Annotated in this window: 45 protein-coding genes; 27 read left to right on the forward strand and 18 right to left on the reverse strand. The window is 71.2% G+C overall.

All coding sequences use genetic code 11. The features are described 5' to 3' along the window. The first annotated feature begins 268 nt into the window (after positions 1-268). From FV227_RS15055 to FV227_RS15080, 6 genes are all read left to right on the forward strand, one after another. Positions 269-619: a DUF2293 domain-containing protein gene (locus FV227_RS15055; protein ID WP_243934404.1), complete on the forward strand. Its 351-nt coding sequence runs from the start codon at positions 269-271 to the stop codon at positions 617-619. An 87-nt stretch (positions 620-706) separates the two neighbouring features. Continuing rightward, entirely contained in the window at positions 707-1,762 is a 1,056-nt protein-coding gene (gene tsaD / locus FV227_RS15060; protein ID WP_147859361.1) for a tRNA (adenosine(37)-N6)-threonylcarbamoyltransferase complex transferase subunit TsaD, read from the forward strand. Then, entirely contained in the window at positions 1,759-2,715 is a 957-nt protein-coding gene (locus tag FV227_RS15065) for a GNAT family N-acetyltransferase (protein WP_147859362.1), read from the forward strand. The genes tsaD and FV227_RS15065 overlap by 4 nt, the downstream gene beginning before the upstream one ends. Further along, a complete protein-coding gene (locus FV227_RS15070) occupies positions 2,712-3,716 on the forward strand; it encodes an NAD(P)H-dependent glycerol-3-phosphate dehydrogenase (protein ID WP_147859363.1) in 1,005 nt (334 codons plus the stop codon). The genes FV227_RS15065 and FV227_RS15070 overlap by 4 nt, the downstream gene beginning before the upstream one ends. After that, positions 3,713-4,171, forward strand: coding sequence for an opioid growth factor receptor-related protein (locus tag FV227_RS15075; RefSeq protein ID WP_243934665.1), 459 nt, complete (start codon positions 3,713-3,715; stop codon positions 4,169-4,171). Before FV227_RS15070 ends, FV227_RS15075 begins: the two co-directional genes overlap by 4 nt. Positions 4,172-4,194: 23 nt before the next feature. Then, positions 4,195-4,611, forward strand: coding sequence for an EVE domain-containing protein (locus FV227_RS15080; RefSeq protein ID WP_147859364.1), 417 nt, complete (start codon positions 4,195-4,197; stop codon positions 4,609-4,611). Between the two features lie 72 nt (positions 4,612-4,683). On the opposite strand, the gene FV227_RS15085 is transcribed toward FV227_RS15080, so the two are convergent. Next, positions 4,684-6,231, reverse strand: coding sequence for a HAMP domain-containing sensor histidine kinase (locus FV227_RS15085; RefSeq protein ID WP_147726026.1), 1,548 nt, complete (start codon positions 6,229-6,231; stop codon positions 4,684-4,686). Between the two features lie 244 nt (positions 6,232-6,475). Here FV227_RS15085 and FV227_RS15090 point away from each other — a divergent pair, with 244 nt between their 5' ends. The 5 genes from FV227_RS15090 to FV227_RS15110 all read left to right on the forward strand — a co-directional run bounded on the left by FV227_RS15090 (position 6,476) and on the right by FV227_RS15110 (position 11,195). Continuing rightward, complete coding sequence (locus FV227_RS15090; protein WP_147726027.1) at positions 6,476-6,931, forward strand: (2Fe-2S)-binding protein; 456 nt, start codon at positions 6,476-6,478, stop codon at positions 6,929-6,931. Between the two features lie 99 nt (positions 6,932-7,030). Continuing rightward, entirely contained in the window at positions 7,031-9,247 is a 2,217-nt protein-coding gene (locus tag FV227_RS15095; protein ID WP_147859365.1) for a xanthine dehydrogenase family protein molybdopterin-binding subunit, read from the forward strand. 164 nt (positions 9,248-9,411) lie between these two features. Beyond that, positions 9,412-10,113, forward strand: coding sequence for a uracil-DNA glycosylase family protein (locus FV227_RS15100; protein WP_147726029.1), 702 nt, complete (start codon positions 9,412-9,414; stop codon positions 10,111-10,113). Between the two features lie 12 nt (positions 10,114-10,125). Beyond that, complete coding sequence (gene pyrF / locus FV227_RS15105; RefSeq protein WP_147726030.1) at positions 10,126-10,845, forward strand: orotidine-5'-phosphate decarboxylase; 720 nt, start codon at positions 10,126-10,128, stop codon at positions 10,843-10,845. Positions 10,846-10,850: 5 nt separating this feature from the next. Further along, positions 10,851-11,195 (forward strand): DUF1330 domain-containing protein, encoded by a 345-nt coding sequence (locus FV227_RS15110; RefSeq protein WP_147726031.1) that lies wholly within the window; start codon positions 10,851-10,853, stop codon positions 11,193-11,195. Positions 11,196-11,205: 10 nt separating this feature from the next. Here the strand turns inward: FV227_RS15110 and FV227_RS15115 are convergent, their stop codons facing one another. After that, a complete protein-coding gene (locus FV227_RS15115) occupies positions 11,206-11,832 on the reverse strand; it encodes a TetR/AcrR family transcriptional regulator (protein WP_147726032.1) in 627 nt (208 codons plus the stop codon). Positions 11,833-11,976: 144 nt separating this feature from the next. Between FV227_RS15115 and FV227_RS15120 the strand changes: the two genes are divergently transcribed. Next, positions 11,977-12,747: a glucose 1-dehydrogenase gene (locus FV227_RS15120; protein WP_147859366.1), complete on the forward strand. Its 771-nt coding sequence runs from the start codon at positions 11,977-11,979 to the stop codon at positions 12,745-12,747. Between the two features lie 87 nt (positions 12,748-12,834). After that, positions 12,835-14,574, forward strand: coding sequence for a methyl-accepting chemotaxis protein (locus tag FV227_RS15125; protein WP_147859367.1), 1,740 nt, complete (start codon positions 12,835-12,837; stop codon positions 14,572-14,574). A 61-nt stretch (positions 14,575-14,635) separates the two neighbouring features. Here the strand turns inward: FV227_RS15125 and FV227_RS15130 are convergent, their stop codons facing one another. The 5 genes from FV227_RS15130 to FV227_RS15150 all read right to left on the reverse strand — a co-directional run bounded on the left by FV227_RS15130 (position 14,636) and on the right by FV227_RS15150 (position 20,754). Beyond that, positions 14,636-14,833: a hypothetical protein gene (locus FV227_RS15130; protein ID WP_147726035.1), complete on the reverse strand. Its 198-nt coding sequence runs from the start codon at positions 14,831-14,833 to the stop codon at positions 14,636-14,638. 353 nt (positions 14,834-15,186) lie between these two features. Further along, complete coding sequence (locus tag FV227_RS15135; protein WP_147859368.1) at positions 15,187-16,284, reverse strand: Gfo/Idh/MocA family oxidoreductase; 1,098 nt, start codon at positions 16,282-16,284, stop codon at positions 15,187-15,189. 87 nt (positions 16,285-16,371) lie between these two features. Continuing rightward, entirely contained in the window at positions 16,372-18,168 is a 1,797-nt protein-coding gene (locus tag FV227_RS15140; RefSeq protein WP_147859369.1) for an NADPH-dependent assimilatory sulfite reductase hemoprotein subunit, read from the reverse strand. Between the two features lie 186 nt (positions 18,169-18,354). Further along, positions 18,355-20,127 carry a flavodoxin domain-containing protein gene (locus FV227_RS15145; RefSeq protein WP_147859370.1) on the reverse strand — a complete coding sequence of 591 codons (1,773 nt, stop codon included), beginning with the start codon at positions 20,125-20,127 and terminating at the stop codon, positions 18,355-18,357. A 111-nt stretch (positions 20,128-20,238) separates the two neighbouring features. Then, positions 20,239-20,754: an Lrp/AsnC family transcriptional regulator gene (locus FV227_RS15150; RefSeq protein ID WP_147725948.1), complete on the reverse strand. Its 516-nt coding sequence runs from the start codon at positions 20,752-20,754 to the stop codon at positions 20,239-20,241. 234 nt (positions 20,755-20,988) lie between these two features. Here FV227_RS15150 and FV227_RS15155 point away from each other — a divergent pair, with 234 nt between their 5' ends. From FV227_RS15155 to cysN, 3 genes are read left to right on the forward strand one after another with little or no spacing between them, the layout of a single operon-like run. After that, positions 20,989-21,783 (forward strand): phosphoadenylyl-sulfate reductase, encoded by a 795-nt coding sequence (locus tag FV227_RS15155; RefSeq protein ID WP_147859371.1) that lies wholly within the window; start codon positions 20,989-20,991, stop codon positions 21,781-21,783. Then, positions 21,780-22,715, forward strand: a complete 936-nt coding sequence (gene cysD / locus FV227_RS15160; RefSeq protein ID WP_147725950.1) for a sulfate adenylyltransferase subunit CysD — start codon at positions 21,780-21,782, stop codon at positions 22,713-22,715. The genes FV227_RS15155 and cysD overlap by 4 nt, the downstream gene beginning before the upstream one ends. Next, complete coding sequence (gene cysN, locus FV227_RS15165) at positions 22,715-24,121, forward strand: sulfate adenylyltransferase subunit CysN (protein ID WP_147725951.1); 1,407 nt, start codon at positions 22,715-22,717, stop codon at positions 24,119-24,121. The genes cysD and cysN overlap by 1 nt, the downstream gene beginning before the upstream one ends. A 142-nt stretch (positions 24,122-24,263) precedes the next feature. On the opposite strand, the gene FV227_RS15170 is transcribed toward cysN, so the two are convergent. After that, positions 24,264-25,280, reverse strand: coding sequence for a fumarylacetoacetate hydrolase family protein (locus tag FV227_RS15170; protein ID WP_147725952.1), 1,017 nt, complete (start codon positions 25,278-25,280; stop codon positions 24,264-24,266). A 173-nt stretch (positions 25,281-25,453) separates the two neighbouring features. Continuing rightward, positions 25,454-26,476: an LLM class flavin-dependent oxidoreductase gene (locus FV227_RS15175; RefSeq protein WP_147725965.1), complete on the reverse strand. Its 1,023-nt coding sequence runs from the start codon at positions 26,474-26,476 to the stop codon at positions 25,454-25,456. 184 nt (positions 26,477-26,660) lie between these two features. Between FV227_RS15175 and FV227_RS15180 the strand changes: the two genes are divergently transcribed. The 3 genes from FV227_RS15180 to FV227_RS15190 all read left to right on the forward strand — a co-directional run bounded on the left by FV227_RS15180 (position 26,661) and on the right by FV227_RS15190 (position 29,475). Further along, positions 26,661-27,863, forward strand: coding sequence for a pyridoxal phosphate-dependent aminotransferase (locus FV227_RS15180; protein ID WP_147725953.1), 1,203 nt, complete (start codon positions 26,661-26,663; stop codon positions 27,861-27,863). A 95-nt stretch (positions 27,864-27,958) separates the two neighbouring features. After that, positions 27,959-28,822, forward strand: a complete 864-nt coding sequence (locus FV227_RS15185) for an NAD(P)-dependent oxidoreductase (RefSeq protein ID WP_147843061.1) — start codon at positions 27,959-27,961, stop codon at positions 28,820-28,822. 356 nt (positions 28,823-29,178) lie between these two features. Further along, positions 29,179-29,475, forward strand: coding sequence for a hypothetical protein (locus FV227_RS15190; protein WP_147725955.1), 297 nt, complete (start codon positions 29,179-29,181; stop codon positions 29,473-29,475). A gap of 78 nt (positions 29,476-29,553) precedes the next feature. Here the strand turns inward: FV227_RS15190 and FV227_RS15195 are convergent, their stop codons facing one another. Next, complete coding sequence (locus FV227_RS15195) at positions 29,554-30,132, reverse strand: type 1 glutamine amidotransferase domain-containing protein (RefSeq protein WP_147725956.1); 579 nt, start codon at positions 30,130-30,132, stop codon at positions 29,554-29,556. Between the two features lie 145 nt (positions 30,133-30,277). Between FV227_RS15195 and FV227_RS15200 the strand changes: the two genes are divergently transcribed. Next, positions 30,278-30,484: a hypothetical protein gene (locus tag FV227_RS15200; RefSeq protein WP_147725957.1), complete on the forward strand. Its 207-nt coding sequence runs from the start codon at positions 30,278-30,280 to the stop codon at positions 30,482-30,484. 7 nt (positions 30,485-30,491) lie between these two features. Here the strand turns inward: FV227_RS15200 and FV227_RS15205 are convergent, their stop codons facing one another. After that, the gene (locus FV227_RS15205) at positions 30,492-30,881 is read right to left on the reverse strand and encodes a hypothetical protein (protein WP_147725958.1); all 390 of its coding nucleotides are present in this window, start codon (positions 30,879-30,881) and stop codon (positions 30,492-30,494) included. Between the two features lie 292 nt (positions 30,882-31,173). On the opposite strand from FV227_RS15205, the gene FV227_RS15210 reads away from it, so the two are divergent. Beyond that, complete coding sequence (locus FV227_RS15210; RefSeq protein ID WP_147725959.1) at positions 31,174-31,383, forward strand: cold-shock protein; 210 nt, start codon at positions 31,174-31,176, stop codon at positions 31,381-31,383. Positions 31,384-31,570: 187 nt separating this feature from the next. After that, the gene (locus tag FV227_RS29875) at positions 31,571-31,807 is read left to right on the forward strand and encodes an AsnC family transcriptional regulator (RefSeq protein WP_147725966.1); all 237 of its coding nucleotides are present in this window, start codon (positions 31,571-31,573) and stop codon (positions 31,805-31,807) included. A gap of 74 nt (positions 31,808-31,881) precedes the next feature. Here the strand turns inward: FV227_RS29875 and FV227_RS15220 are convergent, their stop codons facing one another. Further along, on the reverse strand, positions 31,882-32,715 hold the full coding sequence (locus FV227_RS15220; RefSeq protein WP_147725960.1) for a 3'(2'),5'-bisphosphate nucleotidase CysQ: 834 nt from the start codon (positions 32,713-32,715) through the stop codon (positions 31,882-31,884). Positions 32,716-33,069: 354 nt separating this feature from the next. Here FV227_RS15220 and FV227_RS15225 point away from each other — a divergent pair, with 354 nt between their 5' ends. Next, positions 33,070-33,594 (forward strand): DUF6101 family protein, encoded by a 525-nt coding sequence (locus tag FV227_RS15225; RefSeq protein ID WP_244030286.1) that lies wholly within the window; start codon positions 33,070-33,072, stop codon positions 33,592-33,594. A gap of 4 nt (positions 33,595-33,598) precedes the next feature. Here FV227_RS15225 and ubiA read toward each other — a convergent pair whose 3' ends face one another. Together ubiA and FV227_RS15235 are read right to left on the reverse strand one after the other, a co-directional pair. Further along, positions 33,599-34,549 carry a 4-hydroxybenzoate octaprenyltransferase gene (gene ubiA / locus FV227_RS15230; RefSeq protein WP_147725961.1) on the reverse strand — a complete coding sequence of 317 codons (951 nt, stop codon included), beginning with the start codon at positions 34,547-34,549 and terminating at the stop codon, positions 33,599-33,601. Positions 34,550-34,601: 52 nt separating this feature from the next. Continuing rightward, positions 34,602-35,066 carry a hypothetical protein gene (locus tag FV227_RS15235; protein ID WP_147725962.1) on the reverse strand — a complete coding sequence of 155 codons (465 nt, stop codon included), beginning with the start codon at positions 35,064-35,066 and terminating at the stop codon, positions 34,602-34,604. 294 nt (positions 35,067-35,360) lie between these two features. Between FV227_RS15235 and FV227_RS15240 the strand changes: the two genes are divergently transcribed. The 4 genes from FV227_RS15240 to FV227_RS15255 all read left to right on the forward strand — a co-directional run bounded on the left by FV227_RS15240 (position 35,361) and on the right by FV227_RS15255 (position 38,744). After that, positions 35,361-36,113 (forward strand): 16S rRNA (uracil(1498)-N(3))-methyltransferase, encoded by a 753-nt coding sequence (locus tag FV227_RS15240; protein WP_147725963.1) that lies wholly within the window; start codon positions 35,361-35,363, stop codon positions 36,111-36,113. Positions 36,114-36,338: 225 nt separating this feature from the next. Beyond that, complete coding sequence (locus FV227_RS15245) at positions 36,339-37,709, forward strand: glutamate--cysteine ligase (protein WP_147859372.1); 1,371 nt, start codon at positions 36,339-36,341, stop codon at positions 37,707-37,709. Positions 37,710-37,840: 131 nt separating this feature from the next. After that, positions 37,841-38,116, forward strand: coding sequence for a sulfurtransferase TusA family protein (locus FV227_RS15250; protein ID WP_147728331.1), 276 nt, complete (start codon positions 37,841-37,843; stop codon positions 38,114-38,116). A 55-nt stretch (positions 38,117-38,171) separates the two neighbouring features. Next, positions 38,172-38,744 carry an NUDIX hydrolase gene (locus FV227_RS15255; protein WP_147859373.1) on the forward strand — a complete coding sequence of 191 codons (573 nt, stop codon included), beginning with the start codon at positions 38,172-38,174 and terminating at the stop codon, positions 38,742-38,744. 25 nt (positions 38,745-38,769) lie between these two features. On the opposite strand, the gene FV227_RS15260 is transcribed toward FV227_RS15255, so the two are convergent. The 4 genes from FV227_RS15260 to FV227_RS15275 all read right to left on the reverse strand — a co-directional run. Continuing rightward, entirely contained in the window at positions 38,770-39,702 is a 933-nt protein-coding gene (locus FV227_RS15260) for a WecB/TagA/CpsF family glycosyltransferase (RefSeq protein WP_246686496.1), read from the reverse strand. Beyond that, entirely contained in the window at positions 39,695-41,179 is a 1,485-nt protein-coding gene (locus FV227_RS15265) for a GumC family protein (protein ID WP_147728333.1), read from the reverse strand. The genes FV227_RS15260 and FV227_RS15265 overlap by 8 nt, the downstream gene beginning before the upstream one ends. Before the next feature lie 262 nt (positions 41,180-41,441). Next, on the reverse strand, positions 41,442-42,542 hold the full coding sequence (locus tag FV227_RS15270) for a glycosyltransferase (protein WP_147728334.1): 1,101 nt from the start codon (positions 42,540-42,542) through the stop codon (positions 41,442-41,444). Continuing rightward, positions 42,542-43,976, reverse strand: a 1,435-nt coding sequence (locus tag FV227_RS15275) for a glycosyltransferase (RefSeq protein ID WP_147859374.1), incomplete at its 5' end; no start/stop codon positions are given. The genes FV227_RS15275 and FV227_RS15270, both read right to left, overlap by 1 nt.

A 43,976-nucleotide genomic window follows, 5' to 3' on the forward strand; every position in this document is an offset into this window, starting at 1 on the left:
CCCCCCCCCCCCCCCCCCCCTTTTTTTTTTTCAAGCAGAAGACGGCATACGATATAGGCTCCGGTCTGGTGGGCTCGTATATGTGTATAAGATACAGCATCATGGTCGTCTCCGGGGCGTCGCGCGTGCGGCCGGCCGCACGTCCTCGTGCGGATCCCGATCGGGCGCGTCGTCGATGCAACCCATCCTAACGTGCACCTGGTCAAAAACTATGGCACGCCGACATCGAGGCCGGCCGATCGCGCCGGAGCGGAGAGGGGAGCGTCGATTGCCCGCAGCGCGACAGGACGGCGGGGCACCGCGCAACCGTCGCGAGCAGGTCGCCGATGCGCTCGCGCGGCTCGCCCGGCGCCTGCCCGGGTTCGAGGCCGAGGCGATCGTCGATTCGGCGCTCGCCAGCCCGGGCCTGCGCGGGGCGGCGCCCGAGACGGCGGCCCGGCTTGCGCTCGTCGCCTATGCCCGCCACGTCTTCACCGATTACGACGACCTCCTCGCCGAGGGCTACGACCGCGACAGCGCCCGCCACTTCGTCCTCGACGAGCTCAACGCCGTGCTGGCCGGCTGGGGCGCGGCGCCGATCCCGGAGGCCGATCCGGCCGACGACGCCGACGCGCCCTGAGGCGGTCCCGGTCGTTGCCGGGGGGCGTCCGGTGCGGATACACGGGGCGAGCGGGTTCGCGCGGAAACGGAAGCGTCGATCGTCACCATGAACGTGCTGGGCATCGAGACCACCTGCGACGAGACCGCCGCCGCGATCGTCGCGCCGGGGGAGGACGGCCGCGGCGTCATCCTGTCGAACGAGGTGCTGAGCCAGATCGCCGAGCACGCGGCCTATGGCGGCGTGGTGCCGGAGATCGCCGCCCGCGCCCATGTCGAGGTGCTCGACCGGCTGATCGCGCGGGCGCTCGACCGCGCCGGCTTGGCCCTCAAGGACGTGGACGGCATCGCGGTGGCGGCCGGCCCCGGCCTGATCGGCGGGGTGCTGATCGGCCTCGTCACCGCCAAGACCCTGGCGCTCGTGACGCGCAAGCCCCTGCTCGCGGTCAACCATCTGGAGGCGCACGCGCTGACCGCGCGGCTGACCGACGGCCTGGCCTTTCCCTACCTCCTGCTGCTGGCGTCCGGCGGCCACACCCAGCTCGTGGCGGTGAAGGGCGTCGGCGACTACGTGCGCCTCGGCAGCACCATCGACGACGCCATCGGCGAAGCCTTCGACAAGGTCGCCAAGCTCCTGGGTCTGGCCTATCCCGGCGGCCCCGAGGTCGAGCGCATGGCGGAAGCCGGCGATCCGGAGCGGTTCACCCTGCCGCGGCCGATGCTCGGGCGTCGCGACGCCAACTTCTCGCTGTCCGGCTTGAAGACCGCGCTGCGGATCGAGGCGGAGCGCACCGCGCCGCTCGCCGAGCGCGACGTCGCCGACCTCTGCGCCGGCTTCCAGGCCGCGGTGGTCGACGTGGTGGTCGACCGCGTCCGCGTGGCGCTGCGCACCTTCTCCACCGTCGCCGGCCACCCGACCGCGCTCGTCGCCGCCGGCGGAGTCTCGGCCAACGGCGCGATCCGGCGGGCGCTGGCCGCGCTCGCGGGCGAGGCGGGCCTCGCCTTCGTCGCCCCGCCGCTGGCGCTCTGCGGCGACAACGGCGCGATGATCGCTTGGGCCGGGATCGAGCGGCTGCGCCTCGGGCTGACCGACGACATCACCGCGCCGGCCCGCGCCCGCTGGCCCTTCGCCGACGCCCCCCGCCCCGAGGCCAGCGCCGGATGAGCGGCACCGCCCGCCACATCCTCTCGCGCGGCAATCTCCGCGATCTCCGCGTGACGGAGCCCGGGCCGGAGGCGGCTCCGGCCCCCGTCGGCGAGCCGCAGGCGCGGTGGCGCGAGCTGGTCGACCGCCTGCTGCCGCAGGCCGCGCCGGACCATCCCGACTGGCCCGTCGTGAACGACCACTGCTTCGCCCGCATCCTGCTCGACAACGCCTGCAACGGGCCGTGGCGCGAGAGCGTGGCGGCGCCGGCCTGGGCCAACATGCCGCCCGACCGGCTCGCGGTCGCGATCGACCTCGGCAACGCCGTGCTCGCCGGCCGCGCCGACCTCGCCCTGCTCAACCGCCGCTCCCTGCTATGGCGCGGCAAGCGCCGGCTGCCCAAGGCCCCCGACACCCTGGAGACCGGTTCGCTGCGCCTGCGCCGTTGGCGCCGATCGGACGACGATCCGTTCGCGCGCCTGAACGCCGACCCCGCCGTGATGCGCCATTTCCCGAAGCTGAAATCGCCCGCCGAGAGCCTGACCGAGGCGCGGGCGCTCGACCGCCGCTTCGAGGCCGACGGCTTCGGGCCGTGGGCGGTCGAGGAGCCGGGCGGCCCGTTCCTCGGTTTCGTCGGGGCGATGCGGCTGATGCGGTCGATGCCGTTTTCCGAAGGCGAGCGCCCGGGCAGCCTGATCGAGATCGGCTGGCGCCTGAGCCCCGAGGCCTGGGGGCGCGGCATCGCCACGCGCGCCGCGCGCTTGGCGCTCGCCGACCTGTTCGGCCGCTGCGGGCTGCCGAGCGTTGTGGCGTTCACGGCGCTGGCCAACGCGCCGTCGCGACGGGTGATGGAGCGGCTCGGCATGGTGCGCGAGGCCGATTTCGACCATCCGGCGCTGACCGCCGGCCACCCGCTGCAGCGGCACGTGCTCTATCGGCTCGCGGCGGCGGATTGTTCCGGAGACCCCGCATGAGCAGCGAGAACGCGCGACCCGTCGCGGTCGTCGGCGGCGGCGCATGGGGCACCGCCCTGGCGAACGCCGCCGCCGCGGCCGGGCGCCCGGTCACCCTGTGGCTGCGCGACGCCCGATCCGCCGCCACCCTCGAAGCCGCGCGCGAGAACCCGCGCTACCTGCCGGGCGTGATGCTGCATCCGCGCATCCGGGCGACGGCCAAGGCCGACGACCTCGCCGCCGCCGAGGCGGTGCTGCTGGTCACGCCGGCGCAGACTTCCCGCGCGGTGCTCGGGCAGCTCGCGCCCGCCTTCGCGCCGGGCACGCCGGTGGTCCTGTGCTCGAAGGGCATCGAGCGGACGACGGGCGCCTTCATGAGCGCGGTGGCGGCCGAGGTGCTGCCGGCGGGTACGCCCGTGGCGGTGCTGTCCGGCCCGAGCTTCGCGGTGGACGTCGCGCGCAACCTGCCGACGGCGGTCACTTTGGCGGCCGCGGATGCGGACCTCGCGGCGCGCCTCGCGCGCCTGCTGTCCGGCCCGGCCTTGCGGCTCTACCACACCGACGACGTCCGCGGCGTCGAGATCGGCGGCGCCGGCAAGAACGTGCTCGCGATCGCATCGGGCATCGTCGCCGGGCGCGGCCTCGGCGAGAGCGCGCGCGCCGCCCTGATCGCCCGCGCCTTCGCCGAGCTGATGCGGTTCGCGCGAAGCTTCGGCGGCCGGCCCGAGACGCTGATGGGCCTGTCGGGGCTCGGCGACCTGGTGCTCACCGCATCGTCCGCGCAATCGCGCAATTTCACCTTCGGCCTCGCCCTGGGGGCGGGCGCCACGCCGCAAGCCGCCGCCGGCGGCAAGCTCGCCGAGGGCGCCTTCACCGCCACCGCCCTGGTCGGGCTCGCCCGCGGGCAGGGGATCGAGATGCCGATCGCGGAAGCCGTCGCGGCGATCGTGGCCGGACGGGCGAGCGTCGAGGACGTGGTCGCCGCGCTGCTTGCCCGCCCGCTGAAGGCGGAATCCGAATGACTCCGATCCAGGCCTTCCTCGCGGGCGGCGGCACCGACGGCGCCGGCCGCACGCTGGCCACCGTGCTCGCCTTCGACGACGACCGCATCGAGGCGGTCCACGACTTCATCCAGTGGTGCTTCCCCCTCGAGCAGGCGAGCCGCGCGGTGCCCGGTGCGCCGGTGCTGACGCCGGCGGAGGCGGACTCGATCCGTCGCGATCCGGCCGCCCGCGAGGGCCTGCGCGCGGCGCTCGCGCGGATGCGTCGGTTCTACGCCGACACCGATCGCTGGCTCGCGCCCCACGACCACAACCACCTGCGCATCACCCGCATCCTCACGGCGATCCGCGACCTGCTCGGCGAGGCGGAGGCGCAAGACTTCTACGCGTTCGCGACCGCGCGGAACGCAGGGGCCGGATCGCCGATCAACCCGGCGAGCCTCGCCTTCTGGGCCGCGGCGGTCGGCCGGTCCTGATCTTCGAGCAAGCGACGAGACGCATGCCCCACTGGCTCTACAAGTCCGAGCCCGCGACCTGGTCGTGGGCGCAGCAGGTCGCCGCCGGGGAAACCGGCACGCACTGGAACGGGGTGCGCAACCACCTCGCCAAGAAGCAGCTCATGGCGATGCAGGTCGGCGACCTCGGGTTCTTCTACCACTCGAACGAGGGCAAGGCCGTCGTCGGGATCGTGCGGGTGATCAGACCGTACTACCCGGATCACACCGACGCGAGCGGCCGGTTCGGCATGGTCGACCTCGCCGCCGTCGAGACGCTGCCGAATCCCGTCACCCTCGACGCGATCAGGGCAGAATCGGCGCTCAAGGACATGGTTCTCGTCAACAACTCGCGCCTCTCGGTGCAGCCGGTGACGGAGGCCGAGTGGGCGCTGGTCCGGGCGATGGGCGGGCTCGGCTGATCGCCGGCCAGGGCATCGTGCGGGGTCGTATCCGCCTCGCGCGAGCCGGACCTCACCGCGCCTGGGGATGCGTCAGGCGGCCCTGGCGGCGGGCTTGGCGCGGACCGACGCCGCGGGCTTCTCCGGCTCCGGGCCGACGGCGACGGCGGCGAGGGTGTCCATCACACGGCTCGCCGGCAGCGTGACGATCACCTCGGTGCCCTCGCGCGGCTTCGACTTCAGCGTGAAGTTTCCGCCATGCAGGTCGACGAGGCCCTTCACGATCGGCAGGCCGAGGCCGGAACCCTGCTCGGCGGTCTTGATCGCCAGCGAGCCGCGGCCGAACGAGGACATCACGGTGCCGAGCTCGTCCTCCGGGATGCCGGGGCCGCTGTCCTTGACCGCGACGTACTGGCCGCCGGAGCTGGTCCAGCCGACCTTGATCGTGATCTCGCCGCCCGGCGGGGTGAACTTCACCGCGTTCGAGAGCAGGTTCAGCACCACCTGCCGCAACGCCCGCTCGTCGGCCCAGAGCCGCGGCAGCGTCTCGTCGACGAAGTCCAGGAAGGTCTGGTTCTTGCCGCGCGCCTTGAGCCCCATCATGTGGCGGCATTCCTCAACGATGTGGGCGAGCTTGACCGCCTCCTCGTTGAGCTCGTAGCGGCCGGCCTCGATCCGCGAGAGGTCCAGTATCTCGTTGATGAGGTTCAGGAGGTGCATCCCGCTGTCGTGGATGTCGTTGGAATACTCGCCGTAGCTCGGCGCGGTGTGCGGGCCGAACACCTCGTTCTTCATCACCTCCGAGAAGCCGAGGATGGCGTTGAGCGGCGTGCGCAACTCGTGACTCATGGTGGCGAGGAACCGCGACTTGGCGAGGTTCGCCTCCTCCGCCCGGCGCCGGGCCTCGTCGGAATTGGCCTTGGCCTCCTCCAGCTCGCCGAACACCGCGTCCTTCTCCGCCCGCGACTGCAGCGCGCCGATGGTCGAGGTGTAGATGCGGCGGGCAAGGCCGAGGAAGAAGATCTGCGAGCCGATCGCCATCGCGACCAGCATCACCGCGTCCATTTGGCGGGTGAAGGCGAGCAGGCACAGGGTCGCCAGCGCTAGCGGCACCAGGGCGGCGACGGCGGCGGCGGGAACGGTGGCGGCCACCATCGTCGCGACCGCGGCCGCGATCACCAGGCCGAACATCGCGAAGTGCCAGCCGCCGACCGCGCCGAGCCCGATCAAAGCCGACCAGCTCAGGCTCTGCAGCACCTCGCCGAAGGCGAAGCGGCGGCGCCAGCGCGCGAGCGACACCGTGTCCGGCTCGGCGCGCAGGAAGCTCCGGCTCATCGACGCGTTGAGGGTGATCATCAGGAAGGCGCACAGCGCCCAGAGCGACGCGACCAACGGCTCGACCCAGAAGCAGGCGGCGCCGGCCAGCGCCATCGCGAACAGCCCGAGCGGGATGCCCGCGCCGGCGCGATACTGCGCGTAGAGGCGCAGCAGCTCGTAGTCGAACGCCCGTTCGAGGCCCGTCTTCGAGGTCAGCTTCTCGCGGACCGAGCGCATGTCGCGCGCGACGCCACGGCGGCGCACGGCCTCCTCCGACGAAGGACCGCGGCCGCGCTGCACCATCTCGACCGTCAGTTCGGACATCGGCCTCTTCGAAGGCTGGACGTAGGGGGCGCCGGTGCGGGGTGCCCGACCGCAACATGCGGCGGATCGACGATGCGCGGGATGTGTTAAGAACGGCCTGCCGCGAGGGCGAGGATTGTCGCCATCGCGCGAAGCGTGCACTGACGTTCCGGACCGTTCGCGGTTCGTGCGCGGACGCACATCTTGTGGATGCGTCCGAGGATTAGCCATCGACGGCATAAGCTCTGCGCGCGGGAGATCTCGGATGTTGAACCTCACCGTGAACGGCGTCCGGCACACCGTCGACGCCGATCCCGAGATGCCGCTGCTCTGGGCGCTGCGCGACCACCTCGACAAGACCGGAACCAAGTACGGCTGCGGCATCGCGCAGTGCGGCGCCTGCACGGTCCATCTCGACGGCCAGCCGGTCCGCTCCTGCCAGACCAGGATCGGCGACGTCGGCGAGGCCAAGATCACGACGATCGAGGGCATCTCGGGCCGCGTCGCGGAGGCCGTGCAGGGCGCGTGGCGCAAGCTCGACGTCGTCCAGTGCGGCTACTGCCAGTCCGGCCAGATCATGTCCGCGATCGGCCTTCTCACCGACAACCCGAAACCGTCCGAGGCCGACATCGACGGCGCGATGGACGGCAACATCTGCCGGTGCGGCACCTATCAGCGCATCCGCGCGGCGATCCACGAGGCTGCCCGCACCCTCGCCTGATCCGGCTCGTCCGCGCGTCCCTTCGCGCGGATCGCACGGCCCGTCGCTCGCCCCCTTCGAACGCCCTTCGCCCGTTCCCGAACTGACCGGAGCCACGCCATGCTGAAGATCCGTCAGACGGACCCGCGCTCCCCGCGCGCGACCCGCCGCAGCTTCCTCGCCGGCGGCGCCGCCGCGACGGGCGCGATCGTCATCGGCTTCCGCCTCGATCTGAAGAACACCGCCCGCGCCGCCGCCGGCCCCGACCTGTCGGGGGTTAAGGCCGATCCGAACGCCTTCGTGCGGATCGGCGCCGACGACACCGTGACGGTGATCATCAAGCACCTCGACATGGGGCAGGGCAACACCAACGGCCTCGCCACCATCCTCGCCGACGAGCTCGATGCGGACTGGTCGCGGGTGCGCACCGAGTTCGCGCCGGCCGACGCCGCCCGCTACAACAACCTGCTGATGGGCCCGATCCAGGGAACCGGCGGCTCGACGGCGATCGCCAATTCCTGGTTCCAGCTGCGCAAGGCAGGCGCCGCCGCCCGCGAGATGCTGGTCGCGGCCGCTGCCTACCAGTGGAAGGTGCCGGCGGCCGAGATCACCGTCGCGAACGGCGTCGTCCGGCACGCGGCCTCGAGCCGGCAGGCCCGGTTCGGCGAGCTGGCGGCCTCCGCCGCGACGCTTCCGGTGCCGCAGGAGCCGCGCCTGAAGGACCCGAGCCAGTGGACGCTGATCGGTCAGCGTACGCCGCGCCTGGATTCCGCGGCCAAGACTGACGGCAGCGCCGTCTACGCCCTCGACATCCGTCGGCCCGGCCAGGTCACCGCCGTCGTCGCCCGCCCGCCGCGCTTCGGCGGCGCGGTGAAGAGCTTCGACGACACCGCGACCCGGAAGGTCGCGGGCGTCGTCGACGTCGTCGCGATTCCCTCCGGCGTCGCGGTCGTCGCCAAGGACACCTGGTCGGCGATGAAGGGCCGCGAGGCGCTGAAGGTGGTGTGGGACGACGGCGCGGCCGAGACGCACTCCTCCGACGCGATCCTCGCCGGCTACCGCGAGCAGGCCAAGCGCCCCGGCCTCGTCGCCTCCGAGCGCGGCGACGCGGAGGCCGGCATCAAGGGCGCGGCCAAGGTCCTGGAGGCGGAGTTCACCTTCCCCTACCTGGCGCACGCCGCGTTGGAGCCGCTGAACGCGACGATCGAGCAGGCGCCGGACGGCGGCTACGACGTCTATGCCGGCCTGCAGTTCCAGACGATCGAGCAGGCCGCGGTCGCCGCCGTGATGGGCACCACCACCGACAAGGTCCGCCTGCACACGCAATGGGCCGGCGGCTCGTTCGGCCGGCGCGCGACGCCGACCGCCGACTACATCGCCGAGGCCGCGACCATCCTCAAGGCGACCCGGGCCAGAGCGCCGGTCCACCTCGTCTGGACCCGCGAGGACGACATGTCCGGCGGCTACTACCGCCCCACGATCTACCACAAGGTCCGCGCCGGGCTCGACGCCAAGGGCGGGATCGTCGGATGGCAGCACGTGATGATCGGCAAGTCGATCATGATCGGCTCGCCGTTCGAGGCGATGATCGTCAAGAACGGCATCGATTCGACCACCGTCGAGGGCGCCTCCGACACCGCCTACGCGCTCCCGGCCTACCGCTTCGAGGTCCACAACGCCCGCGAGGGCGTGCCGGTCCTGTGGTGGCGCTCGGTCGGGCACAGCCACACCGCGCAGGCGATGGAGGTGTTCATCGACGAGCTGGCGCATGCCGCCGACGTCGACCCGCTCGCCTACCGGCTCTCGCTTCTGACCGGAGCCCCGCGCCTCTCGGGCGTCCTCAAGCTCGCCGCCGAGAAGGCGGACTGGGACGCCGGCAGCAAGGCCAACGGCAAGGGCCGCGGCCTCGGCATCGCCGCCCACGAATCGTTCGGCTCCTACGTGGCGATGGTCGCCGACATCACGGCGGAGGACGCCAAGGTGAAGGTCAACCGCATCGTCGCGGCGGTCGACGTCGGCGTGGCGGTGAACCCGGACGTGATCCGCGCCCAGGTCGAGGGCGCGGTCGGCTTCGCGCTGTCGTCGGTGCTGCGCAACCGCATCACCCTCAAGGACGGCGTGGTGCAGGAGAAGAACTTCGACACCTACGAGCCGACGCGCATGAGCGAGATGCCCGTGGTCGAGGTCCACATCATGCCGTCCTCGGCGGCACCGACCGGCATCGGCGAGCCGGGCGTGCCGGTGCTCGCGCCGTCGATCTCCAATGCGATCTTCGCCGCGACCGGGCAGCGCCTGCGCTCGCTGCCGCTCGACCTGGCCGGCTTGAAGGGCGTGTGAGGTTCGACACGCCGCGGATGCGGGGCAGGGCGTAGCGTCGGCCCGCTTCCCAGAGCTTCGAACCCAACTGCAACCACGGCGCGGGCCTCGTCCCGCGCCGTTTCTTTTGGTCGCGTCGGTCCGGGCTCGCCGAAGCGCGACGCGGTGCCCATGTCGCATCCAGCATGGACACCGCCTTCGACCGCACCGCCGCGCGCCTGCGCGCCTGCCGGATCTGCCGCGACGCGCCGCTCTACGGGCCGCCGCTGCCGCAGGAACCGCGCCCGATCGTCCAGGGGACCGCCACGGCGCGGCTGTGCATCGCCAGCCAAGCGCCCGGAACGCGGGCGGACCGCACCGGCATCCCGTTCATGGACCCGTCGGGGGTGCGCCTCCGGTCCTGGCTCGGTCTCGACGAGTCCGCCTTCTACGACGCGAGCCGGGTGTCGATCGTGCCGATGGGCTCGTGCTTCCCGGGGCTCGATGCCAAGGGCGGCGACAAGCCGCCGCGGCGCGAATGCGCCGAGCGCTGGCGCGACGAGCTCTTCGCCGGCCTGCCGCATCTCGAGCTCGTCCTGGTGATCGGCCAGTACGCGCAGGCGTGGCACCTCGGCAAGATGCCGGACGGGCTCACCGGCACGGTGCGGCGCTGGCGCCAAATCCTCGCCGAGCCGCGTGCCCCGCGTGTGCTGCCGCTGCCCCATCCGTCCTGGCGCAACAACGGCTGGCTCAAGCGGGAGCCCTGGTTCGAGGCCGAGCTACTGCCGGTGCTGAAGGCCGAGGTGGCCCGCGTCATGGCGGGCGGGGTCACGGCGAACGGAGTCATGGCTTCCGGTGTCATGGCTGCCCCCGCGGGGGCGCGATTGACACCGCACCCGGCCGCGTGATCGGGAACTGCGATGCGAGATCAGCCCAACCCGAGCCCGACCGACCCGCGCGACCGCCTCATCGTCGCCCTCGACCTCGACGACCCGGCGGCGGCCCGCGCGCTGATCGACCGGATCGGGGACGCGGCGACGTTTTACAAGATCGGCTACCGCCTGGCCTATGCCGGCGGGCTGTCGCTGGTGCCGGAACTCGCCGCGCGCGGGCTCAAGGTCTTCCTCGACCTCAAGCTGCACGACATCGGCAACACGGTGGAGGAGGGGGTGCGTGCGCTCTCCGGCCTCGGCGCGACCTTCCTGACGGTGCATGCCTACCCGCAGACCATGCGCGCGGCGGTGCGCGGGCGCGGCGCGTCCGACCTGAAGATCCTCGCGGTGACGGTGCTCACCTCCTACGACGAGGGCGACGCGCGCGAATCCGGCTACGCGCTGCCGATCTCCGACCTCGTCGCGCACCGCGCCTTCCAGGCGGCCGAGGCCGGCATCGACGGCATCGTCTGCAGCGCCTTCGAGGCGGAGGCCGTCCGCACCGTCGTCGGCCCGGGCAGCCTGATCGTGACGCCGGGCATCCGCCCGGCCGGCAGCGCCGCCGGCGACCAGAAGCGGGTGATGACCCCGGGCCAGGCGCGCGCGGCGGGCATCGACCACGTCGTCGTCGGCCGCCCGATCACCGCTGCCGCAGATCCGCGCGCCGTGGCACAAGCGATCCTCGCCGAGATGGCAGCACAGGAGTGACGAGAATGACGCGCGGCTACTGGATCGTCCGGGTCGATGTGCGGGACGCGGAGGCCTACAAGGACTACGCCGCCTCGAACGGCGCCGCCTTCGCCGAGTTCGGCGGCCGCTTCCTCGTGCGCGGCGGACGCTTCGAGGCTGTGACCGGGACGGCGCGTGCCCGCAACGTGGTGATCGAGTTCGCGAGCTACGACGACGCGCTCGCCTGCTGGAAGTCGGACAGCTACCAGGCCGCACGCGCCAAGCAGAAGAACGGCGCCGACGCCGACATCCTGATCATCGAGGGCTACGACGGCGAGCAGCCGAACGTCGGCATCGCGCCGGAGCCGGCCAACCCCGCATCGGAGTGACCGACCCGTCTTAGCGGCCGGCCGGTCGCAGGCTTCGCAGCAGGAACGCGATCATCACGTCGAGGTCCGGCACGGGCGCGTCGGGATACTGGCTGACCAGCAGCGGATGGCTGTAGCGCGCGATCGCCGTGTGCAGGCAGCGCGCCGTGCCGGCCGGATCGTCCGTCTCGAACTCGCCGCGCGCGACGCCGTCGACGACGATCCGCTCGAACACCGCCCCGATCCGGTCGACGTGATGGCGGCAGACCTCCCAGCTCTCGCTCATCGCCGCCTCGATCATCTCGTGCATGCGCGGGAAGGCGCGGCAGCGCTCGGAGGTGTCGCGGTACAAGGCCCCGATCACCGCCGTCAGGCGGTCCGCGGCGCGCGAGCCCGGGGCGTCGGCGATGGTCGAGATCAGCGCCTCGACCTCGCCGACCAGGCGCTCGACCACCGCCTCGTTGATCGCCTTCTTCGAGTCGAAGAACCGGTAGACGTTGGCCGGGCTCATCTTCAGCGTCTTGGCGATGTCGGCGACCGTGGTCTTCTGGTAGCCGATCTCGCGGAACGAGCGCTCGGCCGTCGCCAGGATCCGGCAGCGCGTCGTCGGCGCGCTCTCGTCGCTCTGGATGCGTTCTAGGTCGACGGCGATGGTCATGAACCGAGCGTATGCCGCAATCCGGCAAAGCGTCAAAATGTCGGACCGCGCACCCGTGAGGAACCGGGCCGCGACGCCCGAATTGGCCCGCTGAAACGGCCCGATGGCGGGGCCGGACCACCTCCAGCAGCGAAGCCGGCACCGATGAAGCTCGAAGGCAAGAAGGCCCTGATCACCGGTGCGGATTCCGGGATCGGCCGGGCCACCGCACTCCTGTTCGCGCAGCACGGCGCGGACGTCGCGATCACCTACAACACCGACGCGGACGGCATCGCCGAGACCGCGCGCCTGGTCGAGGAGACCGGGCGCCGGGCGCTGGTGATCCAGAACGACGTCGGCGACCCGGCCTCCGTCACCGCCACCTTCGACCGCATCGCCAGCGACCTCGGGCCGATCGACATCCTGGTGGCCAATGCCGGGCAGGCGATGAGCGGGATGGCGGTGGCGGACATGGAGGGTGCGCGGCTGGAGCAGATCCTGCGCGTGAACCTGATGGGGCCGCTGTTCTGCGCCCGCGCCTTCATCAAGCTGCGCCGGGTGCAGGGCGGCCGCGGCAAGATCGTGATGGTCTCGTCGGTCGCGCAGCACCTGCCGACGCCGGAAAGCGCGCCCTACGGCATGTCGAAGGCGGGCGTCGGATCGCTCTGCCGAAGCCTGTCGCGCGAGCTCGCCGAGGACAAGATCAACGTCAACAACGTCGCACCCGGCCTGATCGAGACGCCGATGACCGCCGACCGCTTCGAGGACCCGAAGGTGCTCGACAAGTCGCTCGAGCGGATCCCGTGGCATCGCGCCGGGCAGCCCGACGACATCGCCAAGGCGATCCTCTACCTCAGCAGCGACGATGCCGACTACGTCACCGGGCACACCCTCGTCGTCGACGGCGGCCTGACGATGCAGTGGGGCGGCGCCTGAACCGCGACCGGCCGTTTCGACCGCGTCCCTCGGGAAATCTCGGCAACGTTAACAGGATGGTAGCGGACTTCAGTCACATCTGAGGGTATGCTGTTCCAGTTCAGAACCAGAGCCCCAGCGCGCACCATCGACGCCTCCACGCCAATGGAGGCGGTCGAGCAGCCCAAGCCCGTGGCGGCCGTCGCGGCGCGCCTCGACAGCGACGTCGTGAACGCCATCGAGGAAGACGTCCGCTCCGCGATCGAAGGGGTGAGCCGCTCGATCGAGACCGCGCAGAGCGACGTCGCCGAGATGAAGGGCGGCCTCTCCGCGATCCGGGCGCAGATGGACGACCTCGTCCGGGTCTCGCGAAACGCGGCCGCCGCGACCGCGAGCCTCGCCGGCCAGACCGGAAGCCTGTCGACCCTCGCGAGCCAGACCGCCGCGGCCATGTCGCAGGCCGGCGGCCATCTCGACCATGCCGGCGATCGCGGCTCCGAGGCGCGCGCCCTGATCGCGACGCTGGCCCAGGCCGGCAACGAGATCGCCGGCATCGTCGACACGATCGCCGCGGTGGCGCGGCAGACGAACCTGCTCGCGCTGAACGCCACGATCGAGGCCGCCCGCGCCGGCGAGGCCGGGCGCGGCTTCGCGGTCGTCGCCGCCGAGGTCAAGGCGCTCTCGGTCGAGACGGCGCGGGCGGCCGAGGAGGTGCGGACCCGCGTCCTGCGCCTGCGGGAAGGCGCCGCCGCCTCCGGCGCCGCGATCGAGGCCGCGGCCGGGGCCATCGAATCGGTCCGCCCGTCCTTCGCCAGCGTCCGGGAGATCGCCGGCATCCAAGCCCGCACGGTCACGAGCATCGTCGACGAGGCGACCCGCACCTCGGACCTCGTCGCGCATCTCGACGCGGATGCGGGCTCGGCCAGCGCCGCCGCGTTCGACCTCGACCGCCAGGCGGAGCGCATGCAGTCGGCCACCGCGTCCGCGGCCGAGCAGGCCGGCCGCCTGGGCCAGCGCTTCGTCACCGTGGTCCGCCAGAGCGAGCTCGGCGACCGGCGCCGGTTCGATCGTTACCCGGCCGACCTCCAGGTCCGCCTGCCGGATGGGCGCAGCACCCGCACGGTTGATCTGAGCGAGGGCGGCGTCCTGCTGCGCGCGCCGGAGGGGGAATCCATCGCGGTCGGGGCCGGCATCGCCATCGCGATCGACACCGTCGGCGTGGTCCAGGCACAGGTGGTGGCGACGAGCGCGATGGGGGTGCACTGCGCGTTCCAGGCGAACGACGGCGCGTTCCGCGACAAGCTGCTGGCAAAGATCGCGTCGATCCACGCGGAGCACGCGCCGCTGATCGTCAAGGTCCAGGCCCTGGCGGCGCAGGCCGCGTCGATCCTCGAAGGAGAGCTGGCCGCGGGGCGCGTGTCGGAGGCGGCCCTGTTCGACACCGACTACCGGCCGATCGCCGGCTCAAACCCGGCGCAGTTCATGACGCGCTCGGTCGAGCCGATCGTGCGTTTGCTCGGACCGATCCTCGAGGCGGAACTCGGGCGCGACGAGCGGATGATGTTCTGCATCCTGACCGACCGCAACGGCTTCCTGCCGTTCCACAACCGGGTCTACTCGCAGCCGCAGCGCAGCGACGACCCGATGTGGAACCACGTCAACGCGCGGAACCTGCGCATCTTCGACGACCGGACCGGCATCACGGCAGCGCGTTCAATGCGGCCGGTGACGCTTCAGGTCTACCGACGCGAACTCGGCACCCAGATCATCATGGTGACCGAAGTCGACGCACCGCTGAAGATCAAAGGGCGCCACTGGGGCGGCTGCCGGACCGCCTATCGCTTGTGACCGACGCGGGCCGGAGGGCCCGCATCACCCTGATCGATCGAACGCCGAAAAAGCAGACGGCTTACGAACCGAACTGCGAGCCGAGCTGCTCGAGGTATTCGGCGAGGTCGACGCCGCCGACGCGCTTGCCGTAGTCGAAGCGCATGCCCTGGCGGATGTCGACCGCCGCGCTCTTGGTCGTCAGCGTGAACGGACGGACGCAGACCCAGGCGCCGTCGCGGCGGTGTTCGAAGTATCCGAGGATTTCGTGCTTGCCCATGTCTCGGTCCCGTATGGATTTTCGGGATAACGAGCACGGCCCCACTTCGTTCGACGCGCGCGGAGATTTATCCGCATCGTACCGTCAAGCTTTGGTCTTTGCAGGGCAGCACGTGTTTGCTGCGAGGCAACATGGCGACGCACGACGAACCTTGTTCCGACGCGCATGAGCTGGGCGCTTCGTCGATCGCCGTCTCCCGCGCGTCCCTGGTGCCGAGATGCCGCGCAGCGACACCGCAGACGGCCGCGTGATCCCGAGAGCTTGCTGCTTACGAGGTCCACTCGGCGCGATCACTTCAGCACGCGGTGATAGGTAAGAGCGAGGCCGGTCGCAACGCCGGCCGCTCGCCGCGTTCAGCCGCCCGGCTTGGCGGCGTTGACGAGGTCCGGAGGCGTGATCTCGGGCAGCGCGATCGCCTGCGACGCAACCGGCCGCGTCCGGCGTCGCATCGGCGCGAGGGCCTGCGGCTGGCCGGTCTCGAGCGCGCGCTCGATCGCAGCAAGGATGCGGACGTCGGCCAGCCCCTCCTCGCCGTCCGGCTCCGGCACGCGTCTGTTCAGGATGCAATCCGAGAAGTACCGCGTCTCGGCCCCGAACTGGTCGACGCTCGGATAGGACAGGGCTTCGGTCTCGCCGCCACGGGTCAGCTCGCCCGCGAGCGACTGGCCGAAGGTGAAGCCCGGCGCCATCAGGAGGTCGCCCTCGGTCCCGGCGATGCGGTAGGCGTCGACCGAATCGGTCTCGTAGGAGACGGTGAACTGCGCGAGGCGGTCGCCGGGGAAGCGGAGCGTGACCGCGACGGTGCCGTGGAAGGCGTAGGGGCTTCCCGGCCGGCGGGTACCGTGGGCGTAGACCTCGACCGGCTCGTCGGCGAACAGGTTGCGCACGGCGTTGATCGGATAGGTGCCCATGTCCGGCACCGGCCCGGCCCAGTAGCCCTGGTGCGCGCGGTGGTTCTCGGTCGCGACGTGCTGGCCGAAGGTCGCGGTGAAGACCAGCGGCTCGCCGATCGCGCCGGTCCGCACCCGCTCGATCGCGTCGAGGGTGCCGGGCTCGAAGTGCAGGCGGTAGGCCAGCATCAGCCGGACGTTGCCGCGCTCGGCCGCGGCGATGATCGCCTCGCACTCGGCGACGCTCGTCGCCATCGGCTTCTCGAGCAGCACATGGATGCCGGCCTCCAGCGCGGGCACGGCGTAGTCGCGGTGCATCCCGTTCGGCAGCGCGAGGTAGACGGCATCGAACAGGCCGGAGGCCAGAGCCTCGGCGTAGCGGTCGTAGGAGAAGGTGGTCAGGCGATAGCGTTCGCCGAGCGAAGCAGCCTTCTCCGGATCGCCGGTGACCAGCGCCGTGATCGTCGAATTGCCGGTCTGCGCCACCGCCGGCATGAAGGCGGCCTGCGAGATCCATCCGCCGCCGACCACCGCGTAGCGGATCGCCTTCGCATCACTCATGGTCGCCCCCGGGTTACGCCGATGCAGGCGCAACGCGAGGTGCGAGCCGAGGTTTCCGAACGCTCGCGGCGCGGAGGCGGTTTCGCGTCAGGCGGCGGGCTTCAGCGCGCCGATGTTGTCGTGGAAGTCGGGCCCGTTGGTGGTCTTCGCCACGTGGCCGGCGCGGACGAGGTAGTCGCCGAAGCGCTCGCCCGGATTGCGGCCGCGCGCGTAGTCGGCGAAGAGCGGGTCGAGGGTGTCGCGGATCTCGTCGGCCTTCACGTCCTCGCGGTAGAGCTTGCCCAGCCGCGAGCCGTCGAAGGCGGCGCCGAGGTAGAGGTGGTAGCGCTCGGGGCCGCGGCCGACGAGGCCGATCTCGGCGATGAACGGGCGGGCGCAGCCGTTCGGGCAGCCGGTCGAGCGGATCGTGATCTCGTCGTCCTGCAGGCCGTGGCGGGCGAGGCTCGTCTCCAGCTCGGTCATCAGGTCGGGCAGGTAGCGCTCGCTCTCGGCCAGGGCGAGGCCGCAGGTCGGCAGCGCGACGCAGGCGATCGAGTTGCGCCGCAGGGCGCCGGCGCCCTTGGTCAGGCCGTATTCGTCGACCAGCGCCTCGATCGCCGCCCGCTTCTCGGAGGGCACGTTGGCGATGATCACGTTCTGGTTGCCAGTGAGGCGGAAGTCGCCCTCGTGCTCGGTGGCGATCCGGCGCAGGCCGCTCAGGAACTTCGGGCCGTCCTCGTAATCCTTGATCCGGCCCGACGGCACGTACAGCGTCAGGTGGTGGCGGCCGTCGTCGCCTTCGGTCCAACCGTAGCGGTCGCCGTTGCCGGTGAAGGCGAACGGCTTCGGGTCGGTGAAGGCCTTGCCGACGCGCGCCTCGACCTCGGCGCGGAACGCCTTCAGGCCGTAGCGCTCGATCGTGTACTTGAGCCGGGCGTTCTTGCGGTTGGTGCGGTTGCCCCAGTCGCGCTGCACCGTCATCACCGCTTCGGCGACCTTCACCGCCTCGTCCGGCTTGCAGAACAGCATCAGGTCGGCGGTGCGCGGGAAAGTGTCCGGCTCGCCGTGGGTCATGCCCATGCCGCCACCGACGGTGACGTTCCAGCCGGTGAGCTTGTTGGCCTTGTCGAGGATCGCGATGAAGCCGAGGTCGTGCGCGAACACGTCGACCTCGTTCGAGGGCGGCACCGCGACGACGATCTTGAACTTCCGCGGCAGGTAGGTCTTGCCGTAGACCGGCTCGAACTCCTCCTCGCCGCCGACGACCTTCTCGCCGTCGAGCCAGATCTCGCGCCAGGCATTGGTCCGCGGCAGCAGCGAATCGGAGATGTCCTTGGCCAGCTCGTAGGCCGCGGCGTGCGCGTGGGTCTGGGCCGGGTTGGTCGCGGCCATGACGTTGCGGTTGACGTCGCCGCAGGCGGCGATGGTGTCCAGCAGCGCGGCGTCGATCGCCGCCATGGTGCGCTTGAGGTTCGACTTGATCACGCCGTGATACTGGAAGGTCTGGCGCGTCGTCGCGCGGATCGCGTCGCCGGCATAGGTCGTGGCGATGTCGTCCAGCGCCAGCCACTGCTTCGGGCTGATGACGCCGCCGGCGATGCGCAGGCGGATCATGAAGGCGTAGGCTTTGTCGAGCTTCTTCTTGGTCCGCTCCGGGCGCAGGTCGCGATCGTCCTGCAGGTACATCCCGTGGAACTTCACGAGCTGGCCGTCATCGTCGGAGATCGCGCCGGTGGCGTGCTTGAGCAGCCCGTCGGCCAAGCCGCCGCGGAGATAGCCGCTCGCGATCTTCAGGTGCTCGTTGTGCGCGAGCCCCGCAGCCCGCGCGGCCTCCGCCTCGTCGATCGGGCGGCCGGTCGGCGGGGTCTCGTAGACGCGCTCGGAAGCAGGCTTGTGGTCGTCCATGGCGGTGATCCGTCTCGATTCGTTTCGACTGCCGACGCATCTCCCTCCCCCCTTTGCGGGGGAGGGTAGCCCCTGCGTCAGCAGGGGTCGGGAGAGGGGAGCGCCGTATCCGGCACCGGCGCTCCCCTCTCCCGACCCGCTTCGCGGGCCACCCTCTCCCGCAGGGGGGAGAGGGAAGAGGTGGCGTCAGTACACGTCCTGCTGGTAACAGCCGGCGCGCTCAAGGGCCGACACCGCCGCTGCGGCATCGTCGGCACTCAGGCCCTTCACCGCCGCGTAGGCGTTCTCGACCGCGACGCGGACGTCCTTGGCCATCGCCTTGGCGTCGCCGCAGACGTAGAGGTGCGCGCCGCCCTCCAGCCACTCCACCAGCTCCTCGCGATGCTGGTCGATGCGGTGCTGCACGTAGAGCTTCTCCGGCTGGTCGCGCGAGAACGCCACGTCGATCTTGGTAAGTGAGCGGTCCTCCAGCGCCTCCTGCCATTCGAGCTGGTACAGGAAGTCGTGGGTGAAGTGCCGGTCGCCGAAGAACAGCCAGGAGCGGCCGGTGGCCTCGACCGCGCGGCGCTCCTGCACGAAGGCGCGGAACGGGGCGACGCCGGTGCCGGGCCCGACCATGATGATGTCGATCGCCGGGTCGGCGGGCAGGCGGAAGTGGCGGTTCGGCTTCAGGCGGACCCGGAGCTTGGCGCCGTCCGACATCCGGTCGGCGACGTGGGTCGAGGCGACTCCGGTCCGCGCCCGGCCGTGGGTCTCGTAGCGCACGGCGGCGATCACGAGGTGGACCTCGTCGCCGACTTCCTTGCGCGAGGAGGCGATCGAGTAGGCCCGCGGCGGCAGCGGACGGGTGATGCCGCCGAGATGCTCGGCGGTCAGGGCCGCCGGGTAGGTCTCGATCAGGTCGATGAGGTGGCGGCCCTCGATCCAGGCGCGGACCTCGCCGCTCTCGATCAGCCGCTTGGCCTCGTCGTGCCCGGTCGCCTTCACGAAGCGCTCGACCGCGGCGGCCGAGAGGGTAGTGATGTCGCGCTCGGCGAGCAGCGAGCGGCGCAGTGCCTCGTCGCCGGTCAGGCCGGTCGCCTTCAGGATCTCCTCGACCAGGGCCGGGTCGTTCTCCGGGTAGATCTCGAGCGAGTCGCCGGGCTCGTAGGCGGGCGCGCCGTCCTCGAAGGCCAGCGCGAGGTGGATCGTCTCCTTGTCCGAGCGCGACGAGTTGAGGTTCACGTGCTCGACCACCTCGACCACGACCGGCTCGCGGCTCGGCTCGGCATCCTCGTCCTCGGCAGCCGTGGCGCGGGCGAAGTCGACCGCCACGACGTTGTCGGCGGCGACCGGGGCCGGCGCCAGCGCCTTCAGCGTGTCCTTGATCCAGGCGGCGGCCGGCGTCTCGTAGTCGAGGTCGAGGTCGGCGCGCTCGGCCGCCCGCTTGCCGCCCAGCGCCTCGAAACGGGCATCGAGCGCCTTACCGATGGCGCAGAACTCGGCGTAGGAGGTGTCGCCGAGCGCGAGCACCGCGAACTCGACGCCGTCGAGGCGCGGGGCGCCGTCGCCCATCAGGACGTTGTAGGTGTGGGTCGCGCGGGCGGGCGGCTCGCCTTCGCCCCAGGTCGCGGCGATGGCGACAAGCTTGCCGGCCTTCGGCAGCACGGCGAGGTCGAGGTCGGCGAAGTCGATGACCTTCGGCTTGAAGCCCTGCTTGCGCGCGAGCTTGGCGACGGTGCCGGCCAGGGCCTCGCAGTTGCCGGATTCGCTGGCGTAGATGATCGTCAGCGGCTCGGCGGCCTTCGGCGGAGCGGCCGGTGCCGCCGCAGGCTGCCCGTCGGCCGCATCGATCCCGGCGAGGAAGCCGGCGAGCCAGGCGCGCTGGATCGCGGTGGCGCTGCCGAGCACGGCGTCGAGGCTGGCCCGCTCGCTGTCGCCGAACGGCGCGGTGCGGGGAAGAAGGCTTTGGCGTGACATCGGAAGACCATGTCGTGGGGCGGAAGGCCCCTGTCAACGGGAAAACGTCCGTTTTACAGAACGCTTGATTTGGAGAAGGAGTCGATCGTCGTTGCGGCGCAAAAAAGAACTTTATTCTCCGACCGCCACGAGGGTCGGCGGCAATCCCTGGATCTGGCGGCCGTTCGTCGGTGGCGCGGGCAGCGGCAGGGCCGTCGTCGACTTCACCTTCTCCATCGCGAAGCGCGAGGTGACGTTCTTCAACGGCAGCGTCGCGATCAGGCGCTTATAGAACGTGTCGTAGGCGCTCATGTCGGCCACGACGACGCGGAGCATGTAATCAACGTCGCCGGCCATGCGGTAGAATTCCAGCACCTCGGGCATCGCCGAGACGGTGCCGGCGAATCGCTCCAGCCACTCGCGCGAATGGTCGGCGGTCTCGATCGAGACGAACACGGTGAGCCCGAGGCCGAGCTTGACCGGGTCGAGCACGGCGACGCGGCGGTCGATCACCCCGTCGGCCTCGAGGCGCTGGATGCGCTTCCAGCACGGGGTCTGTGACAGGCCGACCCGCTCGCCGATCGCGGCGATCGACAGGGTCGCGTCCGTCTGCAGCAGTGCCAGGATCTTCAGATCGATCGAATCCACGGCCAACCTCGCATCTCGACGTCGCTTCGCCATGCGGCCCATGCAGGGCGCCCATGAGAAGGAACTTCCATTTCCGCGCAATCGATCCCGATTGCGGCGTGTTGCCAGGGCTTACTGCATCGCAGCGCAGGGCATCCGGGCCTCGCAGCGGCGCCTTGACACCGTTCGTTATAGCGAACATCTCAGGGAACAACCAGTGCCCCTCGCACGACCCGGCCCGCGAACGAACAGGCGATGACCCTTCCCAACCCCCAGGCGGCGGCCGATCTCGCCGCCCAGCTCAAGCCCCTCGACCTCAAGGGGCGGATCGCGCTGATCGAGGCGACGATCCCCGGACGCCTCGTCTTCACCACGAGCCTCGGCATCGAGGATCAGGCGCTGACGCACGCGCTCGCGATGGCCAAGGGCCGGACCGAGATCGTCACCCTGGATACGGGGCGGCTGTATCCCGAGACCTACGACGTCTGGGCGGAGACGGAGGCGGCTTACGGCATCCGCATCCGCGCCTACGCCCCCGAGCGGCGATCTGAGGAAGCGTTCGTGCGCGAATCCGGCATCAACGGCTTCCGCCATTCGGTCGAGGCGCGGCAGGCCTGCTGCGGCTTCCGCAAGGTCGAGCCGCTGGGCCGCGCCCTCGACGGGGCGGCCGGCTGGCTCACCGGCCTGCGCGCCGGCCAGTCCGCCAACCGCGCCGACACGCCGCTCGCCGAGTTCGACGAGAGCCGCGACCTGATCAAGCTCAACCCGCTGGCCGACTGGACGCGCGAGGACGTCGACCGTTTCGTGCGCGACAACTACGTGCCCTACAACGTGCTGCACGATCGCGGCTTCCCCTCCATCGGCTGCGCCCCGTGCACCCGTGCCGTCCGTGTCGGCGAGCCCGAGCGTGCCGGCCGCTGGTGGTGGGAGCAGGAATCCAAGAAGGAATGCGGCCTGCACGTCCACGTGCCCGAAACCGACGTAGCGCCCGGCGAGGAAGCCGCGGCATTCGAGACCACGCAATCCCACAGACCGGAGATGGCCCGATGAGCGCCGCACCCGCGATCCAGGCGCAAGCCGGCAGCCGCCTCACGCACCTGCAGCGTCTGGAAGCCGAGAGCATCCACATCTTCCGGGAGACGGTCGCCGAGACCGAGAACCCGGTGATGCTCTACTCGATCGGCAAGGATTCGTCGGTGCTGCTGCACCTGGCGCTGAAGGCGTTCGCCCCCGGCCGCCTGCCGTTCCCGCTGATGCACATCGACACGACTTGGAAGTTCCGCGAGATGATCGCCTTCCGCGACGCCCGCGCGAAGGAACTCGGCCTCGACCTGATCGTCCACACCAACCAGGACGGGCTCGCCCGCGGCGTCGGCCCGATCAGCCACGGCTCGGAAGTCCACACCGACGTGATGAAGACGCAGGCGCTGCGGCAGGCGCTCGACAAGCACAAGTTCGATGCGGCCTTCGGCGGCGCCCGCCGCGACGAGGAGGCCTCGCGCGCCAAGGAGCGGATCGTCTCCCTGCGCACGGCCCAGCACCGCTGGGACCCGAAGCGCCAGCGGGCCGAGCCCTGGCACCTCTACAACCTGCGCAAGAAGCGCGGCGAGAGCCTGCGCATCTTCCCGCTCTCCAATTGGACCGAGCTCGATATCTGGCTCTACATCGAGCAGGAGCGGATCCCGATCGTGCCGCTCTACTTCGCAGAGCCGCGGCCGGTGGTCGAGCGCGACGGGCAGCTGATCATGGTCGACGACGACCGCCTGCCGCTGAAGCCCGGCGAGACGCCGACCTTGCGCAAGGTCCGCTTCCGCACGCTCGGCGACTATCCGCTCACCGGCGCGGTCGAGAGCGGCGCCGACACGCTGCCGGCGATCATCGGCGAGACGCTGGCCGCCCGCACCTCGGAGCGGCAGGGCCGGGTGATCGACAAGGACGGCGCCGGCGCCATGGAGCGCAAGAAGCAGGAAGGCTACTTCTGATGACGGTCCACCCCTCCAAGGACGCGTTCGACGCCCCCGAGTTCGGCTACGCGTCGTTCCTGGCCGCGCATCAGAGCAAGGAAGTCCTGCGCTTCATCGCCTGCGGCTCGGTGGACGACGGCAAGTCGACGCTGATCGGACGCCTGCTGCACGACACCAAGCAGATCTTCGACGACCAGATCACCGCGCTCCAGCGCGATTCGAAGAAGCACGGCACGCAAGGGCAGGAGGTCGACCTCGCGCTTCTCGTCGACGGCCTCCAGGCCGAGCGCGAGCAGGGCATCACCATCGACGTCGCCTATCGGTTCTTCTCCACCGACAAGCGCTCGTTCATCGTCGCCGACACGCCCGGCCACGAGCAGTACACCCGCAACATGGCCACCGGCGCCTCGACCGCCGACGTGGCGGTGATCCTGGTCGACGCCCGCCAGGGCCTGACCCGCCAGACCCGGCGCCATGCCCTGCTGGTCTCGATGCTCGGCATCCGCCGCGTCGTGCTCGCCATCAACAAGATGGACCTCGTCGGCTGGTCGCAGGCCACCTTCGACGGGCTGGTGGCAGGCTTCTCCGCCTTCACCCGCGATTTCGGCTTCGTCGAGGTCCGGGCGATCCCGCTCTCGGCTAAGAACGGCGACAACGTCGTGCTGCCGGCGGTCTCCGCGCCGTGGTACCAGGGCGGCCCGCTGCTGGCCTATCTCGAGAGCGTGCCGGTGCACGAGGAGGCGCTGGCCGCGCCGTTCCGCATGGCGGTGCAGTGGGTCAACCGGCCGAACTCTGAGTTCCGCGGGTTCTCGGGCCTCATCGCCGCCGGCACGGTGAAGCCGGGCGACGCGGTGGCGATCGCCCCGTCGGCGCGCACCTCCACGGTGGCGCGGATCGTCGGCCCGGACGGCGATCTCGCCAGCGCCCAGGAGGGCCAGTCGGTCACCCTGGTGCTCGCCGACGAGGTCGACGCCTCGCGCGGCAGCGTCATCGCCGCCGCCTCGCATCCGATGCAGGTCTCCGACACCCTCGACGTGCGCCTGTTCTGGGCCGCCGAGACCGAGCTCGCCCCCGGCACGGCGCTGCTCGCCAAGGTCGGCACCGTCACGGCCAACGCCGTGGTGGACCGCATCCGCAACCGCATCGACCCCGAGACCGGGCAGCCCGGCCCGGCCGAGAAGCTCGTCGCCAACGACATCGCCGACGTCACGCTCAAGCTCGACCGCGCGGTGCCGTTCGACCCCTACGCCGAGACCCGCGACACCGGCGGCCTGATCCTGATCGATCGCGAGAGCACGGACACGGCGGCTTTGGGCCTGGTTCAAGCGCCGACGCGGGCGGCCGCGACCGCCCCAACGAGCGCCGCCGCGACGACCCCGACCGGCGGCTTCCTCAGCCGCCTGCGCGGGTTGTTCAGCGGCTGAGACGCGGCGGCCTCGGCCCTAGACGACAGAGAGGACCGCGCGGTGATCCGCGCGATCCCTCGGTTGCCGGTACGGAGCCACGTCGTTCCCGCAAGCGGTAAGGACTGCGGAGTGCGGGCGGATAGGTGTTTCCGAACGCTGGTCAGACCAGGCTGAACTGCAGCTCGCCCAGCCCTTCGAGGCTCGATACGATGACGTCGCCCGGCTTCAGCCATTGCCGCTCCGCCCGCGGGATCTTCTCGCCGAAGATCACCCCCTGCGGCGTGCCGGTGTAGAAGACGTCGCCCGGCTTGATGGTCATCACCTTCGAAGCGAAGCTGATCAGCTGGCGGCAGTTGAAGATCATGTCCGCGGTCGTCCAGTCCTGCCGCACCGCGCCGTTGACCTTGGTCACAAGGCGCAGATTGTTCGGGTCGGGCACGCGGTCGGCGGTGACGAGGTAGGGCCCGAGCGGCGCGAACCCGTCCGAGGTCTTGCCGATCATGAACTGCGAGGTCAGCGTCTGCAGGTCGCGGGCGCTGAAGTCGTTGCCGGTGGCGTAGCCGGCGACGTAGTCGAGCGCGTCGGCCTCCGAGACGTCGCGGCATTCCCGGCCGAAGACGATCACCAGCTCGGTCTCGTAGTCGAACTCGCGCGCCGCCTGCGTCGGCAGCCGGATCGTGCCGCCGTGGTGGTTGAGCGTGTTGTTGTACTTGTTGAACAGCGGCGGGTCCTTCGGCGGCGGCGTTCCCGTCTCCTCGGCGTGCTTGCGATAGTTGAATCCCATCATGATGATCTTTTCCGGCCGGGTGACCAGCGGCGCGTAGGCGATCCGGTCCTCGGGGATCGTCAGCCGCGGGTCGGGGGCCGCCTCGACCGCGTCGATCACCGCGCGCAGCATCGGGCCCTTCCCGTTCTGCAGAAGGTCGTCCATGTCGGCCGGCACCGGCAGGCCGACCGCCTTCCCGGCGGCGGCGACGTCGAGCACGCCGTCCGGGGTCTTAAGGCCGAGGCCGTAGCCGCCGTCGCGGCGCAGGTTGATCAGGATCATGTCGCGCGGCATGCCGAAGGCGGTCGGCGCGGGCGGCCCCTTCTCCGCGGCCCGTGCCGCGACCGGGGCGGCCATGGCGGTGGCCGCGAGACCGGCCGTCGCCTTCAGGAAGTCGCGTCGATCGCACATCGTTCTCTCCTCCCGAGATCGTCGATGCCTGGGTGGCGGCCCTTCGACGGGCCATCCGCGTGCCCGACGCCGCGAAGCCGCGTCGAGACCGCCAGGATGCGCCGATCCCGGATCGATGTCAGGAGCCCGGGACCGGTCGAGGCGACAGGCTGGTCAGGATGTCGTCCGGCGATTCACGCGGCCGCGGCCGTCTCGGCGAGTCCCCAGGCCTGCGCCAGCAGGCTGTAGGAGCGCCGCCGGGCCTCCTGATCGGGAACGGCGCAGACCACCATGATCTCGTCGGCCTGCGTCGCCTCGGCGAGGCCCGAGAGCAGGGCGCGCACAGTCTCCGGCGTGCCGACATGCAACCGGTCTCGGCCGCGGGCGATGCGGGCGCGCTCGGCATCGCTGTAGGGATAGGCTTCGGCCTCGGTGAGCGTCGGGATCGGAGCGTACTCGCCGCGCTCGCGCCGGAGCGTCGCCAGCTGGGTGCTGAGCGCCAGGCGCTCGGCCTGCGCCTCGGTCTCGGCGCAGACGGCCGCGACCGCGAGGATCGCATGGGGCCGGGTGCCCCACCGCGAGGGCTGGAAGCCGCGGCGATAGTCGAGCATCGGGCCACGCGCGTCGAACGAGGCGAAGTGCTGGGCGAAGGCGAAGCCGAGCCCGAGGCGTGCGGACAGATGCGCGCTGTAGTCGGAGGACCCGAGCAGAAAGATCGGCGGCAGCGGCACGCCGGCCGGCATCACGGTCACGGTGTTGAACGGATGGCCCTCGGGGAAGCCGCCGGTCTCCCACAGCATCAGCTCCTGCAGCCGCTCGAGGAAGTCGTCGCCGCCGCGCGGCGCCTCGCGCCGGCGCAACGCCTGGGCGGTGATGCCGTCGGTGCCGGGCGCGCGCCCGAGGCCGAGGTCGATCCGCCCGGGAAACAGCGCCTCCAGCACCTTGAAGCGCTCGGCGACCATCAGCGGCGCGTGGTTCGGCAGCATGATCCCGCCCGAGCCGACCCGGATCGTCCGGGTCGCGGCCGCGATCTGGCCGACCATGATGTCGGGGGCCGGGCTCGCGACCGAGGGCAGGGCATGGTGCTCGGCGAGCCAGTATCGCCCGTAACCGAGGCGGTCGACGTGGCGGGCGAGGTCGAGGGAGTCGCGCAGCGCCTGAGCCGGGCTGGAGCCGGAACCGACGAACGACAGGTCGAGGACGGAGAGCGTTGCCATCGCCAGGAGATGGTGTCGCCGGAAGCCGCCGTCGAGGCGGCGGCCGAGCACGAGCCCTGCACCCCGTGCGTGACGTTTGCCGGCGAACCCCGAGCCGGCGCCTTGCTCGTCCCAGGAGCCGCGACTACGGTCCCGCCGCCGTCACGGGACGGCGAAACCTGCATGAAAACCGGAGCACCCGACCATGGGCTTTCTCGCCGACGCCCTCTCGCGCGTAAAACCATCCGCGACGATCGCGATGACGCAGAAGGCGCGCGACCTGAAAGCCGGCGGCATGGACGTGATCAGCCTGTCGGTCGGCGAGCCCGACTTCGACACGCCCGAGCACATCAAGCAGGCCGCGATCGAGGCGATCGCCCGGGGCGAGACCAAGTATCCGCCGGTGTCGGGCATCGTGCCGCTGCGCGAAGCGATCGTGAAGAAGTTCAAGCGCGAGAACGGGCTCGACTACAAGGTCTCCCAGACAATCGTCGGCACCGGCGGCAAGCACGTGATCTACAACGCGCTGCTGGCAACGCTGAACCCCGGCGACGAGGTCGTGATCCCGCGCCCCTACTGGGTGTCCTACCCGGAGATGGTGGTGCTCTGCGGCGGCACGCCAGTCTTCGCCGAGACCGACATGGCGCACGACTTCAAGCTCCAGCCCGAGGAGCTGGAGCGGGTGCTGACGCCGAAGACCAAGTGGATCATCCTCAACTCGCCGTCGAACCCCTCGGGCGCCGCCTACAGCCATGCCGAGCTGATGAAGATCACCGACGTGCTGATGCGCTACCCGCACGTCTGGGTGCTCACTGACGACATGTACGAGCACCTGACCTACGGCGACTTCGAATTCGTCACCCCGGCGCAGATCGAGCCCGGCCTCTACGAGCGCACGCTGACCATGAACGGCGTCTCGAAGGCCTACGCGATGACGGGCTGGCGCATCGGCTACGCCGCCGGCCCGGAGAAGCTGATCAAGGCGATGGACTTCGTCCAGGGCCAGCAGACCTCGGGCGCGTCCTCGATCTCGCAATGGGCGGCGGTGGCCGCGCTCGACGGCACGCAGGCGCACCTCGCGCAGTTCAAGGCGGCGTTCCAGGAGCGGCGCGACCTCGTGGTCTCGATGCTGAACCAGACCAAGGGCCTGCAATGCCCGACGCCGGAGGGCGCGTTCTACGTCTACCCGTCCTGCGCCGAGACGATCGGGCGCACGACCCCGTCAGGCAAGACCATCGCCACCGACGAGGACTTCGTGACCGAGCTGCTGCAGGCGGAGGGCGTCGCCGCCGTGCACGGCTCGGCCTTCGGCCTCGGCCCGAACCTGCGCATCTCCTACGCCACCTCGACCAAGACGCTGGAGGAAGCGTGCAACCGCATCCAGCGCTTCTGCGGCTCGCTGCGCTAGCACGACGACGGCGGGCACCATCGGGTGCCCGCCACTTCGATACGGATCCGCCGCGGATCGTCCCTGTGGTTCGGGCCATGGCTTGAGGTGATTCGATGCCGACCATCGCCGTCATCGCCCCGGGCGCCATGGGAAGCGCGGTCGCCCGCCGCCTCACCGAGAACGGCGTCCGCGTCCTGACATCGCTGACCGGACGGAGCGCCGGGACCCGCGACCGCGCCCGGGCCGCCGGCATGAGCCACGCCGACGATGCGGAGATCGCCGCGGCCGACCTGATCCTGTCGATCGTGCCGCCGGCCGATGCCGCCGGCCTCGCGGCCCGCCTCGCCCCGAGCCTGGCGGCTCAGCCGAAAAAGCCGGTCTACGTCGATTGCAATGCGGTGTCGCCGGCGACGGTGCACGGCATCGCCGCGATCATCGCGGGCACGGGCGCGCCGTTCCTCGATGGTGCGATCCTCGGGCTCCCGCCCGAATCCGGCGCGAAGGGGCCGCGGGTCTACGTCGCCGGCGACGACCTCGCGCCGCTGATGGCCCTGCGCGCATGCGGCCTCGACATGCGGGCCTGCGCGGGTGGCGTCGGGGCGGCGTCCGGCCTGAAGATGGCCTATGCCGGCATCAACAAGGGCCTGAAGGCGGTGGCCGCGGCGATCGTCCTCGGCGCAGAGCGCGCGGGCGCCGCCGACGCGCTGCGGGCGGAGCTGATGGAGAGCGAGCCGGAGCTGCTCGCCCGCTTCGCCGGCGGGTTTCCCGACATGATGCCGAAGGCCTACCGCTGGGTCGCGGAAATGCACGAGATCGTCGACTTCCTGGCGCCGGACCCGGCCGGCGGCGCGATGTTCGCCGGGGCGGCCGAGACCTTCGCGCATCTCGCGGCGCCCGAGGGCGAGGACGACGTCGCCACGCTCCTCGCCTTCGCCGAAGCGGCAGGCGGATCGTCGCGGACGCGCGGATCGTCCTGAGCATCGGTTGCCGGCTCTTTGCACTTCACCTACATCGGCGGTCCCCGCGGCCGATGCGCCTGAAGGTTTCGCGAGCCCGCTCGGGCCTGCATGGACGCGGGGTCGGCAGTGACGGGGCGGCCCGGACCAGTTCTCTGGACCGCTCCTGTGAATCCTGGTGGGCCGGGGTGCTGCAGGCGTGTCGGAGGCGCGGGGAACAGGAACCGCGGACCCGGCGCATGGCCCACACAAGTTTCGCCCCGTTCCGGGACGGCAGCCGGTGCCGACCTTCGGATTTCGTTCACGCTCATCGGCAACAGTGGCAATGGGCCGGGGAACCGGTCGTGTGTCACTGCGTTTTGTCGGGCTTGACCATCATGCGGGGGTTCCTCACCAGCGGGGTCAAGGCGATCCTAGCGATCGCGGCGCTGTCCACCGCCGCTCATTGGGCGCTGCGGGTCCAGCGCGATCCGGCGCCGAGCACTCAGGTTCTGGCGAGCCTGCCCGATCCGGTGACCACCGGGTCGATCGAGCCGCGCAAGCCCGAGCGCGTCGCCGCCCAGCCGGCGCAGAAGGCGGCCGCGGACCTCGACCAGGATCACCTCTCGGCGCTGATCGCCAGCACCACCGGCCTGAAGCCGAAGGCGCAGAAGGCCGTCGTCGCCAAGCGCTGAGCGGAGAACGAGGCTTCCATTCGACGAAAAGGCCGCCCGCCGAGAGGGCAGGCGGCCTTCTCTGGTGTCGTCGCGCGATCAGGCGGCGAGGGAGCGGGGCTCGTGCCGCCCTTCGGCGATCTCCTCGATGATCTTCGCCGAGAACGCATCGAGATCGCTGGGATTGCGGCTGGTGACGATGCCGTGGTCGGTCACGACCTCGCGGTCGTGCCAACGGGCGCCGGCATTGATCACGTCGGTACGGATCGAGGAGAACGAGGTCAGGTCACGGCCCTTCGCCGCGCCGACCTCGATCAGCAGCCACGGCGCGTGGCAGATCGCGGCGACGACCTTTCCCGAGGTCACGAAGGCCTTGATCACCTCCAATGCCTTCGGCTCGAGGCGGAGCTTGTCCGGGTTGATCTGGCCGCCGGGCAGGACGAGGGCATCGTAGGCAGACGGATCGACGGTCTCGAGGTCGAGGTCGACCGCGACGTTCTTGCCCCAATCGGTCTTGTCCCAGCCACGAATCGATTCCGGCTTCTCGCGCGATTTCGGCGACGCGACGTGGACCGTCGCGCCGGCCTGCCGCAGCTTGGCCTGCGGGACGGTGAGCTCGGTCTCCTCGAACCCGTCGGTGGCGAGGATCAGGACCTTGGCTTGCTTGATGTCGGGCATGGCGGTTCGCTCCGATGGATGACGTCGGCCGGCAAACCGGGATGTCTCCCCGCGGTTCCCCGACGATCCGGCAACCCAGGAATGCGCGGAACCCTCGCGCAGGCGATCCGTTGGCTAGCTCATTCCCAACTGCACGAGGCAGCGCATGGCCAATCCCGGCCTTCCGACCCCCGAACCGACCCCCGGGGACCTTCCGCCGCCCGTCCCGCCGGACGAGATGCCCGATATCGGGCCGACCGGGCCGCGCACGCCCTATCCGGTGAACGATCCCGGCATCGACGAGCCCGGCGGCCCCGGCTCGGAGCCGGACGTGTTTCCCGGCGCCCCGACCGATCCCGGCGTCAGGATGTAGGACCGGCTCAGTGGCCGCCGTGCGACGCCCGCACGTCGCGCGGGGCCGCGAGGATCTCGGAGAGGCTCGTCGCCACGTGACGGGCCTCTTCGTCGGTCAGGCGCAGCTGGAACGGCGGCAGGGCGCCGGCCTGGAGCGCGACGACGGCCTGGCCCTGGTCGTCTGTGCCGATCTCGATCGCGGAGGAGGTCACGTCGAGCATCGCGATCTCCTGGTCGCCCATCTCCTCGGCCATGTCGGGCTCCTCAGGTTCGTCGATGGCGGTGAGCAGTTGCCCGACGGCGCGCACGAGGGCGCGGGCGGCGCGGGCATCCATCACCACGGCGGTCGCCTGATCGTCCTTCTGGAAGGAGAGCTGGATGTTGGCCCCTTCCAACGAAACCGAGATACCTGCCATGGATCGCCTAAAAGCCTGAGCGCGAACCCTTATATGCACTGGGGCCCACGAGAATCCCAGCCGCCGGGCCTCCGCTTTTGCCCGGGCACGCCGAGAACCTGCATCCCTGCCTTGTTGCGGCCGCAGGGAGCCCTTAGATAGGGTTGTGGGGGGCCCAAACCCTGGGACGGACGCCGGTTACGGGTTCCTTGCCCGACGCCCTGCCACCCATACCAGACTTAGAAGTCAGTCGATCCGTTCGCGCTTTCACGAGCGCGAGGGCTCGACCCATCGTCGATACGAGGTTCTCTACGTGAATACCGGTACCGTGAAGTGGTTCAACGAGACCAAGGGCTACGGCTTCATCCAGCCGGATGACGGCGGCAAGGACGTGTTCGTCCACATCTCCGCCGTCGAGCGCGCCGGCATGCGCAACCTGATCGAGGGTCAGAAGGTGTCTTACGAGATCCTGACCGACAAGCGCAGCGGCAAGGACGCCGCCGGCAACCTCCAGGCTGCCTGAGGCCATCGGTCTCCCATCCACGCGGCCGTGAACACGGTCGAAACCATCCGACGCTGCCATCCTCCGGGAGCGGCCGCGCCGGACGGTCAAGGTAAACGCAATCTTAATCGCAACACCACAGAAACAGAGCCGGGCCCGCCGCGTGGCGGAGCAAACCCGGTCACATCGGAAGACAATCAAACACACCATGTTGTTCGAATACACCCGACGCCGTAGCGTCCGGTCGCCCGTCACGGATTCAGCGACCTTCAAGGTGGGGTGCATCAAGCAGAGCGCGACGTCGGACGCCCCGACCCTCGACCTCTCCCACCTCATCGATCGATCCTACAATTATCATTCGCCCCGAGAGTTGCGCTGGCATCTCGCCGACCGCCTCGGGCTCGCGCCGGCCGCTCTGGCCCTTCGCGAAGCCGCCCACGCCTGACCACGCCGAGCCGATCCTGCAAGATGCAGGATCGGCTCTTCTTCGTTTCGGGCCCGCTCAAGCCCGCGAGATCGTCACGACCGGCCCCGGTCCCAGGCCGACACGACGACGTTGCGCAGGTCGTTCGGCAGCGCGACCAGCTCGCCATGCACCGGATCGGTCCGGTTGTAGACGGTCGCGACGCCGGACATGTCGCAGACGGAGCCGCCCGCCTCGCGCAGGATCAGGTCGGCCGCCGCGAGATCCCAGTCGCGGGCATCCGAGGAGACCAGCCCGACATCGACCGAGCCTTCGGCGACGCGGGCCACGCGCAGGGCCAGCGACGGAATCCGGTCGATGCGCTCGAAGGTGGCGTCCCCCAGATCGCGCGAGACGCCACGCCCCAACCGGTCGATCATCGGCTTCGGGCCGGTGACGCGGGCCGTCGGCAGTGCGACGCCCTGCCGCGCGCCGATCGGCTCGCCGTTGCGCGTCGCGCCCCGCCCGTGGATCGCCTCGTAATCGTGCCCGAGCGCCGGCGCGTTCACGAAGCCGATCACCGGCTCGCCGGCCTTCAGCAGCGCCACCGCGATCGACCAGTCCCGATGCCCGGACAGGAAGGCGCGGGTCCCGTCGATCGGGTCGACGATCCAGACGAGGTCGTGACCGATCCGCACGGCGTCGTCGGCCGTCTCTTCGGACAGCCACGCCGCCGCCGGCACGATCTGGCTCAGGCGGATCTTCAGGAAGGTGTCGACGGCGACGTCGGCTTCCGTCACCGGCGAGCCGCCGGCCTTCGACCAGATCTTCGCCGAGGTCTGGCTGCCGGCGCGGAAGAAGGGCAGGGCGAGGGAGGCCGCCTCGCGAAGCGCCTCGCGCAGGTCCGGCATCAGGGCGTGCACGAAGTCCGCTGAGATCGTATCGGTCATGGCGGTCCGTGTCCGGCGACGGGAGGGGGGATCGGCGTCGCGGCTCGCGCCGACCCGCGCGCCGATGCGACGTGCGGATGGTCCCGATCGCGACAGGGGGGCGGCGCGCCGGAGTGCGCGACCGCACCGTTGTAGGGTCTGCCCCGGAGCGCCACAAGGATCGCGAGGCCGCAGCGCGGAACCGGCGGTTTTCATCGATCGCGGCAAGGAACCGTTGAGCATTCCGAGCGCGAACGCGCTGTCCACGATCGCTTAACGCTCACTCTTAAGGCACCGTGGGGAGGTTAGACTCCAATCTGCTTGGCATAACGGACGACCCGAGCAGGTCGCCACTTGCAAATGGACGGCGGGCAGATGAACACGTTCGACACCATGGACCGGAACCCGACCGATCATCTTGCCGAGACCGATCGTTTCGATCGCGACGGCGCCGCGCCGGCGCGCTTCGCCTTCGACGCCTCGCCGCTGCCGGTGTTCGGCGCCGCCACCGCGACGTCCAAGGCCGCCGGCATCGCGCTCACCTTCGCGACCGACGAGGCGGAGAGCTGCGGCGAGGACCGGTTCGACCTCTGCCTCGTCGACGCCGCCGGCGCCGTCGTCGCCCGTCTCGGGCCGTTCTGCGAGGAGGAGGTCGTCGCGATCTGGCGGGACCTCGCCGCCCGCACCGGCTTGCCGCGGATGATCGTGCGCGAGGACGGCGTGCTCGCAACCGTGTCGGCGCAGGTCGGCCGGCTGATGCTCGGCAAGACCCGCATTCGGCGCCGGCACGGCTCGCTCGGCGACCGCCGCCCGCGCTTCCTCGTGCGCCGCAAGACCGGCCGCCTCCCGGTCCGCCCGCAGATCCACCGCGGCGAGAACGAGATCATCGCCCGCTCGTGAGCGCTCAGCCCGGCCAGCCCTGGTTGATCGTATCGGCGGCGAGCCCCGCGAACAGGATGAGCCCGGCCCCGCGATTCGAGCGGAACAGGGCCAGCGCCTCCCGCCCGTCCCGCGCCTTGAGCCGCCAGACCTGCCGGCCGAGATGGCTCGCGAACGCGGCGACGCCCAGGAAACCGAGCAGTCCCGCCCCGGCCCCGTAGGCCGCCGCGCCGATCAGCAGCACGGCCGCCCCGTAGCAGGCCCCGACGGCGACCCGAAGCCGGCCGCCGAAGAACCGCGCCGACGAGCGGATGCCGGCGATCTCGTCGTCCTCGATGTCCTGCACCGCGTAGATCGTGTCGTAGCCGACCACCCAGGCGATCGTGCCGGCGTAGAGCAGCCAGGCCGGTGCGGCGAGCTGATCGAGCAGGGCGGCCCAGCCCATCAGCGCCCCCCAGGAGAAGGCGAGGCCGAGCACCAGCTGCGGCATCGACATCACCCGCTTCATGAACGGGTAGATCGCCACGGGGATCAGCGAGCACAGCCCGACGCCGATGGCGAACGCATCGAACTGCATCAGGACGAGGAAGCCGACCAGCGCCTGGGCGGCGAGGAAGATGGCGGCGGCGCGCGTGCCGACCTGCCCCGAGGGCAGGGGCCGCGAGCGCGTGCGCTCGACCTGCGCGTCGAGGTCGCGATCGGCGATGTCGTTGTAGGTCGAGCCGGCCCCGCGCATCGCCACCGCGCCGACGAGGAACAGCAGCAGGTGGCGCGGATCGGGCCAGGGCAGGCCGGCGCGGGTGGCGGCCAGCGCCGTCGACCACCAGCACGGCAGCAGCAGCAGCCACCAGCCGATCGGCCGGTCGATGCGGGCGAGGCGCAGGTAAGGCCGGGCGGCCCGCGGGGCGAGCCGGTCGACCCAATGGCCGGTCACCGCGTCGGCGACGCGGGATTCCACCGCCTTCGCGGCATTCACGACCGGGGCCCGGACGGGATGAGGAACGGGTGGGAGGCGGGTCGCATCCGCCTCAGAGCGCGCCCTGCGGCATCTTGAACTGGCCGGTCAGGCCGGGGCCGCCGAGGAGGCCGCCGCCGCCGCCGTTCTGGGCCTGAGCGCGGGCCTGAGCCTCCATCTTGGTCGCCTGGGCCGCGATGCCGCAGATCTTGGTGCGGATGCCCACCACCTTCGAGTGGTCGGCCTTGAAGCCTTCCGCGAACGAGTCGGGGATCGAGCACCACTCCTTGTTGGCGGCGATCCACTTCATGCCCTCGACGCCGTTGGACTGAAGCTTGCCGAACAGCGCGCAGGCCTCCTGCGGGGTCATCTTCTTCTTTCCGTTCGACGCCACGTTCGCCTTGGCGACGAGATCCTTGCGGGTCTGCAGCGTCGTCTGGATCGCGCCGCATTCGGCGGACTGAGCGAAGGCGGCCGTGCTGGCCAGCAAGCTGCCCGCGACGAGGGCGGCGGCCAGTCCGTAGGTCTTGTAGCGCATGGTCTCGTCTCCCTAGAGATCCGCCCCGGACGCAGGCGATGCGCCGTCGGCATGGCGCGCAGCGTCGACGGATGTCGTCTTCGAGCCGGAGGTCGGCCGCGCTGCGGTACGGCCGGTCCGGAATGTCCGGGCTCCGCTTCGCCATAGGAATGTGGCGTCAATCGAGCCGCAAACGGGCCGGCTCCGACATGGCGGGGTAACGTTTCGAAAACCAGCGCCCGTGATGTTTCGGCAACATCGGCGCCGCCTCGCTCCGGCGTTGACAGCGGCGATCCCGCACGCGACGGAGCCCGGATGGCGGCCTACGACTTCACCGCGCCCCGTCTTCACGTGGCGCACGACCTCTTCGCGGGCGCGAACCTTCCCCTGGACCGGGCGCAGGCGAACTATCTGCTCAACGTCCTGCGCCGGCAGCCGGACGACCCGGTGCTGCTGTTCAACGGGCGGGACGGCGAGTGGCGGGCGAGCCTGGTGCCGTCGGGGCGCAAGAGCGCGCATCTGACCGTCGTCGACCGAGTACGGCCCCAGACCGCACCGCCCGACCTGCACTACCTGTTCGCGCCCCTGAAGAGCGCGCGGCTCGACTACCTCGCCCAGAAGGCGGTCGAGATGGGGGCGGGCACGATCCGGCCGGTCCTGACACGCTACACGCAAGGCGACCGCCTCAACACCGAGCGCCTGCACGCCAACATGATCGAGGCGGCCGAGCAGTGCGGCATCCTCGCCGTGCCGGCCTTGATGGAAGCCGCGCGCCTGCCCGCGGCGCTCGCCGACCTCGCGCCGGAGCGGCTGCTGGTGTTCTGCGACGAGGACGCCGCGATCGCCGACCCCGTCGCCGCCCTGCGCCGGGCCGCGGATCCGGCGGGCCCCGTTCCGCTCGCAGTGCTGATCGGCCCGGAGGGCGGGTTCGCGCCGGAGGAGCGCGCGGCGATCCTGGCGCGGCCCAACTCCGTGGCGCTCTCCCTCGGGCCCCGCATCCTCCGGGCCGACACCGCCGCGGTCGCGGCGCTCGCCCTGGTCCAGGCCGTACTCGGCGACGCGCGATGATAGCCCGGTCGGCGTGCGCCCGCGCACATCGACCGCGCGCGGCGCCTCCGACGCCCGACGATTGCCGGTCGAAGCGGGGCAGGGGCGCTCAAGGTCGCGTTGTCGGGTCCGGCGCCCTGGATTATGGACGACCCATCCCGGCGACGGGGCACGACCGCATCGCTCTTTTCCAGACGGCCGGCGCGCTTCCCGAGTTCAGCCCATGATTTCACGGCGAGGCAGCGCATGGCGCGCGATACGTCCGACACGACACCGCTCACCACGCGTGTCGAACTGATCGACTGGTTCGCGGCCGGCGAGAAGCCGCGCGAGAGCTTCGCGATCGGCACCGAGCACGAGAAGATTCCCTTCTACGTCGAGACGCGCGAACCGGTGCCGTATGAAGGCGAGCGCGGCATCCGCGCCCTGCTGGAAGGCGTCGGCCGCGAGACCGGCTGGGAGCCGATCCTCGATGCCGGCCACGTCATCGGCCTGTCGGCTGCGGAAGGCGGCGCGATCTCGATCGAGCCCGGCGGGCAGTTCGAACTCTCGGGCGCGCCGGTCGCCGACGTGCACGCCACCGCCCGCGAACTCGACGAGCACCTGGCCGCGACGAAGCGCGTGGCGGACGGCCTCGGCATCGGCTTCCTCGACCTCGCCATGAGCCCGAAATGGTCGCGGGCCGAGACGCCGGTGATGCCCAAGAGCCGCTACAAGATCATGGCCGGCTACATGCCGAAGGTCGGATCGCTCGGCCTTGACATGATGCTGCGCACCGCCACCGTGCAGGTCAACGTCGACTTCGCGTCGGAAAGCGACATGACGCGGAAGCTCCGCGCCTCGCTCGCGCTGCAGCCGGTCGCGACCGCCCTGTTCGCCAACTCGCCCTTCACCGACGGGCGGCCGAACGGCTTCCTGTCGCGACGCTCCGAGATCTGGCGCGACACCGACGCCGACCGCACCGGGATGCTCGGCTTCGCCTTCGACGCAGGCTTCGGCTACGAGGGCTACGTCGACTGGCTGCTCGACATGCCGATGTACTTCGTCAAGCGCGGCGACACCTACCACGACGTCTCGGGCGCCTCGTTCCGCGACCTGATGGCCGGCAAGCTCGCCCAGTTGCCGGGCGAGTACGCCACGGTCTCCGACTGGGCCAACCACGCCTCCACCGCCTTTCCCGAGGTTCGACTCAAGCGCTTCCTCGAGATGCGCGGCGCCGACGTCGGCGATGCCGGCATGATCGCGGCGCAGGCCGCGTTCTGGGTCGGCCTGCTCTACGACGAGGCGTCGCTCGATGCCGCTCTCGACCTCGTCTCGGGCTGGAGCGCGACCGACCGGGAGGCCCTGCGCGCCACCGTCCCGCGCCTGGGCCTCGCGACGCCGGTCGCGCGGCGCAGCCTGGGCGCGGTCGCGGCCGAGGCGCTCGCCATCGCGCGGGCCGGCCTCAAGGCGCGTGCCCGCCGCGACGGCTCGGGACGGGACGAGACGATCTACCTGCAGCCGCTGGAGGCGATCGTGGCGGCCGGGCGCTCGCATGCCGAGGACCGCCTCGCCGACTACGAGGGACCGTGGAAGCGCTCGGTCGACCCCGCCTTCACCCATTGCCGGTTCCCGTAATCGGGCGGGCGACCCGCACCGCTTCCTCGCCACGCGCCAGGGTCACGGCCGGCCGCTTCGCCCGGCTGACAAGCCGCATCGATCCGGTCTATCGACCCCGGCGACGGCGGCCCCGTCGCCGGGGTTCTCGCATGCCGGACGCACCACCGATCGACCTCGATCTCGCCGGCCTCAAGTGCCCGCTTCCGGTGCTGCGGACGCGCAAGGCGCTGCGCCGCCTGCCGCCGGGCACGCTGCTGCGGGTGACCTGCACCGATCCGCTGGCCTGCCTCGACATCCCGAACCTCGTGCGCGAGGAGGGCGACACCGTCGAAGCCTGGGACCGGATCGGCACGGCGACCCGGTTCTCGATCCGCCGCGGCCCCGGCACCTGCCCCGGAGACTCCGCGAAGCCGCCTCATTCCTGAACGATCGCCTGCCTAGAACGGCCTCGACGCGACTCGGGTAGGAAGATCCACAGGCATGGTACCCATCATCCGCGGGACACGCCTCGTTCATGACGGCTGGGCCCGGTTCCTCGTCGCCGAGGTGACGATGCCGGACGGCACCCGCATCACCCGCGAGATCGAGGATCACGGTCGCGCGGTGGCGGTGCTGCCCTACGATCCGACGCGCCGCGTCGCGCTCTTGGTCTCGCAGTTCCGCGCCCCGGTGTTCTTCGCCGAGGGCCCGCTGGACATGCTCGAGACCCCGGCGGGCATCCTCGACGAGGGCGACCCGGAGGACGGCGCCCGCCGCGAAGCCTACGAGGAGACCGGCGTCGACCTGAACGTGCTCGAGCGGGTGGTCAGCGCCTGGACCGCGCCGGGCATCTCGACCGAGCGGATGGACCTGTTCCTCGCCCCCTTCGGCGCGGCCGACCGGTCGGGACCGGGCGGCGGGCTGGTTGAGGAGAACGAGGCGATCACCGTCCACGAGGTGGCGCTCGACGACCTCGCCCGCCGCAGCGACGCCGGCGAGATCGCGGACATGAAGACGCTGACCCTGGTCTTCGCGCTGCGCCTGCGGCACCCGCACCTGTTCGCGTCCGCCTGAACCCGCGGAGCCGCGAAGCGGCGCGTCAGGCCGCGTCCCGGCTCCCGATCTCGCCGCGCAGGAGCGCGAGGAAGCGCCACGACCGCACGAAGTAGCGCCGGAACAGCCGTCGCGGCGCGAAGGCGAACCGGAACGCCCATTCGAGCCCGGCACGCTGCAGCATCACCGGCGCTCGCGGCACCAGCCCGGCGGCGACGTTGACCGCCTCGCCCACCGCCAGCACGAGCGGCGTGCCGAGGGCCGCACCTTGGCGCGTCACCCAGACCTCCGAGCGCGGCGCGCCGACGCCCATGACCAGCAGGGTGGTGCCGTGCTCGCGGATGCGGGCCGACAGCGCGCGGCCGTACTCCGCGTCGTCGTCGAAGCCGAAGGGCGGCACGCAGGTCGCGACGGCATCCGCGTCATAGCCGGACCGCTTGAGCCGGTCGCGGATCGCCTCGGCGACCGCGTCCCGCGAGCAGACGAGGAAGACGCGGCGGCCTTCGACCGGCCGGGCGAACAGCGCGTGCGCGAGGAGGTCGTGCCCGGTGACGCGGGCGGCCGGCTGGCCGCGCAGCCGCGCGAGCCAGACCAGCGGCGTGCCGTCCAGCGTCCGCGCGACGGCGCCGGCATAGGCCTGCCGGAAGGCGGCGTTCTCCGAGAGCAGGACGATGTGGTCGATGTTGGCGGTGACGATGAGGCGCGGCCCGGCCGACGGCTGCATCGCCGAGGCGGCGAGGATCCCAGCTGCGGGACCGGCGGCGAAGTCGTGGCCGAACATCCGCACGCGCCAGGCGCTGCCGGCCTCGCTGCGGCGATCCATGGGAGTTTCCGGCGTGGCGCCGGCCGCATGGCCGGGTTCGAGGCGAGGGCTCGTCCCGCGGACGGCCCGGGGCCGCGGCATCGCGGGGTGAATGGCGAAGCCGGCGACCTTCACCGCGCCGTCCTCCTCGGCCTGCGCCTGTCCCGCCTCAAGCATCGGCAGCTCGGAAGCTCCGGGGCGGCACGGTCGCGGCGCGGCGCTCGTTGCGGTCGTTGCGACGGTCGCGGGCGGCGCCGAGCGACAGCGCGATGGCCACGCCCAGCATCATCCCGACGAGCAGGGCCAGCGGCAGCACCACCTTGGGCGAGGGCGGCCAGGTCCGGGTGCGGGCGGGGACCGCCGGCGAGATGATGCGGACGTTGATGCTGTTCAGGCGCTCCTGCTCGCTCGCCTCGCGCGAACGGCGGAGATAGGTCTCGTACACGCCGCGGCGGGATTCGAGCGTCCGCTCCAGCTCGCGCAGGCCGACATTGGCGCGATCGCTGGTGACGGTCTCGGCCTTGGCCCGGTCGAGGCTCTTGCGGATCGCCGTTTCGCTCGCCGCCGCGCGATCGTAGTCCTTCTGCGTCGTCTCGATGATCCGCTCCTTCTCGCGCTGGATCAGGCGCTGGAGGTCGCGCTGCTGGGCGTACTGCTCGGCCATCGCCGGGTGGCGCTCGCCGAGGCGGGTCGCAAGCTCGGCGGTGTTGCGCGAGAGCGTCGCGTATTGCTGGCGGAGCGCCTGCATCTCGAGCGATTGCAGCATCTCCGGCAGCGCCGTGCTGGCGTCGCCGGCCTTCATCTTGCGCGCCTGCTCGAGGCGCGAGCGCGATTCCGCGGTCTTGATCTGGGCCGTGACGAGCTGCTGGTTGAGGTCGCCGAGCTGCTGGTCGGTCAGCAGGCGACCGCTCGACGCGACGAGGTTGTTGTCCTCGCGGTACTTCAGGAGCTTGCCCTCGGCGAGCTCGACGTCGCGGCGCAGGCTCGACAGGCGGCCGTTGAGGGCGTCCGAGGCGCGGCGAGCGGCCTCGGTGCGGGCGCTGGCCTCCTCGGCGAAGTAGGCGTCGCCGATGGCGTTGGCGATCTTTGCCGCCTTCTCCGGATCGCGCGACTGCACCAGCACGTCGATCACGAAGGTGCGCTCGGCCCGGCGCACGGTCAGCTTGGTCTGCAGGGTGTCGACGGCGACGTTGACCGGGTCGCGGCTGCCGGGCGGCGGCAGCATGCCGAGCGCCGTGCGCAGCCAGACGATCGTCGGGTTGTCGGACTCGGGCTTGGCGAACTCGTCGTCGCGATCGAGGTCGAGCTTCTCGACCGTGCGCCGCAGGACGTTGTCCGACTGGATCACCTTGGTCTGGCTCTCGGCGAGCGACACGCCGCTGTCGGCCTGAGGCGTGCGGGCGCTGACGTCGTTGTCGACGACGCGGAGATCGGAGGGATCGACCAGGATCTGGATGCTGGAGGTGTAGACCGGGGTCAGCAGCCCGAGCAGCGCAACGGCGGCGGCGACCATGAACAGGCCGCCCAGCACGATGAAGCTCGCTCCGCGCCACAGGCGGCGGAGGATCGTGCCCGGGTCGGCCCGATCGGAGAAGCGCGGCGGCAGCGTCACCTCCACGGGCTCGCCGCGGACGGGGGTCGAGAAATCGAACATCGGTCTCTGTCCCTCACCTGCCCGACGGTTTCCAGGAACGATCCCGTTTCGGAGCGTTCCCGTGCCACCTTGAACCGGAAGCGCCCGGCGATGGCGGTGTTCGATGACGTCTCCGCAATCTGCGGACCGCAGGTTGCGCTCTCTGGTTGCCGCAAAATCTTTCCCAATGCCTTGGAAACGGGGGCGAACAGCGTCTCTTCAAGACGAGACAGCGTGGCATGCTTAACGATCCGCCGGCGCGACGTTCAATACGTAGTCCGCCTCACCGCTTGGGGATAACCGGATCGGGCGCGACCCCATCGGGCGCGACGAGGTTGTCTGGCCCGTAGGCCGACACGCCCTCGGCGAGGTAGCCGCGGAACGCCTCCGCGTCGCGCGCGGCCAAGCGATTCCATCGTGCGACGTTTGCCCGCGCGTCGGCCGCGGCTTCCGCCAAGCGGCCGGACCGGATGGCCTGGATCAGCGCCGAGGCGGCGCCCTCGGGATCGCCCGGGCGGAGGAACAGGCCGGATTCGCCGAGCACCTCGCGGAACACCGCGTCGTCGGAGGCGACCACCGGCAGGCCGCCATGCTGGATCTCGAGCAGGGGCAGGCCGAGGCCTTCGGCTTTGGAAGTCGAGAGCAGAAGGTGGGCGCTGGCGGCGAGGGTGCGCAGCGCATCGTCGCCGACATAGCCGTGCCAGGTGAGGAAGGGCGGCGGATCGTCGAGGAAGGCGTGCCGGCCCCAGCCGAGGCGGCCGACGATGTGCAGCTCGGCCGGCACGCCGGCGCGGTTCAACGCCGCCGCGAGCGCGATCGCCGCCGGGTAATCCTTGCGCGGCTCGATCGTGCCGATCGCCAGCATGCGCAGCGGCGCCTCGGGCCGATAGGCGGCGGGGCCGGGGAGCCCGTCGAGGCCGAACACGTCGCGCACCGCCGGCCGCAGCAGGGCGACGAGGGCGTCGTCGGCGCAGTGACGGCGCAAATCCGCGCCGGTCTTGCGCGAGATCACCAGGAAGCGCCGACCCCAGCGCATCGCGTAGCGGAACGCCGGCGCCATGTAGAGCCGGCTCTTCCAGGCGAGATCCTCCGGCCGGTCGAGGAGGAAGGTGTCGTAGACGCAGAGGATGCAGCGCTCCGCGAACGGCGCCATCAGCGGGCCGGGGGGAAAGCCGGCCATCACGAACTGCGCCTCGGGCTCCCGCGCCGCGTGAAGCGGCAGGCCGAGCTGCTGCGCGAGGATCATCCCCGGGATGCTGCGGCTGCGCAGGGGCCGGACCGCGCCGCCGAGCATCGCCGGCGTGAACTGGTCGAGCGCCACCCGCTCGATGCCGGTGATGTGGCCGCGGACATGGGTCTGGTCGAGGTAGATCGGGCCGCGCATCACCGGGCTCCGCCGAGCGATCGAAGCCGGACGGCCCAGTACAGGCCGCGCCGCGCCCAGGGCGGCAGGCGGCGCCCGAGCAGGCGCTGCTTGGCGCGGCGCAGCCCGCGGACGAGCGGGTTGGACGGCGCGGCGACGAGGCCGGTGGCGGCCGCAGCCGGGATCGCGGCGAACGGGAAATGGCCGAGCAGCGCCGGCGCGAAGCGCAGGCGGCCCCGGTCCGGCGGCAGCAGGCCGCGCTCGCGAAACACCCGGTCGAGCGAGATCGCGCAGGAAGCCGGGCCGAACCGGCTTTCCAAGGCGATCCGTGCGAAGGCGCCGAGCCGGGCGAGCGCCTGGCGATCGGCGACGAGCTCGACGAGGGCATCGCCCAGTGCGCCGGGCTCGACCGGGACGAGCCGCCCGGAGACGCCGTCGATCACCGAGCTGGTCAGGCCGGCGGTGCGATAGGCCAGCGTCGGCGTTCCGCACAGGCCGGCCTCGATCGGCGTCTGCCCCAGCGTCTCGAGCCGGCTCGCCGTGACGTGCAGGTCGCAGGCGCCGTACCAGGCGGCCAGGTGCGCCTCGTCGGCGATCAGCCCGGGCGCGAACAGGTTCGGCAGGGCGAGGCGCGCGGGATGGTCGAGCCGGCCGATCGCGACGAAGCCGACGCCGGGACCGGCGACGCGGCGCAGGGCATCCGCGAGATCGCCGACGTTCTTGTCCGGTCCGTCGAGCACCACCGCCGAGACCAGGATCAGCAGGTCGTCGGCGGGAAGCCCGAGTCTGCGGCGCAGGGCCGAACGATCGCGGGGCCGGAAGACGCTCGTCGGAAAGGCCAGCGCCAGGGGCGCGACCACGGCGCCCGGCGGCGCGAGCGCCAGGGCGCGCGACGCCGTCCAGGCCGAGTTGGCGAGCAGGATCGGACCGTCCCGCCGGGCGAGCACCGCACGCTTGCCGTCCTGCGCGCCGGCGATGCGATGCCGGCCGAGCTGCGGATACTCGTCCGGCGTCGGGCAGGCGGCGTCGCAGCCGATGGTCTCGATCCGGGCACAGCCGCGGGGGTGGGCGCAGCGGCCGGTCAGCGGGAACAGGTCGTGCAGGACGAGCGCGACGGGCCGCTCGGCAGCGAGGCGCCCGGCGATGGCGAGGCTCCGGGTGGCGCCGTGCAGGTTTCCGGCGAGCACGAGGTCGTGGTCGCCGGCACGGATCGCGGCTTCGGCGACGGGAAACGCATCGGTCCATTCCGCCGCGGCGGGCGGCGATTCGTCCGCGAGCACGAACTCCGCGACGCGGTGCCCGGCGAGCCGCAGCGCCTCGCCGATGCGCCGATGCGCGATCCCGGCACCGCCGGCATGCCCCGTGCCGGTGAGCGAGGCGATCGAGAGGGAAGCGGCACCACTCTTCCCTCCCCCCTTGGCGGGGGAGGGTACCCTGCGGAGCAGGGGGGGAGAG

It is taken from the genome of Methylobacterium sp. WL119, assembly GCF_008039875.1.
GTDB lineage: Bacteria > Pseudomonadota > Alphaproteobacteria > Rhizobiales > Beijerinckiaceae > Methylobacterium.

Bases quoted from the DNA above. Each gene is read 5' to 3' on its own strand.
- tsaD (WP_147859361.1), top strand. From the start codon at position 707: ATGAACGTGCTGGGCATCGAGACCACCTGCGACGAGACCGCCGCCGCG.
- FV227_RS15065 (WP_147859362.1), top strand. From the start codon at position 1,759: ATGAGCGGCACCGCCCGCCACATCCTCTCGCGCGGCAATCTCCGCGAT.
- FV227_RS15070 (WP_147859363.1), top strand. From the start codon at position 2,712: ATGAGCAGCGAGAACGCGCGACCCGTCGCGGTCGTCGGCGGCGGCGCA.
- FV227_RS15075 (WP_243934665.1), top strand. From the start codon at position 3,713: ATGACTCCGATCCAGGCCTTCCTCGCGGGCGGCGGCACCGACGGCGCC.
- FV227_RS15080 (WP_147859364.1), top strand. From the start codon at position 4,195: ATGCCCCACTGGCTCTACAAGTCCGAGCCCGCGACCTGGTCGTGGGCG.
- FV227_RS15085 (WP_147726026.1), bottom strand. From the start codon at position 6,231: ATGTCCGAACTGACGGTCGAGATGGTGCAGCGCGGCCGCGGTCCTTCG.
- FV227_RS15090 (WP_147726027.1), top strand. From the start codon at position 6,476: ATGTTGAACCTCACCGTGAACGGCGTCCGGCACACCGTCGACGCCGAT.
- FV227_RS15095 (WP_147859365.1), top strand. From the start codon at position 7,031: ATGCTGAAGATCCGTCAGACGGACCCGCGCTCCCCGCGCGCGACCCGC.
- FV227_RS15100 (WP_147726029.1), top strand. From the start codon at position 9,412: ATGGACACCGCCTTCGACCGCACCGCCGCGCGCCTGCGCGCCTGCCGG.
- pyrF (WP_147726030.1), top strand. From the start codon at position 10,126: ATGCGAGATCAGCCCAACCCGAGCCCGACCGACCCGCGCGACCGCCTC.
- FV227_RS15110 (WP_147726031.1), top strand. From the start codon at position 10,851: ATGACGCGCGGCTACTGGATCGTCCGGGTCGATGTGCGGGACGCGGAG.
- FV227_RS15115 (WP_147726032.1), bottom strand. From the start codon at position 11,832: ATGACCATCGCCGTCGACCTAGAACGCATCCAGAGCGACGAGAGCGCG.
- FV227_RS15120 (WP_147859366.1), top strand. From the start codon at position 11,977: ATGAAGCTCGAAGGCAAGAAGGCCCTGATCACCGGTGCGGATTCCGGG.
- FV227_RS15125 (WP_147859367.1), top strand. From the start codon at position 12,835: ATGCTGTTCCAGTTCAGAACCAGAGCCCCAGCGCGCACCATCGACGCC.
- FV227_RS15130 (WP_147726035.1), bottom strand. From the start codon at position 14,833: ATGGGCAAGCACGAAATCCTCGGATACTTCGAACACCGCCGCGACGGC.
- FV227_RS15135 (WP_147859368.1), bottom strand. From the start codon at position 16,284: ATGAGTGATGCGAAGGCGATCCGCTACGCGGTGGTCGGCGGCGGATGG.
- FV227_RS15140 (WP_147859369.1), bottom strand. From the start codon at position 18,168: ATGGACGACCACAAGCCTGCTTCCGAGCGCGTCTACGAGACCCCGCCG.
- FV227_RS15145 (WP_147859370.1), bottom strand. From the start codon at position 20,127: ATGTCACGCCAAAGCCTTCTTCCCCGCACCGCGCCGTTCGGCGACAGC.
- FV227_RS15155 (WP_147859371.1), top strand. From the start codon at position 20,989: ATGACCCTTCCCAACCCCCAGGCGGCGGCCGATCTCGCCGCCCAGCTC.
- cysD (WP_147725950.1), top strand. From the start codon at position 21,780: ATGAGCGCCGCACCCGCGATCCAGGCGCAAGCCGGCAGCCGCCTCACG.
- cysN (WP_147725951.1), top strand. From the start codon at position 22,715: ATGACGGTCCACCCCTCCAAGGACGCGTTCGACGCCCCCGAGTTCGGC.
- FV227_RS15170 (WP_147725952.1), bottom strand. From the start codon at position 25,280: ATGTGCGATCGACGCGACTTCCTGAAGGCGACGGCCGGTCTCGCGGCC.
- FV227_RS15175 (WP_147725965.1), bottom strand. From the start codon at position 26,476: ATGGCAACGCTCTCCGTCCTCGACCTGTCGTTCGTCGGTTCCGGCTCC.
- FV227_RS15180 (WP_147725953.1), top strand. From the start codon at position 26,661: ATGGGCTTTCTCGCCGACGCCCTCTCGCGCGTAAAACCATCCGCGACG.
- FV227_RS15185 (WP_147843061.1), top strand. From the start codon at position 27,959: ATGCCGACCATCGCCGTCATCGCCCCGGGCGCCATGGGAAGCGCGGTC.
- FV227_RS15190 (WP_147725955.1), top strand. From the start codon at position 29,179: ATGCGGGGGTTCCTCACCAGCGGGGTCAAGGCGATCCTAGCGATCGCG.
- FV227_RS15195 (WP_147725956.1), bottom strand. From the start codon at position 30,132: ATGCCCGACATCAAGCAAGCCAAGGTCCTGATCCTCGCCACCGACGGG.
- FV227_RS15200 (WP_147725957.1), top strand. From the start codon at position 30,278: ATGGCCAATCCCGGCCTTCCGACCCCCGAACCGACCCCCGGGGACCTT.
- FV227_RS15205 (WP_147725958.1), bottom strand. From the start codon at position 30,881: ATGGCAGGTATCTCGGTTTCGTTGGAAGGGGCCAACATCCAGCTCTCC.
- FV227_RS29875 (WP_147725966.1), top strand. From the start codon at position 31,571: ATGTTGTTCGAATACACCCGACGCCGTAGCGTCCGGTCGCCCGTCACG.
- FV227_RS15220 (WP_147725960.1), bottom strand. From the start codon at position 32,715: ATGACCGATACGATCTCAGCGGACTTCGTGCACGCCCTGATGCCGGAC.
- FV227_RS15225 (WP_244030286.1), top strand. From the start codon at position 33,070: ATGAACACGTTCGACACCATGGACCGGAACCCGACCGATCATCTTGCC.
- FV227_RS15235 (WP_147725962.1), bottom strand. From the start codon at position 35,066: ATGCGCTACAAGACCTACGGACTGGCCGCCGCCCTCGTCGCGGGCAGC.
- FV227_RS15240 (WP_147725963.1), top strand. From the start codon at position 35,361: ATGGCGGCCTACGACTTCACCGCGCCCCGTCTTCACGTGGCGCACGAC.
- FV227_RS15245 (WP_147859372.1), top strand. From the start codon at position 36,339: ATGGCGCGCGATACGTCCGACACGACACCGCTCACCACGCGTGTCGAA.
- FV227_RS15250 (WP_147728331.1), top strand. From the start codon at position 37,841: ATGCCGGACGCACCACCGATCGACCTCGATCTCGCCGGCCTCAAGTGC.
- FV227_RS15255 (WP_147859373.1), top strand. From the start codon at position 38,172: ATGGTACCCATCATCCGCGGGACACGCCTCGTTCATGACGGCTGGGCC.
- FV227_RS15260 (WP_246686496.1), bottom strand. From the start codon at position 39,702: ATGCTTGAGGCGGGACAGGCGCAGGCCGAGGAGGACGGCGCGGTGAAG.
- FV227_RS15265 (WP_147728333.1), bottom strand. From the start codon at position 41,179: ATGTTCGATTTCTCGACCCCCGTCCGCGGCGAGCCCGTGGAGGTGACG.
- FV227_RS15270 (WP_147728334.1), bottom strand. From the start codon at position 42,542: ATGCGCGGCCCGATCTACCTCGACCAGACCCATGTCCGCGGCCACATC.